Source organism: Janthinobacterium sp. PSRC1-1 (assembly GCF_049897525.1).
Classification (GTDB): Bacteria; Pseudomonadota; Gammaproteobacteria; order Burkholderiales; family Burkholderiaceae_D; genus Janthinobacterium; species Janthinobacterium tructae.
The window spans coordinates 1-57,671 of sequence record NZ_JAFCWK010000007.1; the positions used below are offsets into that span (position 1 = coordinate 1).

The following is a 57,671-nucleotide window of genomic DNA, read 5'->3' on the forward strand; positions in this document are numbered from 1 at the left end:
CAAACTGATCATCGGCGCCATGATGCGCAAGCTGGTGCACGTGGCATTCGGCGTGCTCAGGTCGGGGAAAATATTTGATCCGGCCTTGCACGCCGCTTGACGGGGATAACAGTATCTACCTTGCCGAATTGGCGGAAAAATGCCGCGACGTAGGTCGGATTAGCGTAGCGTAATCCGACACATTGTTGACGGCACGTTTCGGATTACCTGGCCGCATCGGGCCAAGGGCGCTCATGCAAATGGCGCGCCCTTTCTATCGGACAGACGAGCGGCAAAAACTGCTGCTGGCGCGCCGAATACGCCATCAGGGCGCCGCTGTCGATATCGAAATACCATCCATGCAATTTCAACACCCCCTGCTCCACCCGGCGCTTCAGCCATGGGTAGGTCAGCAGGTTGTCCAGCGACTGCAATATGCTGGCCAGCTCGCACGCATGGTGCTGCTCTTCCGACGAGCGGTGCGCCAGCTCGCGCCGCACGCGCTGCGCCACCGGTTCGGCGATGCGCATCCACTGTCCCACGAAGTCCGTTTCCTGGTCTTGCGCGCGCGGCTGCGGTTCCAGCAGCGCGCGAATGCCGCCGCAACGAGCATGGCCCAGCACGATGACCCTCGCCACTTCGAGCTTGCAGACGGCAAACTCGATGGCCGAGCTGACGCCGGGCGGCGCGTCGGGCGTGCACGGCGGCACCAGGTTGGCGATATTGCGCACCACGAACATGTCACCCGGGTCGCTGCCCGTCAGCAGCATGGGGTCGACGCGCGAATCGCAGCAGCCGATCAGCAAGGTCGTGGGACGCTGCCCGTCGCGCAGGCTGTCGTACAAGGTCTGCGGCTCGCTGAAGTACTGCTGCTGAAACAGGCTGAAGCCGTTGACGAATTTTTCCAGTTCTTCCATGACATACTCTCATTTCCTCAACGTCTGGCAAGAACGACTTGCCAGACATTCCAACTTTAGCAAGGCATAGCCGCATTCTTGCGCGCATAGCACCACCAGGTGATCGCGATGCAGCTGACATAGAAGCCGATGAAGCACCACAGGGCCGCGTCGGGGCTGCCCGTCAGCGAAATCGAGGTGCCATAGCTTTTCGGGATGAAGAAGGCGCCATAGGCCGCCACGGCCGACGTGAAGCCCAGGACTGCCGCGCCTTCCTTGTTGGCGTCGACGATGGCTTGCTCCTGCGCCGCCTTGCCCTTGCCGGCTGCCGCGCGCTGGTGCTCCGTCAGGAAGATCACGGGGATCATGCGGAAGGTCGACGCATTGCCGATGCCCGTACCGGCGAACAGCAGCATGAACATCCAGAAGAAGCCGCTGAAGCTGCCGCCTGCGCCGGCTTGCGGCATGAAGTACAGCACGCCCAGCACGGCGCCTATCATCAAGAGGAAGGACCACAGGGTGACACGGGCGCCGCCCAGTTTATCGGAAATGACGCCGCCAGCCACGCGCGCCAGCGCGCCGACCAAAGGTCCCAGGAAGGCGTAATCGAGCGGGTTCACGTCGGGGAACTGGATCTTGATCAGCAGCGGAAACGCGGCCGAATAACCGATGAAGGAGCCGAAGGTGCCCGTGTACAGCCAGCACATGAGCCAGTTGTGCTTGCGCTTGAAGATCACGGCCTGCTCGGAAAACGAGGCCTTGGCCGAGGCCAGGTCATTCATGCCGAACCAGGCCAGCAAGGTCGACAGCGCGATGAACGGCACCCAGATGAAGCCCGCGTTCTGCAGCCACATCTCCTTGCTCACGCCATTCTTGACCCAGGTCAGCGAATCGCCGCCCCAGGCGCCGAAGACGGCGAAGGTGATCACCAGCGGCACGACGAACTGCACCACCGACACGCCCAGGTTGCCCAGGCCCGCATTCATGCCCAGCGCGAAGCCCTTGCTCGCCTTCGGATAGAAAAAGCTGATGTTGGCCATCGACGAGGCGAAATTGCCACCGCCAAAGCCGCACAGCAGGGCCAGGATCAGCATGGTCGGATAGCCCGTGTTCACATCCTGCACGGCCAGGCCGATGCCGATGGCGGGAATCAGCAGCGAGCCGGTGGAAATGGCCGTCCAGCGCCGGCCGCCGAAAATCGGCACCATGAACGAATAAAAGATGCGCAAGGTGGCGCCGGACAGGCCCGGCAAGGCCGTCAGCCAGAACAGCTGGTTGTTACTGTAGGTGAAACCGATGTTGGGCAGGTTGACCACCACCACGCTCCACACCATCCATACGGCGAACGCCAGCAGCAGCGCGGGAATCGAGATCCACAGATTGCGCGCGGCCGTGGACTTGCCCGTGTTTTGCCAGAAGCTGGGGCTTTCCGGCTCCCAGGTATTGATCATATAGCGGCTCATGCTTTAGCTCCTGCAGGTTGATTGATAGTCGCCGCACGCAGCGGCTTGAACGAGAAATACATCCAGACGAGGGAAACGCAGACGGTGCCGTACAGCAGCATGAAGGCGCTCGAACGCACGCCGGTGAAGTCCACCAGGGCGCCGAACATCACGGGCAGGATGAAGCCACCGAGACCGCCGGCCAGGCCCACCACGCCCGAGACGGCGCCGATGTTATCGGAAAAATCATCGCCGATGAACTTGAAGACGGACGCCTTGCCCACGGCCATGGCAATGCCGACGATGAACAGCAGCACGGTGAACCACAGCGGCGACAGGCCGATGTGGATGGCCAGCGGCCCCGTGACGGTCTCGATCACCATCTGCGTTTGCGGATACGACAGCAGGAAGAAGCACACCCAGCAGACCCACATCACGGCCCAGGTCACCTTGGCGGCGCCGTATTTGTCCGAGATCCAGCCGCCAAACGCGCGCAGCACGCCGCCCGGCAGCGAGAAGCAGGCAGCCAGCAGCGCCGCGTGCTTTAAATCAAAACCGTATTCGGCCACGTAATACTTCGTCATCCACAGCGCCAGCGCCACATAGCCGCCAAACACCACCGAGTAGTACTGGCAGTAGCGCCATACGCGCGGGTCCTTCAGCACCTTCATCTGCGCCGAAAAACTCTCGCCCGATGGCGCCAGGTGCGATTTGTCCGTATACGAGAACAGCCAGAAGATGATGGCCGTGGCCAGCATGGCCACCGCATACACCTTGGGCAGCATTTGCCAGCCGAAGGCGGCGACGATGCCCGGCGCGACGAACTTGGTCAGCGCGGAACCGGAGTTGCCGGCGCCGAAGATGCCCATCGCCAGGCCGCGGCGCTCCTTTTCATACCAGCGCGCCACATACGGCGTGCCGACGGAAAACGAGCCGCCCGCCAGGCCCACGAACATGCCCAGCACGAGGAAATGCCAGTAGGCGGTGGCGTAGGAGATCAGGTAGATCGGCACCACGCTGGCCAGCATCAGCAGGAAGAAGACGCGGCGTCCGCCGTATTTGTCGGTCCAGATGCCCAAGGGTACGCGCACGAGGGAGCCCGTCAGCACGGGCATGGCGGCCAGCAGGCCGAATTGCGTTTCCGTCAAGCCCAGGCTGGTCTTGATGGGGATGCCCAGTACGGCAAACATCATCCATACCGCAAAGCAGATGGTAAACGCGAAGGTACTGCTGACCAATACGGAAAACTGCTTGCGCCGCATGCCGGGTTCGACTGCCTTGTTACTACTGTTGTTCTTAGTGCCATCTAGGGTAGCCACGATGTTTCTCCATGAATGCACTGGCCGTCTGGCCAGCCGTCCCGACCAGCTTACGTGGCAGAGGCGAAAGGCACTATCGGCCACAGGGTGATTCTGGAAAAGCAATCTGGATAGCCGCATCGGCAAAAGTGACTAGACCGCCGAGCGTCGCACTAGGCTGAATGGAAGGCCGGAATGGCCGGCACGATACAACCAGGCTGGGGCGAACCGGCGCCGAGCGCGACCTGAAAAAGCAAGCCCGCGGACACGCAATTACAGCCATTCCTTGATCTACATCAGGAACATGACATTGGCTGGCAAAACCGCCTTGCCGCGTCACCGCTCTATCCTATTCGCCTCCCGCCGCCAGCATTCCCCAGTAGCGGCAAGAGCGTCACCAAGAGGAGTTGCCATGAAAATATTCTTTTGCACTATCCTGTTGCTACTTTCACAGGCATTTCCGGCATCGCCACGCGCCAGCGAAAGGCTGCCCGCGCTGGCCGCCAGCCAGTCGCAAACCTCCGTTTCCGGCCTGTCCGCAGGCGCATTCATGGCCGTGCAATACCAGGTCGCCTATTCGGGATCGGTGATCGGCGCCGGCATCGTCGCCGGGGGCCCGTATTACTGTGCCATTGGCTTGGCCGCACGTACCGCGCTGTGCATGGGCTGGATGAGGCCTTTTGAACCGGGACCGCAGCGCATGCTGCACGCGGCCGAAGATTTCGCCACCATAGGCCTGATCGACCCGCTCGACAACTTGAGGCACAAGCGGATCTATATATTCAGCGGCCTGAACGACAAAGTCGTGGTACCGCCCCTGGTGGACGCTACGGCCGTTTTTTTCAGGGATGCCGGCGTTCCCGCCGAGAATATGCTGTATGTCAAGAATGTTCCTGCCGGACATGCCATGATCTCGCCTTCGTATGGCGGCGACTGCGCCACGAATGGAGGCCAATACATCAACCACTGCGAAGTCGACGGCGCGGCATATGACCAGCCTGGCTCGATACTCAAGCACATCTATGGCGACTTGAATCCGCCGGTGCGCAAGCGCACGGACAAGGCGAAAAGCTTCAATCAGCGCGAGTTTTCCGTGGGATGGACCAGCCTAGATGCCGATGCCCATGTGTATATCCCAGCCATCTGCCTGCGCGAGCCCGGCTGCCGTATCCATGTGGCATTTCATGGTTGCGAGCAGACCCAGGCGGATGTCGCCGATGCCTTTTATGAAAAAACCGGCTATAACGATTGGGCCGACAGTAATAAAATCATCATCCTGTATCCGCAACTGCGGCGTGTCGGCATTCTCAATCCCCTCGGGTGCTGGGACTGGATCGGCTATACGGGACTGAACTACGCGTTGCGTTCAGGAGCGCAGATGTCCGCGGTGCATGCGATGCTGACGCGGCTGATGTCCGCCCCGAACTGAGCGTGGATGATTGCCGCCCGCTTCTTCGTCCGGGCGGCAAGGCGCAAACCCGCCGGCGCCTCATGCGATTTGACGGCGTGTTTGCCAGCGTGGCAATAAAGACGCAAGATGATGGCACCGCACGCCCGCTGGGCGATATCGGCTAGGCAAAACCCGACTGGAAAGGAGTATTCATTGATGTATTACGCAGGAAACAGCGCCGCACAGCGTGACGAGAGCACCGTGCTGGTCAGCACTGCAAGACCCGAAGAGATCGACGCCATGCTCGCCTGCGATGCGTACGCGCAGGCGCACGCCAGCCGGGGCGAGGCCGTGCGCGCCGCCGTCGGCCAGGGCCACTGCCAGGTGGCCATCCGCGCGGGCCAGGTGGCAGGCTATGTCCTCACGCACGGCGATTTCTTCGGCCACGGCTTCGTCTCGCTGGTGGTGGTCGCTCCCGGGCAGCAGCGGCGCGGCGTTGGCTTGCGCCTGCTGGCGGCGGCCGAAGCCGCGTGCCGGACAGGGAAGCTATTCACCTCGACGAACCAGTCCAACGGCGCCGCGCAACGGCTGTTCGCCAGTGCCGGCTTCGTGCGCAGCGGCCAGATCGACCATCTCGACGAGGGTGACCCGGAGCTGGTGTACGTGAAATTGCTGCGCTAGGGCCGCCTTATCCCGACGGCGTATGGCGCGCCACGCCAAACGCGGCTATGCTGGCGCCATCGTCAATCAACGCCCACCACATCACGCATGGATTATCTGAGTCTCAAGCATTTCCACATGGGCTGCGCCGCCGCCAGCGGCTTTCTTTTCCTCTTGCGCGGCGCCTGGATGCTGCGCGCCTCGCCCGCCTTGCAGCAGCGCTGGGTGAAAATCCTGCCGCACCTGGTCGACACGGCCCTGCTGGCCAGCGCCATCACCCTGGCCGTGTGGAGCGGCCAGTCGCCGGGCAGCCAGCCGTGGCTGGCCGCCAAGCTGTGCGCGCTGGTGGCCTACATCGTGCTGGGCACCATCGCGCTAAAACGGGGCAAGACGCCGGCCGTGCGCGGCGCCGCCTTCGCGCTCGCAGTGCTGGTCTTCGCCTACATCATCGCCGTGGCCGTCACCAAACAGGCCTGGCCACTCTGATGCATCAGAAAATGTAGCGCAAGGTCAGGCTGGCATTGCGCGGCGCGCCCCAGTAGCCCTGGTTGTACATGCCGAGCTGGCTGTAGTAATGCTTGTCGAACAGGTTGTTGACGTTTGCCTGCAGCGACAGCTGGCGCGACAACGCGTATTTGGCCATCAGGCTGGCCACGGCATAGCCGCCCTGCTCCACGCGTTCGACACCGTTCGGCCCCGTGGCATCGCGGTAGGCGCCGCTCTGCCAGTTCACGCCGCCGCCCACGGACAAGGCGCGCCAGTCGCCAGACATCTGGTACGTGGAAAACACGCGCGCCAGTGTTTGCGGCACATAGCTGTTCAAGCGCGTGCCCGTGCTGTCCTCAGCCACCGCGTGCGACACGCTGGCCGATACGTTCCAGCCCTGCGCCAGCTCGCCCGAGACGTCCAGTTCCACGCCCTTGCTGGTGGTGCCCGATGCCGCGAAATACGCCTGCGTCAGCGAATTGCCGACAAAATGGCCCGTGTCTTCCTGCGCCAAGCCATCTTGCGCGATGCGGAACACGGCCAGCGCCGCGTTCAATCGGCCGCCAAAATACTCGCCCTTCACGCCCGCTTCCAGATTCTTGCCCTGTACGGGGTCGAGGTAGCGGCCGAACCGGTCCTGGTAGCCCTGCGGTTTGAAGATCTTGCTGTAGCTGGTGTAGAGCGCATGCTGCGCATCGATATCCCATACCAGGCCCGCATACGGCGTGACCGCATGCTTGGCATACGCGTAGCTGCCGCCCCAGTCGTCAACATGGTCGGCCTTGTAGCGGCTTTAGCGCGCGCCGACGATCAGTTTCAGGGGATCGGCCAGCGAAAAGCGCGCCGTGCCATAGATGCCGCGCTGCTGCACCTTATCGAGCAGCTTCCAGCGCGAGAAATTCGGGTTGTTCCAGTCCGGTTATCGCGGTTCTGCCATTTACGGATCGTCAGGCGGCTCACGTTATAACGCTCGGCAAGCTCCCGTTGGGACAGTGTCGAGTTACGGATTTCTTCCCGGATCAGGTGGTTGGTGCGGGCTCGGCTGTGATGGGCTTGGGTCATGGCGCTGGCGGTGGGGTGACATGAATCAACCATGTACTCAACAGGCGCCTAGTTTAACAGGGGCCTAGCTTTTAAGTAGGGCAAGCTGCAAATAGGACTATGAACACCCGATTCTAAACACTTAGACAGTTCGTACATGCAAGGCGAAGTCTGCATTCTGGACGCCGTCAAACAGCTCCACCTTCGCTTCGAACATTGCAGGCACACGGACGCGCGCCAAGATGGCTCGGAGTGAAGATAAGAGCGAGTGTCTGATTGGGCAGTAGTGCGGTAGTGAGCGTCAATCAGGCATGACTCAGTCATCAGTTCGCTCAGCTCTAGTGGTGTAGCTGATAGCGGCCTGGCAGAATGTCGTTGGCCGGCGCACTCGCCCGAATCAAGCACGGTTTCCGACGCAGCGTTCAACGGCCAACTGCGACAAAGCCCGACCAGAAATACGGATGGCGAAAATCGGTACTGTTGCCATGCGCTTTAGCGAGCATGGCTTGACGCAAAGCGAACGCAACTGGGCTGCCGGGCGCTTGTCGATACGCTTTCAGTGCGTCGACAATCAGCGTTTCGGTGGAGCTGGTTTCCACCGGCCATAGCGTTGCGAGCACAGTGCGCGCACCCGCCAGCAGAAAGGCGCTGGTCAGCCCGGAAAAGCCCTCACCGTCCGACAAACCGTCGGATGCAGAGGTGTCACAGGCGCTGAGGATCACCAAATCCGCATCAAGCCGCAGGCGCCCGATCTCAGCGGCGGTAAGGAATCGATCCGATGGATTTTTCCCGCCGCTCAGCAGCAGGCTCGGGCCTAAAGTATGCTGCATCTTTCGCCCCAGCAGCCCATGTGTGCTGAATAATAGGATGCGAAAATCGAACAGCGGGGCTTTAAGCAAGGCTTGTTTGGTCGCCTTTTGTTTCGTCATTAATTCCGTTCCGTTGCCGGGAAACAAGGCAGCGGCTGAATTCAGCTCCCTGCCGAAAGACGATCTTGTGACGGTTTCAATTGGTGCGGAAGATGCAAAGGTGGCGATAAAACTGCCCCGAGTACTGAGCGAGGACAGATTCACCGGTGCAGCAGACAGCAATGGATCGCCTACGCCCAAGAACGGCCGCGAGGCTCGCGAGAGGGGATGTCCGTCCAGCTCTACCGACGCGGAATACGACGGGGACATGGTTATCGCTATCAGATCGACTAGCCACGGGGCGGACGGCTTGACCGGTTTGTCGTCAGCAGGTATCAGGGCGGACCATGGAATCCGGTCCAGCAGCGCGGGTGGGGAAATGATCCATTGCCTTGCTGGCGGCATCGTCAGCGCAATAGGGCTGAATAGCCCGCTAAACAGACGGCCAGCCGCTTGACGCGGGTACGGGGGTAGTTGCCCTGGCTTCCAGTTGGTCTTAGGAGTCAGCGCATGCTGAAGCTGACCCATGTGCTGCCGTATTTCGGTAACCGGCATATCCAGCGGATGCAGCCAGATGCCGTTTCCTGTCACCGCGATAATGGTATTGGCGTCTGGGTGCAATATCCATTGCCAGTGCACGGTATCTTGCGGCATCTTCAACGCGGCGCCGGCCAGCCGCTTCGCGTCGATCATATGATTATGTTCGAAAATATCCGCCTTGATGGCGCGCAGTTCCGCTGTGATTTCACGCACGCGGGTCTGCGTCGCGGCCCGGTCTATCGTCAACGTATTTGTTTCTTTTGCGGCGACTGCCAGGAGTCCGCGCTGTTCCATGAGTTCGTCCACGAGCAGGCCTTCTCGATATAGAGCCTGTTTGAGCGTGGCGTCCGGCGACCGAAGCGAATACGCCGCTTGGCGGACGCTGACATCCGCTCGGGAAGCGCTGAAGTCCTGCATGATCTCCAGGATAAGCTGCCGGGTTTCATCATCCTGAACGGGGCTAGCCCGATACTCGGCAATTAGTCCAATCAGTTTTGCTTGCACCGATGAGAGCAAGGTGTCAAACGGAATCCGGCGCTGGCCCAGCGTCGAGGAACGCTCGAGAAGCGTGGCGGCGAGGATGCGTTTTCTTGCCGAGCGCAGCGCTGCGATGGCGGCCTCGGGGTCTTTCTGCTGGATGGCAATAGCCGCGAAAACCTCTTCGACCTGCGCCATTGGAATGCTAGCGGACAGTTCCTGCATCTCATAACGCAAAGCGATCTTATGGGTCGTCATCAACAGCTGCATGGCGTCGTCCATGCGATTCAGAAGGATGTACGCCTTCACCACCCGTAATCTCGATTTGACGAATCCGGTATTGGTACGTTCATCGCCCAGTACGACTGTTTCTGCCTTCAGCATGACATCGTTTGTCAATGGGTTTTGCAGCGCGCGGAAGCCAGCTTCCATTTCAAGATCGGGTAAAGCTTTCCTTGCAATAGCGATAGCACGTGCAGATTCCCCGACCCGCACTAGGGCGTCGGTTTCGTCCATGGCAGCCAGATTGCGGCTGATACTGCTCTGGTTTCCCAATAGCGTCAGGAAAATATTCAACTGTTTTTGATAGCGCTCTTTATCCTGTTCAAAGTAGATCAGCCTTGTCTTCGTCTTTTGCGTGGCGGCCTCGTCCTCGTCGAACAGCCGCTTCATTAACGTCTGACCCGTGCCAAATAATTCCTTGTCCGAACTGTCCCATGTAGTCGGAACTATCCGGAGGGCTGGATATAGTGCAATGATGCGGTCAACAATCATCAATGCCAACGATGTGTTGCCTTGATTAAGGCTAATATTCAGTATAGTTTTGAGTTCGTTGACCTCCTGCATCGGAGTCGCAGATGATTTGTCCAGATTCCTCGCTTCGTCGGAATAAAATAAATCCTCGCCTTCCGCATATCGCCCAAGGCTGAGCAATGCGCCTACAATGCACAAACTGGATTCTTTCTTTTCGGCGGCATTAGTTGCTAATCGCTCCTGAAACCGACATATTCGCAGGCGCTGCGCATATTGACCTGTCATGCCGTAAAAAAGCAAGATGTTTCTCAGATTAAAATCGTTAAATCCTGGATTTCTTAATGCCGGTGTTTTGCCCGGTTCCAGATAGCCTCCAAATATTTTCTTCTCCAGTTCCGCAGGAGTGCCGCTTGCAAGCGTCGGTTCCTGAGAATTGGCCGTTCCAAATAGGAAAGCCAAAACGATAAGAATGAATTGTTTGCGCATATTCATATTGCCATATTGCCACCTGCCTCACTGATGGACTATCCATAACGACACACTGGGTTCCCCCATCATGCTCTCTATCCGGACTTTGCCATTTTTAGCCTGCGGCGGCCTTTTAACGGTGTAAAGCGAGTTGCGCAACTGAAGCGCGCGGTAGATGATTCTTCTGTCGTTGTCGGGTGACGTCCCAATTTCGGCATTAATTCGTCTGATCGTGTCGTTCTTGTCGCCCGATGCAAAAATATGGATTTTTTCGACGCCGACTTTATTGTCCAGCTTGAATGTTTTTTGGGAATCCAGCGGCAAGGTCAGCTCCCTTTGCTGCGTTTTCTGTTCTTCCATGAGCCTGCTAGGGAAATAACGTTGAATGCTGCCGTCGCTATTTTCGCAAACCACATAAAACCACGAATCCCTGGTGGCCTTCACACGGATTTGATACTCTTCGCCGCTCTTCAATTCCGCTGGACTGGACAAAGGTTTGTTCCCGGACAAGAGATATGCTTCGATCGCCAGCGGGACGTACTCATCCCTAATCAGGCGGTTTAATCTTGCCCTTAGATAGGAATACACCTCGTCTTCCCGGTTGGCCGGCTTGACCAAGGAAGAATGATCGCGGTCGAAGGCAATATCGCGCTCGTCGCAGCCATGCTGAGAGCGGCTGCGTGGAACAATAACGGAAATCGCCAGCGTGCGGGTCTCGTAAATGCAGAAAGTTTTTGGATACGGATTCGCCTGCGTACGGTGGCGCAGCATCGCAGCCCAGTCATCATCTTCCATCTGTAGGAACATGTTCACATCCGAAGGAGACATATTGCTGAACTGCGGGTTCTTGCTGATCCATGAGGCGAGTTCCGCATTGTCGGAACCACCTGCGGGCGTGGCGAAAAAAAAGACCGCTCCGACTTTTTTCAATGCATCGGGGTTGTCCTGGTTCAGTTGCAGCAGAGCTCGCCTTGCGACCAGTCCTCCCATACTGTGAGTAACGAAGATTACCCTGGAATAACGGATGAAGACATCCTCTTGGTCCAGCTTCGAACGCAATCTAGTCGCGATTTCATTGATATTGCTTGCGCGCTGTAACGGATCGCTAGCGTACCCCAAACTGATGACATCTATCGGCTCCGCAATGGCTGGATCGCGAGCCAAAAGCTCGGGCCATCCTTGCTGTGCCGATTGGGCCTTGAAAGTCGTTGACGCATTTCCCAGAATGCCATGCACAAACACCACCAAGGTGCGGGCAGGACCGCCGACAGCCGAAAAAGAGAGATCAGGGTTGGGCGTCCCCGGCGAACTCTGGTCACATGCTAAAAGCGCCACGCTGAAGCATAGCAGGAGCGCACAGCGGAGGTAGCAGGACATGATATTGACTCCTTCGACGAAGGAATAACAGCAGGAGGTATATTCGTCAATTTAACAAAATATATCAATAATGTCTACTATGTTGATACGCGTTGTTGAATTTTTGTGCCGGCAACTACCGGCCAATACCAGACCGGTCACAAATTCCGCATTTGAATCATTAGCAAATTTTTCTAAATTTCCCTAATTGCGATTGCTAAGCATCAACTTTAAGGGATTTTTGAGAATTTCTATAGTGAATCCACGATTTGAGACAGCAGTTTAAGCTATGGTCCTCAACGGAGGATGGCAGCCAATGACGGAAGCAAAGAAGCGGAAAGTGCACAGCGCGGAGTTCAAGGCGAAGGGCGGGCTTGAGGCCGTGCGCGGGGTCAAGACGGTCAATGAGATCGCCCAACTGCACGGCGCTCATCAGGTGATGGTGAGCCAGTGGAAGAAGGAAATTCTCGCCCTCCCCGGTACCTTGTTCGAGGGCAAACGAGGTCCCAAGGTGGATGCTGCGCAAGAGGACGAGGACCGACTCTACGGCGAGACCTGGCGCCTGATGATGGAGCTGGACTGGTTTAAAAAAAGTCAGGCCTGTAAGCAGCGCCGTGCGGCTGAGCTGAGTCGAGCGGGAAGGCAAGCTGTCTCTGCTGCGCCAATGTGAACTGGACGGCGCCGCCTTCGCGCTCGCCGTGCTGGTATTCGCCTACATCATCGCCGTGGCCGTCACCAAACAGGCCTGGCCACTGTGAGGCATCCGTCCTGCCGGGCGCGTCAGCTTGCACGGCGATGATAGTCTTAACAACATCATGGACAAACCGGCCATCCCGGCCATGCCCCCATTCAAAGGCGAACATGCTGCTATCTGAACTGCTGACCAAGCTGACCTGCGGTGACCTGGAAGGCGAAGAACTCGACGCAGCCGTCGCCGCCATCACCGAGGCGCCCTCCGCGCCGCGCGACGAGTGGATCGACAGCGATGCGCAGGCCTACGCGGTGGCGATCCTCTCGCACCTGGCCGGGCATATGGCGTCAAGCGACAAGATCGATGAACTGCACGAGCAGATACAGGACATGTTCGACGAATTCCCCGACTTCCCGTACGAAATGCTCGAGGACAGCGGCGGTAGCGTGCTGCCCTATTTCGAGTGGCTGGATACGGAACTGGCGCAGCGCGCCGTGGACGAAGGCGGCTATGAGCTGATCCAGATCGACGGCAACGGCGGCGACGAAATGGATGCGCTGGTGGTGTACCGGCGCGATACAAACGACATCATCCAGGCAGCCGCATTGATGGGCGTGACGATAGGCAGGCCGCTCACCTACTATCGCGGCATCGAAGCGATGGTGGGCAAGCGGCCGGGGTAAGAATCAACGCCTATTGCATCGGCAAGGCGCTCACATCGACGGCGGGTGCGTGGCCCGTGGCCGGGCGCGTGAAGTTCTGGCCGGTTTTCACGACCTCGGCGAAGAAGCCGCCGTTACGCAGGTAGAACTTGCCGTTTTCCAGGCCACCCGCGTAATCCATGCGCTGCGCGTTGGTGGCCGTGGCATCGCCCGTGTAGCGCCCTGCCGTCACTTCGGACCAGGCGCCGGAAACGTTCCTTGCCCACTGGTTGCCGAACTGGACGCGGCGCTCCGTGTAGCCCAGGGTATCGATGAAGTTCTCGAGGAAGGAATGCACGCGCGTCAGATACGTGGAAATCGCCGGCCGCTTCCAGGTGGCGATGTAGCGCCACTTGCCCGTTTCGGGCGCGAAGAACCAGGCCGAGTAATCGCTGCCGCCCTTGCCGTCGGGCCGCGCGCGCGTGATGAAGCGGTACGTGGTGCCGGCCGCCCAGTTATATGAAAGGTAGGTTTGCCCGCCCGTGCCCTCGCCGCCAAATGCATTGTCGATGACGCCCTCGCCCTTGCTGACCAGGGTGGTCTTGGTGCCATTGTCGGCGTCCCACACGGAGAACAGGATCCAGCGCTCGGCGGGCGACTTCACCTGGATGCCCATGTAGCCCTGGCCGAAGCCGTTGGCCATGAAGTAGGAACCGATGGCGTCCTGGCCGACGGGGATCGTCATCTCGTTATAAAAATACTCGGTATTGGCCGGCACCGTATAGCCCATGTGCACGGACGGCCCGCGCCGCGACCAGTAGTAATTGGCCGGGTCGTTGGCATAGTTCAGCGTGGCACCGGCCGTCACCTTCAATGCCGCGACCTCGCCGAACGTGGCCTTGGCGCGCGTCAATCCCTGCAAGTCCACCTTCACATAACCGGCCGCCGGCACGTGCACAGTACCGACGGCGTAGGTCTTGCGCGCCTTGCCGGCCAGCCTGACGTCGAACGGCGTGCCGTTGATCTTCACGCGGACGGTGCTGTTGCCGCCATCGGCCAGGCTGGCATCGAGCGCCACCTGGACGGGACCTGCTTCCGCCACGCGGAAATACGTGCTGGCGACGGTAGCGGGATTGCTCCAGCCGGTCAGGCCATGCTCGCCGATGACGGCGCCCTTGTCTGCACTGGTGATGAAGGCATTGCCGGCCAGTTCCACGCTGGCGGGCGTCGCGCACGCCATGGGCGCGGCCACGCAGGCGGCCACGCAGGCTGCAAGTAAAGGCATGGCGGGAAGGACGGCATGGAGTAGTGCACTTCGGTGTTTCATCAACGTCTCCTGGGATGGAAAAAACCCGCTACGGCGGCAGGCGCGGTAGCGGGTCGTAAAGGCTTAGTACTTGCCGTCGAGGGCGAAGATCGGCTTGCGCGCTTTCCACTGGCCGCCCGTGAAGTCGGGGAAGTCCAGGGTCTGGAAGTTGGCGGCGATCGATTGCTCGGACAACGGCGTGATGGCGCTCCACGTCACGGCGTCGTAGATATCGATCGGCATCGGCGCATTGGCCTTCAATGCTTCGACAAAGGCGTGGATGACGAAGAAGTCCATGCCGCCGTGGCCCGCGCCTTCCGCTTGCGCCGCGTATTTGCGCCAGAGCGGGTGCTCATACTTGTCCTGGTAAGCCTTGAAGTCGTCCCACTGGTGCGGCTTGCTGACGCCTTCGATATGAATCGAATTATTCAAGTCCATCCACAGGCCATCCGTGCCTTGCACGCGGAAGCCCAGCGAATACGGGCGCGGCAGGCTCGTATCGTGCTGCAGGATGATGGTTTCGCCGTTCTCGCACGCCAAGGTGGTGGTGACCACGTCGCCCAGCTTGAATTTCACCTTGGCGTTCGCATGCTGCGCGCCGCCCGGCTGCTTGACGATGTAGTCGTGCAAGCCGCGCGCCTTGGTGGCAAAGGCATTGATGCGCGTAAAACGGTTGCCGCGGTTGATGTTCGTGTACATGGCGCACGGGCCGATGCCGTGGCTTGGATACAGCTCGCCATTGCGCTCGACCGAATGCTGCGTGCGCCAATGGGCTTCCGACCAGCCCTTCTCTCCGAATTCCACGCCGCCGCCATACGGCTTGGCCGGATTGCCGCTGTTGAATTTGACGGCGCGCAGGTCATGCTGGTAGCCGCCCTGCAGGTGCAGCAGTTCGCCGAACAGACCCGCACGCACCATCTGCAGCGCGGCCATCACGTCGCGGCGGTAGCATACGTTTTCCAGCAACATGTAGGGCGTGCCCGTCTTCAGCTGGGTATTGAGCACATCCCAGTGGTCTTGCAGGGTGATGCCGGCCACCACTTCACAGCCGACGGCGATCTTCGCCTGCATGGCGGCGATCGCCATCGGTGCGTGGAATTCCCACGGCGTGGCGATGATCACGCCATCGAGGCCGCCCGCGTCCAGCATGCGCTGGTAGGCTTTCTGGTCGCGGTCTTCGCCATAGGTGCGCGGACGCGGCTTGCCGGCCTTCGCCACCTGGCCCAGCGCGTGTTTCAGCATGATCGGTTCGATATCGCACAGGGCAACCACTTCCACGTCATCGCGGCGCACCAGCTCGGCCAGCAGCACCTGGCCGCGCATGCCCGTGCCGATCAGGCCCAGGCGAACCTTGTCGCGGCCGGCGGCGGTTGCGGCGTTGGCCTCGCCAGGCAGCAAGGCGCTGCCGGCCATGGCGCCACCGGCCAGCGCTGCGCTGGCGGACAGGAAATTGCGTCGATTGATTTGTGTCGTCATTGGTCTCTTCTCGCTTCCGTTGGTAATGATCGTCACCGGCCCGCCGCACGGCAGGCCGGCTGCAGTTTAATAGGTGTATTCAGCCGTAAAGCGCACGGAACGCGGTGCCGTGCGTCCATCGACCTGCAGGTAATTGCGGGAGATGGCGCCATGGTCTTCGCGCGTTTCGGTATAGCGGGTGACGGTCTGGCTGTTGAAGACGTTGAACACGTCCACTTTCAGGCTCAGGCCTTTGACGGCGCTGGGAGTATAGGCCACATTCATGTCCAGCTGGGCTTGCCATGGCAGGCGGCCCTGGCTGCCGCGCGGCGCCGGCTTGCCGTTGCAATAGAAGTAGGAATCGCCGTAATTGCCCTCGAACTTCAGATTATCGGGCAGCGCGCCGATGCAGTTGCGCGGCGCACCCGAGATCAGCGACAGGTTGGCGCCCACCATCACGTCCGGGATGACCTGCATGAAGCCGTAGGCCTTGAAAGCGTGGCGGTGGTCGCCCGGCAGGTAGCCATACGCGTTGTACATCAGTTCCTTGTGGTCGTCGCTGACCGTCAGGCCCACGTCGCCGCCGCCGATGCTGTCCGTCTGGCCTTCCATATTGCCCTTCAGGCCGGACAAGGTGTAGGTCAGCTTGCCGTACCAGCCGTTCGTGTACGGGTGCTCGATGAACATGTTCAGGGCGCGGTAGGTGCGCGATGGCAGCGGGTTGCCCCACTCTGCCGCCGAAATATCCACGCGGCGCAGGCCCTTGCCATCGTCAAAGTCCACCATCAGGCTGTTGTCGCGGCCCGGATTGATGATGGCGCACTGGAAGCCGCTCCAGTTAGCCGTATCGACGCTGTTGTGCGTGGCCCACGCTTGCAGCGGACGCGCGTCGCAGGTGTCGTCGTTGGTGTCGTTCAACTTGCGGTACAGGACGCTGGCGCCCACCACCAGCTTCTTGCTCAGGGCGCGTTCGAAGCCCAGCGAGAACTCATCCTGCGACAGCGGTTTGAGGCCAACGGCCGTCACTTCGCGCGCATCGCGGCTCTGGCCATACGCGTTGTTGGCCGAATACGGCTTGCTGATCGCATGCAGGCCCGTCGGCGCGCCCGTGACGAGATCGACGCCAGTGTAGGTGAACATCTCGCTGGTGGCCAGGAAGGGGCTGGCCATGTTGCTCGACAAATTCGATGGCACCGGCAGGTGGTAGCGGCCGCCGTTGGCGAAGAATTTCAGGCTGCCGTCGCCCAGGTAATCCCAGGTGGCGCCCAGGCGCGGGGCGATCATGTTGCGCTGCGAGATGAAGGCCACGCCATCGCTGCTGTAGTTGGTGAACTGTTCGCGGCGCAGGCCCAGGTCCAGCAGCACCCGCTCCGTGACCTGATAGTGATCCTGGATGTACTGCGCCGATTGCACGCTGGTCGGACGCGCCAGGTTGGCATTGAGCTCCTTGCTGACGTAATAGCCCTGCTTGCCGTAGCCGTTGCCCTGGGCCGGCGTCTCAAAGGCGCCATTGATCAGGAGCGTCGGATCCTTGACCTTCTCGTACCTCCAGCGGTAGCCGCCGGCCAGGCTCAGGCCCACCTTCGATTCCACGTCGATGCGGTCGATGCCGCCGCGCAGCGAATGCTTGCCCAGCTTGTATTCCAGGTCCAGGCGCTTGGCTTTCTGGCGGTCTTCCGAGGATGGGTCGACCAGGGTCCCCGTCACCGCCTGCGGATTGGCGTACGTCAGTCCAGGGACACGGGTATCGCTATTCGAGACCGTCTGCGCCAGGCTCGGATCGTAGCCATTCGGCGTGCGGCGGTGCGATGTGCGCGATTCGCCCATCATGGCCGTCACCGTCAGCTTGTCCGTCAGGTAGCCCGTATACTTGAAGATGTCGACATTCGCGCCTGGCGCGGCCGACGAACCGCAGCAGTTGATGGTGGTCTCGCTGCCGCCGCCAGGCACGTTGTTGCGTTTCAAGGTGGCATAGTCGAAGCCATAGCTCTGGCTATCCGTTGTCGTGCGGTCATACAGCTTGGTATATTCAAAGTGATGGTCGTCCGTCAGGTTGTAGTCCAGCTTGGCCATCATGCGGTCAACCTTGCTCCTGCTTTCGCGCCAGCCGTTCGGCAGCACCTTGTCCGAGTCGTCGCGCGCACCGGCGACGGCGCCGCCGTCCGTGCGCGTCTGTTCCAGCGCCACGAAGGCGAACAGCTTGTTCTGGATCAGCGGCCCGCTGCCGTACAAGCCGACGACCTTGCTGGTGCTGCCGTTATCGCGATTCCAGTACTTCAAGGTGCCATCCGTGCCCGGATTGGCACCCGTGTTCGGGTAATACCGGTTTTCCGTTGTGCCCTTCAGCGAACGGGGGATGATGGAGACCTTGCCGCCGAATTCGACCTTGTTGCCGCCGCTCTTGGTGGTGATATTGATCACGCCGCCCGTGGAGCGGCCAAACTCCGAGCCGTAGCCGCCCGACAGCACCTGCAGGTTGGAAATCGCACCGAACGGCAGCTCCGACGCGCCCACCTGGGTGAGGATGTTCGTGATCGGGAAACCGTTGACGTAGAAGGCGTTTTCCGACTGGCCCGAGCCGCCGATCGACGGCGCATTGCCGTACACGCTGTTGGTGCCGCGCGCCACGCCGGGCGTCAGCTGCACGATGGAAGCCACATCATTGCCGACCGGCAGCGCTTTCAATTCCTTGGCGGTGAAGATCACGCCATTGTTCGTGTTCGATACGTCGATCGGGTTGCGCGATGCTTTCACAACGACGGTTTGCTCCTGGCCCACGGAACCAGCCACGCTGGCCGGACCGAAGTTCGCTTCCGCACCGGCGCCGATCAGGGCTTCGACTTCCTGCGACGCTTCCACCGAACCGGCACGCAGCACACGCACCGCATAGCGGCCTGGCGGCATGGAATTGGCCACATAGCGGCCCGACGTATCGGGCGTCAGGCTGCGCCGCACGCCCGTCGCCAGGTTTTCCAGCACCACGGTGGCGCCGGCCGGTGCGCTCACTTCGCCGAAAATGGTACTGGTGGCATTCGACTGTGCCCAGGCCTGGCCTGGCACGCCGGCCGCCAGTGCGATCACGATCGCGGCGGCGCGGCTGATGTCGCGCAATTTGAGTCGGGTGCTATGCATGCTGTCTCTCCGTCTATATCGAGGGTTATACGCGTCCTCCCCGCTCCGGGGAGGAGTCGGGGGGCGCCATTTTTATGGTGGTCGTCGGAAGGCAGCGCCAGACAGCCGCCCCTTCCGGGAAATCAGTCCGTATCGGCTGATTTTCGTTTTCTTGGGATTACTTTAAAAAGAAAAAGAAGTATCGTCAACAAAAAGAAAGTTATAACGCAAATTTATCGCTCAACCGGGCAAACAAACGCGCTTTATCTTTCGAGTCAATGACTGGCGCGGCAAATAACTTTCGTTATCGTGGTGTGGCAGATACACACGCAGGCAGCGAGGTGAGCGGGAATGGTGAAACGGCCAAAAAATCCAGAGAGAAAAACGCGAAAGGAGGCCTGATGGCCTGCTTTCACTTACGTTTATCTTTCGTATTGCATATTTCAGAGTATTGTCTTTTCTTTTCCATGGCAAAACCCCGGCCCGCACAGGCGGGCCGGGGCAAGGTCACGGATTAAAAGAACTTGTAGCTGGCCGAGAGCGCAAACTGGCGGCCGAACAGGTCCTGGCTATGGTTGTAGCCTTCCCAGCCATTCGGGTCGTAGTAAGGCCGCTTGTTGAACGCGTTTTTCACGTTCAGGCCCACGTCCAGATTCTTGACCGGCTTCCAGCTGAAGGCCAGGTTCACCGTGGTGTACGACGGCGCCCCCTTGCACTGGCCGGCCGGCAGCGATACCGAAGCGGCGGTGCAGTTCTCCGGCGTGTTGTCCTTGTCCCAGGGGCCATACGCCCAGCGCGTCTTGCCCGAGTAGTTGACGAACACGCTGCTGACGAAGTTGCGGTAGCTCCAGTCGGCATTCACGGTGGCGCGGTAGCGCGGCGAATCGTAGTAGCCGACGGTATTGCCCTTGATGTCGCTGCCGTCTTCGCTGTCATGCGTATCGCGCTTGCGGATGGTGGCGGCGATGCCGGTGCTCAGCTTGCCCCAGTCACCGAGCGCGAAGCGCGTGCGCGCGTCGATGTCCACGCCGTCCATCAGGGTGCGGCCGCGGTTCGAATACGAGTTGATCAAGCCGCCCAGGTTGCCCACCGAGTAGCGCGGCACGCCGCCCGCGCACACGCCAGCATTGGCGGGATTGGCGCACATGGCCGCCACCGCCGCCACGTTGGCCCGGTCCGTATCGGTCAGGTCGTTGCGGATGGCGCTCGATGTGCCGGCCAGGGTCGGGCCGTACTTGTCGACCAGTTCCGTAAACAGTTCGTTGAAGTCCTGGCGCACGATTTCGTCGCGGCGGTTGATGAACCAGTAATCGATGGAAATGCTCACGTCCTTGGCCGGCTGCAGCACCAGGCCCACGGTGGAAATCTTGGCCTTTTCCGGACGCAGGTTCTGGTTCGGCGGCGTCAGGCCGCCCACCGTCGTCGAGCAATTCGAATTGAGCAGGCTCTTGCCCAGGTCCGCATCCGTCGCCACCTTTGACTTCAGCAAGGCGCGCGCCATGGCGTTCGTTTCATCGCAGCGCACCGTGTCGCGGATGCCGCCCACCTGCGCAAAGACGCCGCCCGTGCCCGATTCGGCCAGGTTGGGCGCGCGGAAGCCTTCCGAATACGTCCCGCGCAGCATCAGGTCGGGCCGCGCGCGCCAGATCACGCCCAGCTTGGGCGCCAGGTTGGCGGCGAAATGCGGATATTTGTCCAGGCGCGCGGCCGCATTGACTTCCAGGGTGTCGGAAAGCGGCACCACCACTTCGCCAAACACGGCGGCGATGGTGCGCCGGCCATCGAACCAGGAACCGCCCTGCTGCGTGATCAGGCCATTGGCGGCATCGGCGTTGCCGGGCGTGAGAAAGCTCTCGCGCATGATGTTGGTGCCCACGGCGGCGCGCACTTCGCGCTCACCGAGCTTGAACAGGGTGCCTTCGACCTTCGCGTCCCAGGTCATCAGCTTGGTCCAGGATTCGATGGCGAAGGTCGGATAGGCGGCACGCAGGAGCGCCGCGTTGGCGTCACTGATTTCGCCGAACTTGTAGGCGGGATTGTCGGAGATATACGTGCGGCCGCTGACGGGGTCTTTCGTGAACGGGCCGAACGCCTGCTCGAAGCCCTTGATGTTGATGTTCGCCGTCTGGAACAGGGTCGAATGGCTGCCCGCCACGCTGAGCGCCGTTTCAAAGTCCCAGCCGCCGCCGATGCTGCCGCGCAGGCCGACGAGCGCGCGGTAGTTTTCATCGACATTCTTCTGGCCGAAGTGGCCCGTCGCGTCCTGCAGCAGGTAATTCAAGCCGGCCGCGCCGCCCATCTTGGCCAGCATGTCGGCGTCGAGCTTGCCCTTCAGGTAGACGTTGTTCGGGCTCAGGAAAGGCGTAGCGAAGGTGTTGAGCGTATTGCCCGTATTGCGCGCGAACCAGTTGTTCGTGCTGCCGCTGTTGAAGCTGGACGGGCCATTCTCGCCGCGCATCTTGATGTGGGTGAAAGCGCCTTCCGCGAACGCTTCCATGTCGCCACCGAGTTTCAGCCGGCCGCTCAGGTAAGCCGTGGCGCGCTCCGAGGTAGGCCCCGTGTCGAGCTGGTTGGGCAGCGCATTCCATACGCAGCGCGTGCCCGACGCCTCGGTGATGCTGGTGTTGCAGCCGGGCGCGGCGCGCTGGGTGCGCGCATTGTTCTTCGCCTTGTCGAAGACAAAGAAGGTCCCCGGGTTCATCACGCCCGGCTCGCTGCCGACGCCCACGCGCATGTTCGGGATGAAATTGGGATTGTTCGCATAAAAATACGCGGGACGCTTCTTATAGGTGTCGGCCAGGGCGATGCGGTCGCGCTGGTAGACGTTCACGGAACCATAGATGTTGTAGCCGTCATTGGCCAGGTCACCCAGGCCATACAGCACGCTGGCCTGGCGCTCGCCATAGGCTTTCACGCTGGGCGAAAACTCGCCGTTGGCGCGCGCTTCCAGGCCTTGATACGACTTTTTGGTGATGACGTTGATGACGCCGGCCACGGCATCGGAGCCATATACGGCCGAGGCGCCGTCCGTCAAAATTTCCATGCGCTCGATGGCGGCGGCGGGAATCGCATCGATATTGACGAACATGGTCTGGAAACCGGCCGGCGCGCCGTAGAAGGACAGGCGGCGGCCATTCAAGAGCACCAGGGTGCCCTGCGCCCCGAGGCCGCGCAAGTTCGCTTGCGAACCGCCATCGGACCCCGTGAACATCGAACGGAAGTCCTGCTGCGCCGGGCGGGCGGCGGGCAGGTTGTCGAGCACTTGCAGCAAGGTGAGCGCGCCCATGTTTTCAATCTGCTTGGCGTTGATCACCTGTACCGGCGACGCCGTTTCCGCGTTGATGCGCTTCAGGCTGGACCCCGTCACTTCGACACGCTGCAGTTTTTCCTCGTCGGCCGCCAGCGCCGTCGATGCCAGCCCTACCGCCACCATGGCGGCCATCAGTTTTTTCAAGTGCATTCCCATCTCCCTTTTTATCAGTGATTTGTTTTCGTCAGGTTGCAGGAGCCCCTCCCCGGTCCGAAGAGGGGCTCGTTTTGGTGAAATGAAGTGATTGCGGTTAGCGCGGCTTGACGGTCGCGCCTTCCGTGCCGGTCAGCACGGCGTTGGCCCAGTTGCCGCAGACCTGGGCCGGGTGGGCGCCGCGCGCGCCCAGGGTGCGCAAACTGAGCTGGCTCAGGCCGCGCACGTCGATTTCGGGTTTGACCACCCCGGGAGCCGTGACCAGGCCGCTGTCATACAGCAGCCGCTCACCGCTCCAGACCTGGAATTGCAAGCCGCCCGCGCTGCGGCAGCTATCGTCCACGCCCAGGTCGGCGCGCAGCAGATTCCAGTTGCCGGCCAGCTGCAAGTCGATGCGGCTGGCCGGTCCCACGCCGAGGCCCTTGCGGAACCACAGCCCGTTCATGCGCATCTCGGCCGCCTTGCCGGCCGGCCGGTCTCTCGCGACGTGCTTCGGCAGCGCCAGGTCCGACAGATAGCGCTGCACCTCCTCGCCTTCGGCCACGCGGTGCTCGAGCACGCGGAATTCGGACAAGGTGACGGGCGCCACGTCGGTCGCCAGCGCCGCGTCGTACGCGCGCGCCACCGGCGCGCCTTGCGCCGCCGTCACCATCGGGTCGGTGGACGCGGCGCCATCGCCTTCCGGATTTTGCGTGCTCATGACGCGGAAGCGCAGCAGGCGCCCGGCCGTGGCGGGGAAATTGATCGTCTGCGCACCCTGTTCCAGTTTGAGCGTGCCGCGCGCAAGCGCCGCGCCCCAGTCGCCGTTGTTGTCGCCGATGTAGATCTCATAGTCGCGCACCTGGCCATGCTTCCAGTGCTGGTCGTTGCGCGGCGCCAGTTCGATGCCGTCGACCAGGCGCCGTTCCGTAAAGCCGATCACCCATTCGTGCGGACCGCTTTTCACGGACGGGCTGCGCACTGTGCGGAACCAGGTCTCCGGCTTGCCATCGAAAGCGTTTTCCAGCGGATGGCCGTTTTCTTCAAACGGACGCGCCACCACCTGCATGGCGTCGGCCGGCAAGGCGCGGCCCGGCACGGGGGCGGCCGGGAAGTCGGCCTCGTTTCTCGCCACGGCGAGCGCACCGGCGACCCGCAGCATCAAGGCCTGGCGGATATCCTGCGCCGCCACTTTCACGTGCAGGGTGCCTTGCCGGTCGGCCGCGTCGAAATACCAGCCTTCGACCGCCTTGTCATAGGCGGCGCGCTCGCCCGCTGCCGCGATCAGCCGTTCGCCGGCCCGCACGGCTACCGGTGCCTGGCCCGCCAGCATGCGCAGCGCATAGCCGCGGCGCGCTTCCTGGCCCTGGTACCGGCCATCGACGGCGCCGATGTCGACCTGCACATCGGCGCCCGTCTGGCGCATGCGGATGACTTGCTGGCTGAAGGCGCCGCCCTGGTACTGGCGCGTGTTGCCATCGTCTTCATACAGGGTGTAGTCCGAGTCGCCGTGCGGGTAGATATCAAGCGTGAGCTGGTCCTTCGGCTTCTGGCCGTCGTACAGCATTTCCGGATACATGGGCAGGATGGCGCCGGCGCGCACAAACACGGGCAGCTTGTCGAGCGTCACCTGCATATCGAGGTCGCGCCCCTTGGCGTCCGCCGTGGCCTGGCGGCCATCCCAGTAGTCGTACCACGTGCCCTGCGGCAGGTGGATGCCCTTGCGCCAGCCGCCGCTGACGGCCTGGCTGCGGTAGACGGGCGCCACCAGCACGTCGCGGCCCAGCAGGAACTGGTATTTGTAGGCTTCCGTGTAGGCGGCCGGGTCTTGCGGGTAATCCCACATCAGGCCGCGCACCAGCGGCGCGCCCGATTGCTCCGCTTCGCGCACCAGCGTATACATATACGGCGTCAGGCGCATCTTGAGTTTTAAATAGCGGCGGTTGATGTCACGGTATGGCTGCTCGAACCACCATGGGTGCTTGCGCTCGGCCGCGGCCCAGCCGGACATGCCCATCAGGACGGGCGTAAAGCTTTTCCACTGCAGGTCGCGCAGATAGGTTTCCGGGCTGCCGCCGAAGATCGCATCGACGTCGCCGGACGCATATGCCTGGCCGGACAGGCCCGAGCCGATCAGGGTCGGGATATGCCAGCGGATGTAATCCCAGCTGGCGCTCTGGTCGCCCGTCCACGCCACGGCGTAGCGCTGGATGCCGGCCCAGCCCATCACCGTCCACAAAAATGGCCGGCTGTCGGAATTGTTCAGGATGCCGTCGTAGGCCGACTTGTTCGCGTCCATGGCGAACTGATAGCCCTTGCCCGTCCACGCCACGTCCAGCTTTTGCACGCGGCTGCCCGCCTGGCCCACTTCCCAGGCGATCTTGTCGACGCCGTTTTCCGTCCACAGGCCCGTGCGGAAGCCATAGCCGGCCAGGCCCTTCACCGTTTCCGGCAAGTTCGTGTAGCCGCAGCCATAGCCGTCGTTGGGTAAAATCCAGCCGCCCGGCATGTCGTGTGCGCGGTACTGGCGCGCCACGCTTTCCACCACGTCCGGCGTCTTGCCCGTCGGGCCATCGGTCCAGCCCTTCGGCACGGAACCGGGCTTTTTCACATTGTCGCCATCGTTGTAGCAATCGGCGTCGCCGTATTCCAGCGCCCAGCGGGGCAGCATGCGCGCGCGGCCCGTCAAGTCCGTGTAGCGGGCGACGACGTCGCGCAGGTCCTTGCCGACGAAGAAATACGCGTCGAAGCGGCCTTCCGCGTGCTGCAGCGAGATTTGCTGCGCATCGCGCAAATCGTAATTGCCGTCGGACCAGGTATTGCGCAGCATGCCCCAGCCGCGTGAACTCATCAAAAATGGCGCGGGATTCGGCCGGTCGCCCTCTTCCCAGCCGCCCGAATACGACACGGGCACCTGCTTGCCCTTGAATTCGAAGCGGCCATTTTGCTGGCCGCCGCCGAAGTAACGCTCGCCCGGCAAGCTCGATAGCACCTGCACGCCCTGCTTGTCGTCGAGCGACAGCGGCTGCACTTCGCGCCACAGCGGCACCGCGTCGCCCTTGCGGAACAAGGTAAAGCGCAAGGGCTTGCGGTCGATGCGCAGGCTCAGGGCTTCGGTGCTGATCAGGATATGGTCGGGCTGTTCATTGATCTGGTACGCCACCTGCGCGGCAGGCTGGCCGACGACGATGGGCGCGGCCTTGTCGCCCGGCCCCGTCAAGCCGGCCTTGCCGCCGGCCTGAATGCGCAGCACGTCCGCCTGCGGCAGGCTGACACGCAACTGCATGCCCGTGTCGCTGCGCAGATCCCAGCCCAGTGCCTCGCCCTTGGCCACGTCGGCCGCCTGCACGGTACTCAAGCTGGTCAGGTTGCCGACAGGCGCGGCGTGCACGCCCGGCGCGGCCAATGTGGCGAGGGCGGCGAGGACGCAGGCGGCAAGGGCGCGGCGGGGAAGCGGGAGAGGTTTCATCAGGCGGCTTTCAGAAAATCGAAGTGATGGAAATACTTTAAGAAGAAAAATAAATATCGTCAATCAAAAGAAAGATAAAGCGACAATTTATTAATAAAATGCCCAGAATTGGCGCATTTTTCTTACGTTTCACCAAAAAGTCACAAAACATACTTTCGTTATCGTCGCATTTCAGCGACAGGCGGCAGCGCCACAGGGTTTCATGCGGCACTGCAACACGATTGGATGGGGATAAAACGACATTATTTCGCAAGCCATGCAACTATTTACTTTCGTTTTGCTTTCGTATTTGACTTTTCGAAATTTAGTATTTATGCTTTCTCCAACAAACACTTTACTGACACTCCATGACTACCCTTCTTCAGCGTGACATTCAAACCTGGCGCGACATCGGCGGCCTGCACACGGCCGAGGAAATCGCCCACCAGCCGGCCATCTGGCGCGCGCTGGCCGGCATTTTGCGCAAGGAACAAGCCGGCCTGGCCGCCTTCCTCGGCGACGCGCTGTCCAATCCTGCGCAGCGCGTCATCCTGACGGGCGCCGGCAGCTCGGCCTACGTGGGCGAAATCGTCGTCGACACCCTGAATGCGGCCTGGCCAGCGCAGATCCGCGCCATCGCCACCACGACGTTGCTGACGCACCACGAGCTGTACCTGGAAGCGCACGCGCCTACCCTGCTCGTCTCGTTTGCCCGCAGCGGCGACAGCCCGGAAAGCCTGGCGGCCGTGGAACTGCTGCGCCAGGTCGTGCCCGGCGCGCGCTTCCTGAACATCACCTGCAACGCTGACGGCAAGCTGGCCCGCCAGGGCGCCAATGACAGCAATACGTATAACCTGCTGATGCCGGAAGGCAGCTGCGACCGCGGTTTCGCCATGACCAGCAGCTTTTCCAGCATGCTGCTGGCGGCCCTGTCGGTACTGGGCCAGGACGCGGATTTGTCGCGCCTGGAGACCCTGGCGCAGCTGGGCGAACAGGCGTTGCGCGACTGGTCGGCGCCCGTGGCGGAGCTGGGCTCGACACCCGTGCAGCGCGTGGTCTACCTGGGCAGCGGTCCGCTGGAAGCGCTGGCCAAGGAAGCAGCCCTGAAAATCCTGGAATTGACGGGCGGCCGCGTGATGGCAATGGCAAATACCGCGCTGGGTTTCCGTCACGGCCCGAAATCGGCCGTCACCACGGAGTCCCTGGTGATCCTGCTGCGCAGCAGCAAGCCCCTGGCGCGCCAGTATGAAGATGATTTGCTCAAGGAGCTGCAGCGCGACAGCGTGGCGCAGACGTGCCTGACGGTGGGCATCGGCGGCGACCTGTCAGCCGACGCGCCAGCCTGGCCGGACGCCTGGCTGGCCCCGCTGTGGCTGCTGATGGCGCAGCAATATGCGCTGCACCAGTCCGCGCTGCTGCAACTGCGCCCCGACAATCCATTCGCCGGCGGCATCGTCAACCGTGTCGTGCAGGGCGTCACCATCTATGGCCATGACCAATTCTAATTCCATCCAGGGCTTTCACGGCATCGACATCGGCGGCAGCAAGATGGAGCTGGTCGCCTTTGCCGACCGCGACGGCGCGCTGGCCGAGGTATTCCGCGAACGGGTAGCCACGCCCGGCGACGATTTTAGCGCCTTCGTGCAGGCCATCGTCGACCTGGTGGCGCACGGCGACCTGGCACTGGGCACGACGGCGCCCGTCGGCATCGGTTTACCCGGTGTGATCGACAGCGCCAGCGGCCGGCAACTGAGTTCCAACGTGCCGGCCCTGAACGGCCGCCTCGTGGCGGAAACCCTGCAGCAAGCCTTGCAGCGCCCTGTCGCCATCGGCAACGATTGCCAGTGCTTCGCCCTGTCCGAAGCGCAAGGCGGCGCGGCCGACCATGCCGCCAGCATGTTCGGCGCCATCCTCGGCACGGGCGCCGGCGGCGGCTATTGCGTGGGCGGCCAGCTGCTGCGCGGTTTTAACGGCGTGGCCGGCGAATGGGGCCACTGGAGCCTGCCCGCCACCCTGCTGGCGCAGCACGGCCTGGCCGAATACCCGTGCCCGTGCGGCAAGACGGGCTGCCTGGAACGCTATGTCTCCGGCCCCGCCATGAGCAAGTTATATGCGCATTTTGGCGGCGAAGGCACAGAACCGTTGGCCACGCTGGCCATCGTCGCGCGCGCCAACATCGGCGACGCCGTGGCCCAGCGCACGGTGGCCGTGCACCTCGACTTGCTGGGCCACGCGCTGGCCGGCCTGGTACTGGCCTACGACCCGCACGTCATCGTGCTCGGTGGCGGCCTGTCCAAGCTGCCGCACCTGTACGACAAGCTGCCGGCCGCGGTGAAGCGCCATCTGTTCCCCGGCGTCCACGTGCCGCCTATCCTGCCGCCCCGCTTTGGCGACGCCGGCGGCGCGCGCGGCGCGGCCCTTTTGATACGACAACATACCAAGGCGTCAACATGATGAAGCAAGTGGAAAACCCGACCTTTACCCTGTCCCCGATCCAGCAAGTGATCAAGGCGCACCGCCGCGGCGAACCCGTGGGACTGTACGCCGTGTGCTGCAGCCACCCGAGCGTGCTGCGCGCCGCCATGCGCGTGGCCAGCGAGTACGACACCGTGCTGCTGGTCGAAGCGACCTCGAACCAGGTCGACCAGTTCGGCGGCTACACGGGCATGACGCCGGCAGTTTTCCGCGACACCATGCTGGCCCTGGCCCGCGAACAGGGTTTCCCCGCCAGCCGTCTGGTGCTGGGCGGCGACCATCTGGGTCCGAACGCCTGGCAGCACCTCGATGCGGCCACCGCCATGGCCCACGCCGAAACCCTGATCGCCGCCTATGCGGCGGCCGGTTTCCATAAAATCCACCTCGATTGCAGCATGCGCTGTGCCGACGATCCACTGCAGCTCGACGATGAAACCGTGGCCGCCCGCTCGGCGCGCCTGTGCCTCGTCGCCGAAGCGGCCGCCGCCGCCGCCGGCTTCGCGCCGCCTGTCTACGTGATCGGCACGGAAGTGCCGATTCCCGGCGGCGAAGCGTCCTTGGCGCAGGCCGGCGCCGTCACCAGCCCGCAGGCGGCGCGCCGCACCCTCGACGTGCATTGCCGCGCCTTCCTCGACAACGGCCTGCACGACGCCTGGCGCCGCGTGATCGCCATGGTGGTGCAGCCTGGCGTCGATTTCGACCAGAGCAGCATCCAGCATTACGACGCCGAAGCCGCCGCCGAGCTGTCGGCCTTCGTGGCCGAGCAGCCTGGCCTCGTGTTCGAAGCCCATTCCACCGACTACCAGCGCGAATCGGCCCTGCACGCCATGGTGCGCGACCATTTCGCCATCCTGAAAGTGGGCCCGGCCGCCACCTTCGCCCTGCGCGAAGCGCTGTTCGCGCTGTGCCAGATCGAAGAAGAGCTGCTGCCGGCGCACGCCACTTCGCAACTGATGCAGGTGCTCGACGACGTGATGCTGGCCAAGCCGAAGCACTGGATCAAGCATTACCTGGGCACGCCGCAAGAACAGCGTCTGATGCGCCGCTACGGTTTGAGCGACCGTTGCCGCTATTACTGGGGCGAGCCGGAAGTGGCGGCCAGCGTCGACAAGCTGCTGGCCAACCTCGACGCCCTGACGATTCCGCTGCCGCTGCTGAGCCAGCACTTGCCGGAACAGTACGCCGCCGTGGTGCAGGGCAGCCTGGCAGCCGAGGCGCCGGCCCTGATCGAGCACAAGATCGGCAGCTTGCTGGCGCAATATGCGCGCGCCTGCAACCGCAATACGGCCGTCCCCGTCGTTGCCGAAGCGGCAATCTGTTAAGCTCGATATTTTCATTTTTACTGAGCCCGCCACCATGCGAAATACCAGCCAACGCCGTGAATCCATCCTCCACATGCTTACCCAGCAGGGCTCGGTGCAAGTGACCGATCTGGTGGAAAAGCTCGGCGTGTCCGCGGTCACCATCCGCAGCGACTTGAATGCGCTGGAAGCGCAAGGCATGGCCACGCGCAGCCACGGCGGCGCGACCCTGACGCGCATGCCGCCGCTTGAACACACGATACGCCAGAAGGACGCCATCAACCACGAGCAGAAGGAGCGAATCGGCGCCTATGCGGCGCGGCTGGTGGAACCGGGCGACAACATCATCATCGACTCGGGCACGACCACCATCTCGCTGGCCCGCCATTTGCGCGACGCCACCGGCGTGACGGTGGCCACGAATGGCCTGAACATCGCATGGGAACTGGCCGATGCGCCCGGCGTGGACCTGATCCTGACGGGCGGCCTGCTGCGCAAGCAGTCGCTGTCGATCCAGGGCAGCCAGGCCGAGACCTGCTTGCAGGCGTACAGCTTCGACAAGCTGTTTCTGGGCGTGGATGGCTTCGACCTGCAATTTGGCGTCACCACCCACCACGAAGCGGAAGCAAGCCTGAACCACAAGATGGTGGAACGGGCCAAGAAAATCATCGTCCTCACGGACGCCTCCAAGTTCGGCCGCGTCAGCCTGCACCGCATCGTGCAGCTGGACCGCGTCGATACCGTCATCACCGATGCCAGCATCAGCCAGGAGTACCGCGAAGGGCTGCAAAAGCTGGGCATCGAACTTTTTATAGCGGAATAACACATGCTGAGCGGCAGAATCCTTACCCCATCTGGCTGGATCACGGGCACCATCACTTTTGACCAGCGTATCGTCCAGATACAAGAAGACACTGCCGCCGACAGCGCGCTGACCATTTTGCCCGGTTTTATCGACCTGCACGTGCACGGCGCGGCCGGCGTCGACATCATGGAAGGCGGCAACGCGGGCGCCACCGTGGCGCAGGTGCACGCGCGCCACGGCACCACAGCCCTCCTGGGCACCACCCTGACGGCGAAGGAACCGTCGATCCTGCGCGCCCTGCAAGGCCTGGCCGGCGTCATCGCCGAGCGTCCGGCCAACGGCGCGCGCATGCTGGGCGTGCACCTGGAAGGCCCGTTTTTAAATTTGCACCGCCTGGGCGCGCAGCCGCCCGACGTGGTGCAGGCCAGCCTGGCGCTGGTGCAGCGCTTCCACGCCATCGCGCCCATCAAGGTACTCACCATGGCGCCGGAAATCCCCGGCCACCTGGAACTGATCCCGCAACTGGCGGCGATGGGCATCCGCGTGCAGATCGGCCACAGCGCCGGCACGTATGACGAAGGCGTGGCGGCCCTGAAGGCCGGCGTCTCCGGTTTTACCCACCTGTACAACGGCATGACGGGCATGACGCATTACGACCCCGGCATGGTGGGCGCGGCGCTGGCGCATGCCGAATACGCGGAAATCATCCCCGACCTGCAGCACGTGGCCAAGGGCGCCCTGCGCGCGGCCCTGCGCGCCATCCCGCGCCTGTACGGCGTGACGGACGCCACCTCGGCCACCGGCATGCCCGATGGCGAATACGGCCTGGGCACGCAGCGCGTCTACAAATGCCTGGGCTGCGTGCGCCTGGCCACAGGCTCGCTGGCCGGCAGCGTGCTGACCATGGACCAGGCCCTGCGCAATTTCGTCGAACTGGGCCTGGACCTGGCCGACGCCTCGAACCGCTTGTCGCTGTACCCGGCCGATTACCTGGGCGAATCCGCACGGGGCCGCCTGGCGCCCGGCGCCTGGGCCGATATCGTCGTCCTCGATCCCACTTTACAGCCAGTGTCCGTCTTCGTCGAAGGCGCGGCCATCGATCTTTCCACCCGCTAGACCCAGACCACCCCACCTCAACCCCGTCCCGGAGTTTTCATGCACGACACGTCACACAAGGCCCCCGTGTGGGCCATGCGCTACCTGCTATTTATTGCCGGCATGGGGGGATTGCTGTACGGCATAGACATCGGCATCATCGCCGGCGCCCTGCCCTACCTGGAATCGACGGCCTCGGTGGCCTGGAAACTGACGGCCCAGCAGCTGAGTTTTATCGTCGCCGCCGTGCTATTGGGTTCAGTCCTTTCCTCGCTGTTCGCCGGCGCCCTGGCCGATATCCTCGGCCGGCGCTGGGTGATGTTCCTGGCCGGCGCCCTGTTCAGCGCCAGCATCCCGCTGATCGCCCTGGCCGACGGCTACACGCCGCTGCTGCTGGGGCGCCTGCTGCAAGGCATCAGCGGCGGCTTGATCGGCGTCGTCGTGCCCCTGTACCTGGCCGAATGCCTGCCCGCACAACAGCGCGGACGCGGTGCGGCCCTGTTCCAGCTGCTGCTGACCATCGGCCTGGTGGCCGCCGCCCTGATCGGCCTGCTGCAGGCGCAGACGGTGGAAACGGCCACGCAGGCGGCGCAAGCCTTGCCTGAAGCGGGCCGCATCGCCGCCATCTTCACGGCCAAGGACCACGCCTGGCGCAGCATCTTCTGGGTTTGCCTGACGCCGGGCCTGGTGTTTACCATCGGCGCCCTGCTGCTGGCCGAATCGCCGCGCTGGCTGGCGCAACGGGGCCGCATCGAACAGGCGCGCCAGTCGCTGCTGCGCACGCGCCTGCCCGCCGCCGCCGAGCTGGAACTGCGCGAAATGCTCGATACGCCGGAAAATGTGGCCAAGGCCAGCGGCAATGCCAGGGCCAGGGACCCGCTGCTGAGCCGCCGCTACGTGCTGCCCTTCCTGCTCGCTTGCCTGATTCTCGCCTGCACGCAGGCGACGGGCATCAATTCCATCCTCGCCTATGTCGTCAACATCTTGAACCAGGCGGGCCTGTCGGGCGCCTCGGCCAACATGGCCGACGTGCTGCTGAAAGTGCTCAATGCCGTGATGACGGTGGTGGCCGTGCTGCTGGTCGACCGCAAGGGCCGCAAATTCCTGCTGATGCTGGGCACGGGCGGCATCGTCGTCTCGCTGCTGGCGGCCGGGCTGCTGTTCCGCGGCGCCGAAGCGCACCTGGCCGACGTGCGTCCCGCCATCGCCGCCCAGGTACAAGCCGATGGCCTGACCCTGCAGCTCGATGCGCCCACCTTGACGGCCCTGGGCGCGGCGGCCGACGGCACGCCGCAGCAGCTGACCATCGCCTACGCCTACGGCCCGTTCACGAACGTGAAAAGCCTGCGCAGCGACGACCCCGTGCTGCGCCAGGTGTCGATCGACCGCGCCGACGCCGTGCAGGCCGACAGCGTGATCGGCGTGTTCTTCCGCAAGCTGCACCTGAACCCGTTCGCCGACCCGGCCGCCGGACGCGAGGCACCGCTGCGCATCGAGAAGGCCAGCCTGGGCCCCGTGCCCTCGTCCACGCACGGCTGGCTGGTGGCGATTGCCATCTGCGTGTTTGTCTCCAGCTTTGCCGTGGGACCGGGCGTGTGCGTGTGGCTGGCCCTGTCCGAACTGATGCCGACCCGCATCCGCTCGAACGGCATGAGCATCGCGCTGCTGGTGAACCAGTTCGTCTCGACGGTGATCGCCGCCATCTTCCTGCCCACCGTGGGCTTGCACGGCTATTCGACCTTGTTCTTCTTCGGCGCCGGCTGCACCGTGCTGTATTTCCTGGCCGCCGCCTTCCTGCTGCCGGAAACGAAGGGCAAGACCTTGGAAGAAATTGAAGCGCACTTTTCAAAGTAAACCAAAGTAACCATTTGTAGCAATCTCCTTTCCAGCTCCGGACCACCGTCCGGGGCTGTTTTTTTGCCTGCTTTGCAAGTTTACGGGGCTGGCGCGCACGCCACTGTACGGTTTTCCTTCTGGAATCAAGGGCGTGTGGGCTAGAATCTGGCTGCGTCGTGCTACTCACGAGGCGGCAATGGCGCCATGACAAAAACCACCAGGAGACACAGTGAGCTTATTTAGAACCAAGAATTTGGATGACATGATCGCCCACAGCAAGAAGCCGGGAGGACTGGCCAAGGTGCTGGGACCGTTCGACCTTGTCCTCATGGGTATCGGCGCCATCGTCGGCACGGGCATTTTCGTGCTCACCGGCACGGGTGCGCTGACGGCCGGCCCCGCCCTGTCGCTGTCGTTTGTCGTGGCGGCCGTCGCCTGCTGCTTCGCCGCCCTGTGCTATGCGGAATTCGCCTCCACCGTGCCCGTGGCCGGCTCCATCTACACCTACAGCTATGCGACTCTGGGCGAGCTGGCCGCCTGGATGATAGGCTGGGACTTGCTGCTCGAGTACGGCCTGGCCGCGGCCGCCGTCTCCGTCGGCTGGTCCGGCTACTTCCAGTCGCTGCTGGCGGGCTTTGGCATCACCCTGCCCGCAGCCCTGACGGCCGCGCCGGGCGCCCTGCCCGGCGTGACGACCTTCATCAACCTGCCGGCCCTGGTCATCATGCTGCTGCTGACGGCCATGCTGGGCTGGGGCGTGCGCGAATCGGCGCGCCTGAACAACATCATGGTGGCCATCAAGGTGGGTGTGGTGCTGCTGTTTATCATCTTCGGCGCGCGCCACGTGCAGCCGGCCAACTGGCAGCCTTACATGCCGTTCGGCTACCACGGCATGCTGAGCGCCGCCGCCCTCGTCTTCTTCGCCTTCATCGGCTTTGACGCCGTCACCTCGGCCGCCGAGGAAGTCAAGAAGCCGTCGCGCGATCTGCCGATCGGCATCATCGGTTCGCTGGCCGTGTGCGCCGTGCTGTACGTGGTGGTCTCGGCCATCATGACGGGCATCGTGCCGTATCAAAAATTCCTCGGCGTCGACCATCCCGTCTCGCTGGCCCTGCAGTATGCGGGTGAAAACTGGATCGCCGGCTTCGTCGACCTGGGTGCCATCCTCGGCATGACCACCGTGATCCTGGTGATGGCCTTCGGCCAGACGCGCATCATCTTCGCCATGTCGCGCGACGGCTTGCTGCCCAAGCGCCTGTCGACCGTGCACCCGCGCTTCCACACGCCGTTCTTCGCCACCTGGCTGGTGGGCATCGTCTTCGGCCTGATCGCCGCCGTGATCCCGCTCAACATCCTCGCCGAGCTGATCAACATTGGCACCTTGGCCGCCTTCACCATGGTGTCGATTGCCGTGGTGGTGCTGCGCAAGCGCCGTCCCGACCTGCCGCGCGCCTTCCGCTGCCCCGGCGTGCCGTATGTGCCGGCGCTGGCCGTGATCCTGTGCGTGGGCCTGATGACTTTCCTCAGCTGGGTCACCTGGGTGGCCTTTACCATCTGGCTGGTGATCGGCCTGGTCATCTACTTCGGCTACGCGCGCCGCCGTTCGCTGCTGCACCCTCCGCAGTAAAAAGTCCCCGCAGCGACATATTCTGTCGCTGCCGCAGTTAAGATGGCGGTCTCGCAACCCTGCAGGCCGCCATCCATGCAACCTTCCCCCGACCTCATCGCACAACTGGACCAGAACACGAACCAGCTCAAGCGCGCGCGCCTGCGCAACATGCAGTGGCTGGCCGTCGGCCTGCTGCTGCTCGCCGCGCTGGTGTTTGCCGTGGCCCGCTCGCAGCGCGGCGGCCCCCCCGCCTGGGGCTATGTGGAAGCGTTCGCCGAAGCGGCGATGGTGGGCGCGATCGCCGACTGGTTCGCCGTCGTCGCCCTGTTCCGCCACCCGCTGGGCATCCCCCTGTGGCATACGGCCATCATCCCGAACAGCAAGGCGGACATCGGCCGCAGCCTGGGCGCCTTCGTGGAAAACCATTTCATTACCGAGCAAGGCATCGCCGAGCGCATCGTGCAAGCCGACCCCGCCGCGCGCCTGGGAGCCTGGCTCAGTGACGAGCTCCACGCGCGGCAACTGGGCATGGCCAGCGCCGGCGTGGTGAAACAGCTGCTGGCGATGCTCGATCACGACACACTGGGCCGCCTGCTGCGTGACCAGGCCAGCAACTACCTGGGTCAATTGAATCTGTCGGACGTGGCGGCCGACTGCCTCGACGCGCTGATCGCCGACGGCAAGCCGCAGCAGCTGCTGGACTTCCTGCTCGACCGCGGCGCCGCCTACCTCGATGACGAGACGCACCACGCGGCCATCGGCGACTTCGTGCTGGGCGCCTTCCAGATCGAGAACGCGCTGGTGAAAAAAGCCGTGAAAGCGTATGAGCCGCGCATGATCGCCTCGCTGCAAAAGTTTGCCGTCGCCGTGCGCGTCGATGCGCAGCACCCGCTGCGCCAGCGCATCGCCGGCTGGATCGCCGACAGCGCCTTGCACCTGAAGGCCGATCCGCAGTGGCAAGAGACGGTGCGCCGCTACCAGCTGCAGCTGATCGCCAGCGATACCGTGCAAGCCATGCTGGGCGACCTCTGGACCAACATCAGCACGCGCCTGCTGACCGACCTGCACGCCGACCAGCCCGTGCTGGCGCAGGCGATCGCCAGCCTGGCGCGCAACACGGGCAAGGTGCTCGGCACGGACCAACATGCGCGGGCATGGCTGAACGACGCCATCGTCGCCGGCAGCGGGTCGCTGGTGCGCCGCTACCGGGGCGAAGTGGGCGCCTTCATCGCCGCCCGCCTGGACCTGTGGAGCAAAGATGAAATGAGCGAGCGCATCGAACTGGCCATCGGGCGCGACCTGCAATTCATCCGCATCAACGGCACCATCGTCGGCGGCCTGGCCGGCTTGCTGATTTATTCAGTCAGCCAGGCGTTTTAAGCGCCGGTGGCGGGCGCAGGAAGCGTGATGCCCAGCTGCACGGCCTGGCGGCCCGCCACGCGGGCGTACCAGGCGCCCACGTGCGGCCAGGCGGAGAAATCGAAGCCGACGATGCGGGCGATATGCAGCCAGCCGAAACTGGCGATATCGGCGATGGAATAGTCGTCGCCGGCCAGATAGGCGTTGTCGGCCAGGCGGCCATCCATGGTGGCCAGCGCGGCGTCGCACAACTGGCGAAAATGCGCCGTGGCGGCGACATTCGCGCCGCCGTCGGCCAGTTCAAAATGCACGCGCTGGCCCAACATCGGCCCCATGCTGGCCGCGTGAAATTGCAGCCAGGTGATGGCAGCCCAGCGCTGCGCGGGCGCCTTGGGCAGCAAGCGCCCCGTTTTCTCGGCCAGGTACAGCAGGATGGCGGCCGACTCGAACACGGTGACGCCCGTGTCGTGATCGACCAGCACGGGAATGCGCCCGTGCGGATTGCGGGCCAGGAAAGCGGGCAGCCGGTGTTCGCCCTGGTCGATGCGCACGTGGCGCAATCGATAGGGCAAGCCCAGTTCGGCCAGCGCAATCGTGGCCTTGAAACCGTTCGGCGAGCTGTCGGTGTAGAGTTCCATCATGCAGCCGCCTCCTGGCGCGCTGTCTTGCCGGGCAGGATGGCGATGGCGCACGCCAGGCCCGCCGCCACCAGGCAGGCGGAAACGAGGATGGCGCCGCTGTAGCCTTGCGCGGCCGTGCCGCCACCGGCCAGCACGGCGATGCTGACCGCCACGCCCACGGCCAGGCCGACGGCCGAGCCGACTTCCTGCGTGGTCGTCAACATGCCGCCCGCCAGGCCGTGGTCCGCTTCCTGCACGCCATCGATGCCGGCCACGGTCCAGGCGGGAAACGCCAGCCCATAGCCGATGCCGGCCAGCACGGTGCCAGGCAGGATCGAGACGGCCCAGGCGGACAGCGTGGCCAGCGATGCGCCCAGCAGGGCCAGGCCGCCGATGAACAGCAGCATGCCGCCGACGATGACGGGCTTGGTGCCGCAGCGGGCGATCAGCGCCGGCCCGGCCCACGCGCTGGCCAGGGTAAAGGCGACGGCCATCGGCAGCAAGCCCAGTCCCGTGCGCGTGGCGGAAAACGCCAGCACTTCCTGCATGGCCAGCGCCACGACGACAAAGGTCGGGCCCAGGGCCGTATTGGCCAGCAGCGAGACGATATTCGCGCCGCCCGTCGAGCGGCGCGCGAACACGGCCAGCGGCATCAGCGGCATGGCCACGCGTCCCTCCACCCAGACGAACAGCGCCAGCAAGGCCAGCGCCAGCGCGACCAGGGCAAAAGTGAACGGATGCGCCAGTCCCACATGCTCGCTATTGGCAAAGGCAAACACCAGCGTTGCCGCGCCTGACGCCACCAGCAGCGCGCCCCACACGTCGAGGGTGCCGCCAGCGGCAGCGGTATCGGCATCGGGCCGGCCCGGGGGCAAGGCCGGCGACAGGGCCAGCACCAGCAAGCCGACGGGCACGTTAATCCACAGCACCCAGCGCCAGCCCAGCATATCCGTGATGAAGCCGCCCAGGATCAGGCCCGCGACAAAGCCGCTGGCCGCCACGGCCGTCCAGGCACCGAGCGCCCGGTTGCGCTGCGCCGGTTCGGGAAACACGGCCAGCAGCAGGGAGAATGCGGCCGGCGAAAACATGGCGGCGCCAAAGCCCTGCAGCGCGCGCGTGGCCACCAGCATGGCCGGGCTGTGCGAAAAACCGCCCAGCAGCGAGGCGGCAGTGAACAGCAGCAGCCCTGCGATGAAGACGCGGCGGCGGCCAAACAGGTCGGCCGCGCGCCCGCCCAGCAGCAGGAAGCCGGCGATGGCCACGCCGTACGCATTGATCACCCATTGCAGGCCGCCGGGCGTAAAGCCCAGACTGTGCTGGATTTGCGGCAGGGGAATCATGGTGATGGAAAAATCGAGCAAGGCGACGAATTGCGTGGTGCACAGCAACACCAGGCAAAGTTGCCTATGTGAAAGTAACATGGAGATCCTATCGATATAGTTTTACTCGACGTCAAAACAACGCCGCATGCCCCTATAATGCGTTTTTTAAGAGTGAAACTGAAACGATGATTTTTCGCTCGCAACTATAGAAAAACTATATCGATGAAGCATCCTTTACCACTCCAGGCCCTGCGCGCCTTTGTCGAAGTGGGCCAGCGCGGCAGCATCAAGGCGGCCGCCGAGGCGCTGCATGTGACGTCGGGCGCCGTCAGCCAGCAAATCCGCCTGCTGGAAGAGCGGGTCGGCATGCCCCTGTTTACCCGCGAACGCCAGGGCTTGCGCCTGACCGAAGCGGGGGCCATGGTCCACCCCGCCCTGCAGGCCGCATTCGCGCAGATCGCCGGCGCCAGCCAGGCACTGGAAGACATGGGTGGGCGCCAGACGCTCACCGTCAGCACGGTGGCCACTTTTGCGGCCGCCTGGCTGGTGCCACGGCTGGGCCGCTTCAACCAGCGCCATCCGCATATCGAGGTGCGCGTGGAAGCGACATCCGCACTGGTGGACCTGCGCCGCGACCGGGTCGACGTGGCGCTGCGCCACGGCCTGGGCGACTATCCGGGCCTGCAAGTGACGCGCCTGATGGCGCCCGTGCTGGTGCCCGTCGCCAGCCCCGCCCTGATGGCGGGCCAGCCGCCCATCGCCACGCCGGCCGATTGCCTGCGCTACCCGCTGCTGCACGATACGGACCGCGCCGACTGGCCCTTGTGGCTGGCAGCACATGGCGCGCAGGACGGCAGTGCAGATGCGGCGCGGGCGCGGCGCGGCTCCGCCTTCGAAGATGATTTTCTGTTGATCCGCGCAGCCGAGGCGGGCCAGGGCCTGGCCCTGGTGCCGCAGCTGTACGCGCAGGAGGAAATCGCCGCCGGGCGCCTGGTGCAAGTGCTGGACTTGCCCTGGCCCGCGCGCTTTGCGTATTACCTGGTGGCGCGGCCCGATGCGGCCACACGTCCCGCCGTACAGGCATTCATCGCATGGATCTGCGAGGAGGCGCAAGCCACCGGCGCAGGCGGCTAAAGCGCCCCATCCGCGGCCGCGCACGACACCACACCGCACACGGTGCTGAACAACATCGGCATGCCGGCGCGCCCCGTGGCGATGCAGGTCACGGCCGGTATCACGGCCAAAAACAGGGCCAGGCAGGCAATCGCCTGCAGGCGCCGCACGGGTGGGCGGAACACGCCCGCGCCCGGTCCTTGCGGACGGCGCGCGCTGCCGGACGGCGGCTGCTCCTTGTACAGCGCCTCGCTGCGCCTTGCCGGTATTTTCGTAAGCATGTCCGTCTCCCCCATCCACAGTGATCCGCCTGGCATGTCAGGCCGTGCGCGCCACACGCGTGCCGATCTGCATGCTTTCTATTCTGCTGCATAAATTTACCAAATACAATAAATAAATACACGAAAAAAATAATTTTTTTATCAATGGACACGCGACGTGATGGAAAACCTGCCCCGAAAGACAGTAAAAATGCTTACAACACGCTGCCATTTCCGTCAAGACCTGAATATCCCTGTGCTTAAAAAACCAAATAAATCATGAAAATCATAATATTTGTTGAAATCATTTTTATTTGGTGTATGATGATTCTTAAGGAAATATCAAGGCGATACAGCAGCGCTCTTTGCTTCGATCGCCCGGCATCTCTGCCTTCTTTGTAGGGGACAAGCACATGAACCAAATACTGGCCTTGCGTCTGCTCGACGCCGCCGACGCCGCCGTCATCATCGATGCGGGCTCACGCATCCGCTATGCGAACGACGCCATGTATGCGCTGAGCGGTTATGCCCCGGGCAGCCTGTCGGGCCAGCAGATCGAGGCGCTGCTGCCCGACTCGGTGCGCAAGCAGCATGGCGCACGGATCGGCGCCTATCTGGCCGGCGACAGGGAGTCCACGGTACTCGGGCACAAGCGCCATTTCGCCATACGCCACCACGATGGCACGCTGCTGCCCATCGTGTTCAAGGCCGTGGACCTGGGCAAGCTGGACGACGAAAACTACCTGGGCGCCTTTTTCATCGATCAACGCCACGAACGCGCCATCGAACAGCAGAATGCGGCCCGCTGGCAGCAGTTGCAGCGCATCGCGCTGAGCGACCCCCTGACCCATCTGCCGAACCGCCGCGCCTTCGAGATCGAAGCCGTGCGTTCGGCCGCGCGGGCCAGTCGCGCGGGCAGTGCGATGACCATCGGCATCGCCGACATCGACTTCTTCAAGAAGGTCAATGACCGGCATGGCCACGCCGCCGGCGACGCCGTGCTGCAAGCCATCGCGGCCGCGCTGCAGTCCCAGGCACGGGCATCCGATGTTGTCGCCCGCGTGGGCGGCGAGGAATTCGGCTTGCTGTTCCCCCGTACGGACATGACGATGGCGTACAAGGTGGCCGAACGCATCCGCCTTGCCGTGGCAGCAACGTGCGTCGACTTCAAGCACACGCCCATCACGGCGACGATCAGCATCGGCCTGGCGCCGCTGCCCAACAACGGCGACTGGAAAGCCTGTTTCATGCAAGCCGACGCCGCGCTGTACCAGGCCAAGAGCAATGGCCGCAACCGCACCGAGCAGATTTGAGCAGCAGCCGGTAGCCCTCGCAGTTTCATGCATCACGCATCACCTGACAGGAGCAAACACATGGAAATCACCACGACACATGCCGCGACAGCGAGCCAGCCGGCGCAAGCGGGCGCGCGGGAATTGCTGGTCTTTGGACTGGGCAATGAGGAGTACGCCATCGACATCGGCCTGGTGCAGGAAATCCGCGGCTACGGCGCCGTGACCCGTATGGCCAATGCGCCCGCCTTTCTCAAGGGCTTCATCCACCTGCGCGGCAGCATCGTGCCGCTGATCGACCTGCGCATCGCACTGGGCCAGGCCGAGCCAGCGTACGACGCCTCGACCGTGGTGATCATCCTCATCTTCGCGCATGGCGCCACCGGCATCGTGGTCGACCGCGTGGCCGATGTGGTGCCGCTGGCACCGGCGCAGCTCAAGCCCCCGCCACAGCTGCATGGCTCGGCGATGGCCAGCCACGTCACGGCCATCGGCAGCCTGGACGAACGCATGCTGATCGTGCTCGACATGAACAGTCTGCTGGCGGGCCTGGGCGTGCAAGCCACGGGCAAACTGGCTGCCTGAGGCGCCATCGCCATCGCGTCCGCAACCTGACCGCCAACTTCCGGAGACACCATGAGCATCCTGATCGTCGATGACAACGACACCAACCTGAACCTGCTATCGACCCTGGCGCGCAAGGCCAGCAGCATCGAGCCCGTCTGCATGAACGACCCCATCGATGCGTTGTACTGGTGCGAGTCGCATGTGCCGGACCTGGTCCTGCTCGACTACCGGATGCCCAGCCTGTCGGGCAACGAATTTCTCAGCATCTTCCGCAAAATGCGGGGCATGGCCGACATCCCCATCATCATGGTCACCACCGAGAACGACCGCGCCGTGCGCAAGCAGGCCTTTTCGCTCGGTGTCACGGAGTTTCTCACCAAGCCCGTCGACACCATCGAATTTTGCCTGCGCGTGCGCAATCTGCTGGCCCTGCGCTTGGCGCAAACCTTGCTGGCCGACCGCGCCAAGCTGCTCGAGCATGAAGTGCGCCAGGCCATCGCCAACGTCACGGCGCGCGAGATGGAACTGGTCACGCGCCTGGCGCGGGCGGCCGAATTCCGCGACCCCGAAACGGGCGCCCACATCATGCGCATGGCGCGCTATTCGGCCCTGATCGCCGGGAAACTGGGCATGGATGCGCACTGGCAGGAACTGCTGCTCAAGGCGGCACCGATGCACGACGTGGGCAAGCTGGCCACGCCCGACCATATCCTGCTCAAGCCGGGCCGGCTGGACCCCGAGGAAATGGCCATCATGCGCCAGCATGCGGAAATCGGTGGCAAGATCCTCGCCGGCAGCGATGCCCCACTGATCCAGCTGGCCGAGGAAATCGCCCGCGGCCACCACGAAAAATACGATGGCAGCGGCTATCCGGGCGGCCTGGCGGGCGAACAGATACCGCTGTCGGCGCGCATCGTCGCCGTGGCCGATGTCTTCGACGCGCTCACGTCGGAACGCCCGTACAAGCCGGCCTGGCCCGTGGAACAGGCGCGCCTGTTCCTGCAACAGAACAAAGGCAGCCATTTCTGCCCGGACTGTATCGACGCCTTCCTGGGTGCCTGGGACGAGGTGCTCGATATCCGCAACAGCCTGCCCGACCCCATCCAGCACCCTGCCCACCCACTGTAAGCGAGGACCCTGCCATGCGCGTGCAACAACTGATCCTGAAAAACCGTGTCGACATCGATGCCGCACTGGCGCCCCTGGCCGCCATGCAGCCGCAGCTGGTGCTGGTGTTTGGCGCCTGCGCCTATTTTTCCACCCCCGAACTGACGGCGGCGCTGCGCCGCCAACTGCCCGGCGCCGTGATCGCCGGCTGTTCCACGGCCGGCGAGATCGCCGGCAAACGCGTCTACGACGGCAGCTGCGTCATCACCGCCATCGGCTTCGCGCACACGGCGGTGGCGATTGCCGACGCCATCATCTGCGACATGGCGGACTCGCATGAGGCGGGCGGGCGCCTGGCGCAAGCGCTGCCGCAGGACGGCCTGACGGCGGTCTTCATGCTAGGCACGGGCGTGGCCATCAACGGCAGCGCCCTGATTGCCGGCCTGCAGGCGCATCTGCCCCCGGGCGTCACCATCTCGGGCGGGCTGGCCGCCGACGGCGGCGCCTTCCGCCAGACCTGGACCCTGGGTCCGCGCGGCGCGGCCGACAATGCCATCGTCGCCGTCGGCCTGTACGGCGAGCATATCCGCCTCGGCTACGGCAGCCATGCGGGCTGGGAAGCGTTCGGCCCCGCGCGCAAGGTGACGCGCTGCGTCGACAACGTGCTGTATGGCCTCGATGGTGCGCGCGCGCTGGACATCTACAAACTGTACCTGGGCGACCATGCGCGCGACCTGCCCGGCTCGGGGCTGCTGTTTCCGTTTGAAATGCTCTCGGCGGCGCATGAAAAAAGCAATGTGTTTCGCACCATCCTCGCCGTCGATGAAGAACAGGGTTCGCTGACCCTGGCCGGCGACATCCTCGCCGACGGCTACCTGAAACTGATGCATTCCAGTACCAACCGGCTGATCGACGGGGCCGAAATGGCCGCGCGCGGTGTCGCGCTCCACGCCGATACGCTGGGCGACCAGCTGGCCCTGCTGGTCAGCTGCGTGGGGCGCAAGCTGGCCATGGGCGACCGGGTCGAGGAAGAGGTCGAAGCGGTGGCCGAGGTGCTGGGCAGCGGCGCCACCTGTATCGCCGGTTTTTACTCGAACGGCGAAATCGGCATCACGCAGCCGCATGGCGCATGCCAGCTGCATAACCAGACGATGACCGTGACTGTGCTGAGCGAAACATGAACCGCACCCTGGCACGCCAATTGAGCCGCGTCTGCGATATCGACTCGGAAAGCGCCTGCATCGCCTTGCTGGAACAGGCCCAGGCATTGGCGGCGCAAGCGGGCACGCCGCCCGAACTGGCCGCCTTCCTGGCCGGCCTGCCGGCCCTGCTGCTGCGCATCGACGGCAGCTACGAACAGGCCGAACGCGACCTGGACTTGCGCTCGCGCAGCCTGGAACTGAGTTCGACAGAACTGAGCATGACCAATGCCCTGCTGCGCACGGAACTGGCCAGCCGCAACCGCGTCCTGCAATCGTTGCGCGTGGCGGCCGTGCGCCTGCTCGACAACGACGATTCCGGGCAGCATCTGCCGCAGGAAGGCGATATCGAGGGCCTCTCGGTGCTGCTGGCCGAGCTGATATCGCAGCAGGAATTGCGCCGCATTGAGCTGCAGAACCAGCGCTTTGCGATGGACCAGCATGCCATTGTCAGCATCACCGACACGGCCGGCGTCATCATTTACGTCAACGACAAGTTCTGCGCCATCAGCGGATTCGCGCGCGAAGAACTGATCGGCAAGACGCACCGCCTGATCAATTCGCACACGCATCCTGACGCCTACTTTGCGCAGATGTGGCAAACCATCACCACGGGCCAGGTCTGGCATGGCGAAATCTGCAACCACGCCAAGGATGGCGGGCAATACTGGGTCGACGCCACCATCGTGCCCTTCCTCGACGCGGCCGGCAAACCCTATCAGTACATCGCCATCCGCACGGAAATCAGCGACAGCAAACGCATGGCCGAGACCATCGCGAAAAGCGAGCGCGAATACCGCAACGTCGTCAACAGCCTCCATGAAGTGGTCTTCCGCACCGACCTGAACGGCGCCTGGACCTTCCTGAACCCCGCCTGGCACACCATCACCGGCTTCGGCGCCGCCGACAGCCTGGGCAAGCATGTGCTGCAATTCATCGATGCGCGCGACCGCGAGCGCGCGGCCGCCGGCCTGTCCCAGCTGCTGAGTGGCCAGGTGGACAGCATGCGCCATGAAGCGCGCTACGTGACCCGCGACGGCGACGTGCGCTGGGTCGACGTGTGCGCGCGCGCCGAACGCGATGGCCAGGACCGCCTGACCGGCATCACCGGCAGCCTGACCGACATCACGGAGCGGCGCCTGGCGGCACGCGAGCTGCGGCACAACCTCAACTTTGTCGACGCGCTGATCGAAACCATTCCTATCCCTTTGTACCTGAAGGATGTACAGGGCCGCTACCTGCGCGCCAACCGCGCCTATTGCGCCTTCTTCCAGCGCACGCAGGCGGACATCCTGGGCAAGACGGTAGCCGACATCCTGCCGCAGCAGGAGGCCCAGCAAGTGCTGCAGCGCGACCTGGAACTGCTGCAGGAGCGCGGCAACCAGACGTATGAAGAGCGGCTGAGCGTCGGCGCGCGCCAGGTCGATGTGCTGTTCAGCAAGGCCGCCCTGCTGAAGTCCGATGGCAGCCTGCACGGTCTGGTCGGCACCATCGTCGACATTTCCAGCCAAAAGGCGGCTGAACGGGCGCTGCTGCTGGCCAAGGAAGTGGCCGAATCGGCCAGCCGCTCGAAGAGCGAATTCCTGGCCAACATGAGCCACGAGATCCGCACGCCGATGAACGGCATCCTGGGCATGACGGACCTGGTGCTCGACTCCGAACTCGACGTCCACCAGCGCAAATACCTGGAAATCGTCAAGGCTTCGGCCGACGCCCTGCTGTGCATTATCAACGACATCCTCGATTTCTCGAAGATCGAGGCGGGCATGCTGACCCTGGAAAGCATCCCTTTCAAACTGCGCCATCTGATGCAGGAAACCATGCGCGCACTCGCCATGCGGGCCCAGTCCAGCGGCCTGGAACTGGTGCTCGACATCGATCCCGCGCTGCCGCACACCTTGCTCGGCGACCCTGGCCGGCTGCGCCAGATCCTCACCAACCTGGCGGGCAACGCCATCAAGTTCACGCCGCGCGGCGAGGTCACTGTCAGTGCCCGGCTGCGCGCCAGCGGCGATGGCATGGCCCAGCTGCAGCTGTGCGTGCGCGACACCGGCATCGGCATCGCCGCCGACATGCAGGAGGCCGTCTTCGACGCCTTCCAGCAGGAAGACGGTTCGACCACGCGGCGCTTCGGCGGCACGGGACTGGGCCTGTCGATCACGCGCCGCCTGGTGGGCATGATGGGCGGCAGCATCAGCCTGTCGAGCGAACTGGGCAAGGGCAGCAGCTTCAGCGTCGACCTGGCCCTGCCCATCGCCGAGCATCAGCCTTGCCTGCCGCCGCCGGGCGCCTCGCTGGCGGCGCGGGCGATCCTGCTGGTCGACGACAATTCCAGCAGCCTGACCATCCTGCGCAAGATCTTCGAGCACAGCGGTGCCAGCGTCACCGCCTGCGAGTCGGGCGAGGCGGCGCTGGAACACTGCCGCAGCGCCCTGCCGGCCGACTGCATCATCATGGACTTTGCCATGCCCGGCATGAATGGCTTCGACACGGCCTCGGCGCTGGCCGCCCTGCCCCACTGGAGCCAGGTGCCCATCGTCATGCTGTCGTCGAGCGGCAGCCTGGGTGACGCGGCGCGCTGCCGCGAACTGGGCATCGACGGCTATCTGCTCAAGCCGGCCAGCCCCGAGGAATTGCTGGCCGTCACCATGAGCGTGCTGGGCACCTGCCGCGGCATGCCCGGCGCCACACCCGTGGTGACGCGCCATGCCGTGCGGGAAAGCATGCCTGGCCTGGACGTCCTGCTGGTCGAGGACAACGCCATGAACCGCGAACTGGCCACCGTGCTGCTGTCGAATGCGGGGCACCGGGTCACGCATGCGGCGAACGGCCACGAAGCGCTCGAGCGTCATGCCGCCGGCCACTTCGACATGATCCTGATGGACTTGCAAATGCCGGAAATGGGCGGTTTCGAAGCCACCGCGCAGATACGCCAGCGCGAAGCGCAAGGCATGCCGAAAAGCATCATCATCGCCATGACGGCCAGCGCCTTCGAAGGCGACCGCGAACGCTGCATCGCCGGCGGCATGGACGATTACCTGTCCAAGCCTTTCCGCACCGCCGCCTTTCAGAGCCTGATCGAGCAGCATGTATTGCAAATCAGCAAGCTGCCGCTGCCGCCCGCCATGGCGTCGCAAGTGGCAGTGCTGGCCACCGGCAGCGCGCCACCCTTCGACTACGGCGCCGCGCTGGCCAACGCCGATGCCGACGTGATCGCCATCATCGGCGCCTCCTTCCTGGCCGGCTTGCCGGAGCAGCTGGCCGCCTTGCGCGCAGCCCTGCAGGCGGACGACCGGCCCACCGCAAGCCGGCAGGCACATACCCTGGCCGGCTTGCTGGCCAACTTCCATGCCATCCCCGCCGTCGCCATCGCCGCAGCCATCGAGCGCGAGGCGGCACAGGCGCCGCAGGAGGCCTTGCTGGCGCGCCTCGCTGCGCTGGAGGAACAGTCGCGGCTGTTCCTGCAGGAAACGGGCGCGGCCATCCAGGCGACGTGCGACATGCTGCACGCATCCGGACAAACTTGATGTAGATCATAATTTTTTGAACAAGCTCTTGCTATCCTGTAAAAAAATGACAGGAGCCCTGGATGAGCAATGCGACGCAACAAGTGGAACATGAGCGCCTGGGCAGCGCCTGGCAAGGCGTGCCGGCGCACGACTACCCGGAAAGCGCGCCGGAAGGCGCCACCCTGGACCTGCTGCTGAACGCCTGGCTGGGCAAGTTCACGGGCGGCATTTCGCCGGCCGCGCTGGGCAACGCGTATGCCGACTGGCTCAGCCACCTGGCGCTGGCGCCCTCGAAGCAGCAAGCCCTGCTGCAGGAAGCGTGGAAGAAGATCGGCCGCTGGCAGCAGTACGCCGTGCAATCGGCGCTGCCGGGTGCGCCCTCCGCGGCGCCCTGCATCGCGCCGCTGCCGCAGGACCGGCGCTTCGAGGACCCGGCCTGGCAGCGTTGGCCGTACAACCTCGTCTACCAGGGCTTCCTGCTGCAGCAGCAATGGTGGCACCGCGCCACCACCGGCGTGCGCGGCGTCTCGCCGCACCACGAGGATGTCGTCACGTTTACCGTGCGCCAGTGGCTCGACATGCTGGCGCCGTCGAACTTCATGCTGACCAATCCCGTGGTGCAGCAAGCGACCCTGGAAAGCGGCGGCGCCAGCCTGGCGCACGGCATGGTCCACGCGGTCGAGGACTGGCAGCGCGCCGCCATGGGGCGTGCCGCACCCGGCGAAGCGGCGTTCAAGGTGGGACGGAACATGGCCGTCACGCCGGGCAAGGTGGTCTACCGCAATGACTTGATCGAACTGCTCCAATACGCCCCCACGACGGCCCAGGTGCATGCCACGCCGCTGCTGTTCGTGCCTGCCTGGATCATGAAGTTCTATATTCTCGACCTGTCGCCGCACAATTCGCTGGTGCGCTACCTGGTGGGCCAGGGCCACACGGTATTCATGATTTCCTGGAAAAACCCGCAGGACGAAGACCGCGAGCTGTCGCTGGAAGACTACCGCCAGCTGGGCGTGATGGACGCGCTCGACGCCGTTGTCCGCATCACGGGCGCGCCGCAGGTGCACGCGGCCGGCTACTGTCTGGGCGGCACCCTGCTGGCGATTGCCGCCGCCAGCATGGCGCGCGACGGCGATGCGCGCCTGGCCAGCCTCACCATGCTGGCCTCGCAAGTCGATTTCAAGGAGCCGGGCGAACTGTCGCTGTTCATCGACGAGAGCCAGGTCAGCTTCCTGGAAGCGGCCATGTGGAAACAGGGCTACCTCGACACGAAACAGATGGCGGGCGCCTTCCAGCTGCTGCGCTCGAATGACTTGATCTGGTCGCGCCGGCTGCGCCATTACCTGCTCGGCCTCGATGACCAGGGCAGCGACCTGATGGCCTGGAACGGGGACGCCACACGCATGCCCTGCCGCATGCATTCGGAATACCTGCGCCGTTTGTTCCTGCACAACGACCTGGCCGAAGGCCGCTACCGCACGGCGGGCCGCCACATCGCCCTGCCCGACATCCACGCGCCCATCTTTGCCGTCGGCACCCTGACGGATCACGTGGCGCCGTGGCGCTCCGTGTACAAGCTGCAGTTGCTCACGGACACGGACGTCACCTTCCTGCTCACCTCGGGCGGCCACAACGCGGGCGTCGTGTCGCCGCCGGGCCAGCCGGGCCGCAGCTACCAGCTGGCCACGCACCGCCACGACGAGGCGTATGTCGACGCGGACAGCTGGCAGCGCGACGTGCCGCACCACGATGGTTCATGGTGGCCCGCCTGGCAAGCCTGGCTGGCAGAGCGCGCGGGCGCGCAAGTGGCGCCGCCGGCCATGGGGGCTGCCTTGGGCGACGCGCCGGGCAGCTACGTACTGCAGACCTGACAACCGACAACCGAGGAAAACACCATGCCCTACACTACCCTGCTGGTCCACGTCGACAATTCCCGCCACTGCGCCCAGCGCATCCGCCTGGCCGTGCGCCTGGCCGTCGCCCAAGGCGCGCACCTGATCGGTTCGGCCATGAGCGGCATCTCGCGCTATGCGTATGGCGGCGGCGTCAACGCGCTGCAGTTTGCGCCGGCGCAGATGCAGGCGCTGCGCAGCCAGGCCAGCGAGGCGCTGCACGACTTCGAGCGCATCGCCCTCGAAGAAGGCCTGGGCACCTACGAAACGCGCTTCGTCGACGACGATGCGCAAGGCGCGCTGCTGCTGCAGGCGCGCTATTGCGACTTGCTGATCCTCGGCCAGACGGACGCGCAGGACACGCCCTCGCGCGTCATCGCCGGCACGCCCGAATACCTGATGCTGCATTGCGGCCGGCCCGTGCTGATGGTGCCGCACGCGCCGTCGGCCGCGCTAGCGGGCGCCCCGCAGCACCCGCTGCTGGCCTGGAACGGCAGCGCCGAAGCGCTGCGCGCCATCACCGATGCGCTGCCGCTGCTGCAACGCGCGCGGCAGGTGACCCTGGCCGTCGTCAATTCGCACGCCCAGCCGGCCGCGCACGGCGAGCAGCCGGGTGCCGACCTGGCCCTGTACCTGGCGCGCCACGGCGTCAACGTCGAAGTGCTGCAGCACGACACGCCGCACGGCCAGGACGTGGGCGCGGCCCTGCTGGCCATGGCGACGCAGCGCCAGTGCGACCTGATCGTGATGGGCTGCTACGGCCACATGCGCCTGCGCGAAGCGCTGCTGGGCGGCGTCACGCGCACGGTGCTGCAGGACATGACCTTGCCGGTGCTGGTGTCGCACTGACGGCGTCAGGCTGCCGGGGCGCCGAACAGCGCCCCGATGCACGATGCCGCCGCCATCGACAGCGCGCTCCAGAACACCACGCGCAGCACGCCGCGGCCCACGCGCGCGCCGCCGACCCTGGCGGCCAGGCCACCGAGCAAGGCAAGCGATAGCAGCGACGCCACGACGATGGCCGGCGCCAGCATGGACAGCGGCGCCAGCAGCACCACCAGCAGCGGCAACGCCGCGCCGACGGCAAAGCTGAGCGCCGAAGCCAGCGCCGCCTGCAGCGGGCGCGCGCGCATGCTCTCGGTGATGCCCAGCTCATCGCGCGCATGCGCGCCGATCGCATCGTGCGCCGTCAGGGCCCTGGCCACCTGCGCGGCCAGCGCCGGTTCCAGGCCGCGCGCCACATAAATGTGCGTCAGCTCGTGCAGCTCCCCGTTGGGATCGTCGAGCAGCTCGCCGCCCTCGCGCTCGAGCGCCGCCTGTTCCGTATCGGCCTGCGACTGCACCGAGACATATTCGCCCGTGGCCATCGACATGGCGCCCGCCACCAGGCCTGCCACGCCGGCCACCAGAATGCTGTCGTGCGTGGCGTGCGCCGCCACCACGCCCAGCACCAGACTGGCCGTCGAGACGATGCCGTCATTGGCGCCCAGCACGGCGGCACGCAGCCAGCCCACGTTGTCCATCCGGTGAAACTCGCGGTGTCGCAATGGCATATTCGCTCCTTTATGTATGCATGGGCGCGTCGGCGGGCGCGGGAAAGCGCACCGTCACCACCAGGCCCGCGCCGTCCGGCCCGGCGGCCAGCTGCACGCTGGCGCCATGCGTCTCGGCGATGCGCCGCACGATCGACAAGCCCAGGCCGCTGCCTGGCTGGTGCGCGCCGGCGGCGCGGAAAAAACGTTCGAACACGCGCTCGCGCAAGGGCTCGGCGATGCCAGGCCCCGTGTCGCTCACGCGCAGCAGCACGCCGTCGGCCTCGCTACGGCAGGCCAGCACCAGCGTGCCGCCGGCCGGGGTGTAGCGCATGGCATTGTCCATCAGGTTGCGCGCCAGGATCAGCACATGGTCGAGCTGCAAACGGCATGGCGCAGTGGCCAGGTCGGCCCGCAGCAGCAGATCCTGGCGCTGCGCCTGCGCCATCCAGGCGGGCAGCTGTTCGGCCAGCACGGCGGCCAGGTCCATTACGGGCAGATCGGGCGGCGGCTGCGACTGCGGGTCGAGCCGGGACAGGGTCAGCAACTGCCCCACCAGGCGCGTGGCGCGGTCCACGCTCAGGCCCAGGCCCATCACGGATTCCTTGCGCTCGGCATCGCTGCGCGCGCGCTGCAGCACCTGCAGATTGGTCTTGATGGCCGCCAGCGGCGTGCGCAATTCATGCGCGGCATCGGCCGTGAAGCGCTGCTCCTGCTCGCGCGTCTGGCGCACGCGCAGGAACAGGCGGTTGATGGCCTGCAGCAGCGGTTGCACTTCCACGGGCGCGCCCGTCACGCTGACACTGGCCAGATCGTCGGGCGTGCGCTGCGCCACTTCGTCGGCCGAGCGGCGCAGCGCGCGAAACACGCGGTTGATGCTCCACCAGATGGCCAGCGCCGCCAGGGCCGCCATCGGCAAGCCGATGGCCAGCAGCTTGACGGCGAAGCGGCTGCTGATTTCCTGGCGGTGGCTGGCCGGTTCCGCCACCTGGATCTGCAGCCGGGCGTCGTGATTCCAGCTCGTGTAGATGCGCCACAGGCGGCCATCGTTGTCGTGCCAGCTGTAGCCGACATCGGCCGGCGCGGCGAACGCCCGGTCCGGCGCGCCAGCGTTCTTGTACAGCAATCGCTGCTGCGCATCCCACACCTGGAACAGCAGATACTGGCGGTGGTTGCGGTTCTGCGCCACCGGCATCACCAGCGATGTGCTCGCGCCATGCTCCTGCACCTCGTGTTCGGCCAGGGAGAGCAGCAAATGGCCCGTCTCGGCCAGCGACTGGTCGAACAGTTCCTGGCTTTCGCGCCCCGCTTCCAGATACACGATGGCGGCGCTGAAGCCCCACAAGATGAACGTCAGTCCCAGCAGCACGGCCAGCAGCGTGCGCCGCAGCGACCATGCACCCGCGTTACCCGCGATGGCGGGCATCACGGACACGCCTGCGTGTCGGGCGTGTCGGGCGCATCCGGCGTAGCGGGCTTGTCGATGCTGTAGCCGATCGCATGCACCGTGCGGATCAGCGCCTTGCCCAGTTTGCGCCGCAAATGGTGGATATGCACCTGCAGCGCGTTGCTGTCGATTTCCTCGCCCCAGCTGTAGACGCCCTCTTCCAGCTGCACGCGGCTCAGGATGCGCCCGCGCTGCTCGACGAGCATCAGCAGGATGCTGAACTCCTTGCCCGTCACGGGCACCTCCACGCCGCCCTGGCGCACCTGGCGCGCGGCGACGTCGATGACGATATCACCGTGCACGAGTTCTTCGTGCGTGCGCCCGGCCGCGCGGCGGCAGGCGCTGCGCATGCGCGCCGCCAGCTCATCGAGGTCGAAAGGCTTGACGATGAAGTCGTCCGCGCCCGCGTCCAGACCAGCCACGCGGTCGATGATCTGATCGCGCGCCGTGACGATCAGGATCGCCCCGTCATAGCCGCCGCGGCGCAAGGTCGCCAGCGCCTGCATGCCATCCTCGCCCGGCAGGGCCAGGTCGAGCAACAGACAGCCATAGCGGTGCAGGCGCACGGCCATATGCGCGCTTTCGGCCGACTGCACCCAGTCGACCGCATAGCCGGCCTGCTCCAGCCCCATCTGCGTGGCGCGCCCCAGCTGGGGGTCGTCTTCTGTCAGCAATATGCGCATCGTGGCCTGTCCTGTCGGGAAATTTCATGCTGGCAGCGTAGGCGCCGGACATTAAGAACTTCTTAACATCTGCTGGCGACCATCGATCCATCGTCCACTTCCGGCTGCCTCCCATGCCCGCTTCCCCCCATCTTAACCGCTGCCAGCCTTGCTGGCCAATACTGGCCCTGCTCGGCTGGCCGCTGCTGTCGGCCGCCGCGCCGCAGCAATTGCTGCTCACTTCGCAACAAATCAGCCGTGCCGGCATCGCCACCACGCCGGCGCTCGCCACGCTGGCTGGCGAAGGGACGCCGGCGGGCAACGACCTGGTCCTGTCGGGCACCGTGGTGGCGCCGCCCGGCTCGGGCGCCGTCGCCAGCGCATTGCTGGGCGGCGTGGTGCAGCAGGTGCACGTGACGCCGCTGCAGCAGGTGCGCGCCGGCATGCCGCTGCTGACCCTGTACAGCCAGGGCTGGCTGGAGTGGCAGCGCGCCTACCTGGAAAAGGCCAGCGCGGCGCGCCTGGCCCAAGCCAGACTGGCGCGCGACGAAGGACTGTACGGCGACGGCATCATCGCCCGCGCCCGTCTCGATGAGAGCCGCGATGCGGCGCAGCTGGCCACGCTGGCGGCCAGCGAACGCGAACAGGCGCTGCGCAGCGCCGGCCTCGATGGCGTGGCGCTGCGGCGCCTGCGCGAACAACGCACGCTGTCGCCCCTGCTGACGCTGCGCGCCAGCCGCAGCGGCAGCGTGCTGGCCTTGCCGGTCGAGGCGGGGCAGCACGTCGAAGCGGGCGCGCTGCTGGCCCGCATGGCCGCCAGCGGGCCCCTCTGGGTGCAGTTGCAGGCGAGCCGGGCGCAACTGCCGCTGCTGCGCGTGGGCGACCTGCTGCAGGTGGACGGCTGCGCCAGGCTGCGCGTGACGGCCATCTCTCCCGTCGTCGACGCCGCCACGCAAAGCGCGCAGCTGCGCGCGCAGCAAGTGGGCCAGGAGCCATGCCTGAAGGTGAATGCCTTTGTCGAAGCGCGCCTGCTGCGCCCGGCGCAAACGCCGGGTGGCGTGGCCGTGCCGGCGGCGGCGCTGGTGCGGCGCATGGGCGAGGCGCGCCAGGAGTACGTCTTTGTCGCCAATACAAGGGGCTTCACGGCAGTGCCCGTGCAAGCGACGCCAGCCGGCGGCGGCATGGCCTGGGTGCGCGGCGCGGTGCTGCCAGGCGACGCGGTGGCCGTGCGCGGCCTGGCGGCGCTGAAAGGCAGCTGGAGCGGCCTGGGGCCTGCCTCGGATGCCCCAGTCCAGGGAGGCCAGTGATGCTGGCCCGTTTGATCGCCCTGTCGCTGTCGCAGCGCCTGATGGTGCTGGTGCTGGCCGCGCTGATGGCGGCGGCCGGCGTGCAGGCGTTCCGCGCGCTGCCTATCGACGCCTTTCCCGATGTCTCCGGCACCCAGGTCAAGCTGATCCTGAAGGCGCCCGGCATGACGCCGGAAGAAGTCGAGGCGCGCATCGTCGCCCCGGTGGAGCAGGAATTGCTGGGCATCCCGCGCCAGGCGGTGCTGCGCTCGCAGTCCAAATATGCGATCGCCGACATCACGCTGGACTTCCAGGAAGGCACGGATGTCTTCTGGGCGCGCCAGCAGGTGAGCGAACGGCTGGCCAACGTGCTCAAGGACTTGCCCGCCTCCGTCAGCGGCGGCCTGGCGCCGATCACCACGCCGCTCGGTGAAATCTTCATGTTCACCATCGAGGGGCCCTTGAGCCTGATGGAAAAGCGCACGCTGCTCGAATGGACCATCCGCCCCCAGCTGCGCAACATCGCCGGCGTGGCCGACGTCAATTCGCTCGGCGGCATGCTGCGCAGCTTCGAAGTGGTGCCCGACCTGGCCGCCCTGGCCGCGCGCGGCCTGTCGCTGGCCCAGCTGCAGCAGGCGCTGGAAGCGAACAACCGCAGCGACGGCGCGGGCCGCCTGGGCAGCGGCGAAGAGGCGCTGCTGATCCGCAGCGACGCGGGCATCCGCACGCTGGCCGACGTGCGCGCCATCGGCGTTGCGCGGCGCGGCGACATGGCGGTGAACGTGGGCCAGGTGGCGACGGTGCGCATCGGCCAGCTGACGCGCTATGGCGCCGTCACCCAGGACGGGCGCGGCGAAGCCGTGCAGGCGCTGGTGCTGGCCATGCGCGGCGCGAATGCGCAGCAAGTGGTGCAGCAAGTGCGCGCGCGCCTCGACGCGCTCGGCCCCAGCCTGCCCAAGGGCACCACCATCAGCACCTTCTACGACCGCGGCAAGCTGGTGGAGCGGGCCGTGGCCAGCGTCACGGGCGCGCTGGCCGAAGCGACCGTGCTGGTAATCGTGCTGCTATATGTCTTTCTCGGCAACCTGCGCTCGGCGCTGGTGGTCGCCTGCATCCTGCCGCTGGCGGCGCTGGGCACCTTCCTGCTGATGCAGGCGTATGGCCTGAGCGCCAACCTGATGTCGCTGGGCGGCCTGGCCATCGCCATCGGCATGCTGGTCGACGCGGCCGTCGTGGTGGTGGAAAACATCGAAGCCCATGGCGCCCACGCCCAGCCGGGCGTGCCGCGCCTGCACCGCATCTACCGGGCCGTGCGCGAGGTAGCCCTGCCCGTCAGCGCCGGCATGCTGGTGATCATGATCGTCTTCCTGCCCCTGCTGACCCTGCAGGGCCTGGAAGGCAAGCTGTTCGCCCCCGTGGCGCTGACCATCCTTTTCGCGCTGGCCGCCTCGCTGCTGCTGTCGCTGACCGTCATTCCCGTGCTCGCCTCGCTGCTGCTGCCCGAACACCACGCGGGCACGCCGCGCCTGGTGCAGAAGATGGAAGCGGCCTACCTGGCCCTGCTCGGGCGCGCCCTGCGCCGCGAGCGCCTGATCGGCGGCGTGGCCGTGGCGGCCCTGCTGCTGGCCGCCGGCGTCTTCCTGCACGTGGGCAAATCGTTCATGCCGACGCTGGACGAAGGCGACATCATCATGCAGATCGAAAAACTGCCGTCCATCAACCTGCAAGAGTCGGCGCGCCTGGACATGGCCATCCAGCGCCGCATCCTGGAACAAGTGCCCGACGTGCGCCGCATCGTGGCGCGCCTGGGCTCCGATGAACTGGGACTCGATCCCATGGGCCTGAACGAAACGGACTCCTTCCTCGTGCTCAAGCCGCGCGCGCAGTGGCACAGCGCGAACAAGGAAACGCTGATCGACGCCTTGCGGGCAGCCACGGCGAGCTTTCCAGGCGTCAACATCAGCTTTACCCAGCCCATCGAGATGCGCACCTCGGAAATGCTGTCCGGCGTGCGCGGCGACGTGGCCGTCAAGATCTACGGCCCTGACAGCAAGACGCTGGGCGCGCTGGCCGCGCGCATCGTGGCCCAGCTGCGCACGCTGGCCGGCAGCGAGGATGTGCTGACGACGCAAAACTCGGGCGTGCAATACCTGCAAGTCGATATCGACCGCGTGGCGGCCGCCCGCCTGGGCCTGTCCGTGGAGCAGATCCAGAGCGATTTGCGCACCCTGATCGAAGGGCGCCAGGCGGGCATCGTCATCGAAGGCGGCAAGCGGCTGCCCCTGCTGCTGCGCGGCGGCGAACAACTGCAGCTGTCGGCCGATCTGTTCGGCCAGCTGCGCCTGCCCATGGCCGATGGCCCCGCCATCGCCCTGAGCCAGGTGGCCAGCCTGCGCACGGTCGACGGCCCCGTCAAGGTGGAGCGCGAAAACGCCTCGCGCCTGGTGGTGGTGCGCGCCAATGTGCGCGGGCGCGACCTGGTCGGCTTCGTCGACGAAGCGAAGGCCTTGGTGGCGCGGCAAGTGCCGCTGCCGCCCGGCTACCGCGTCGCCTGGGGCGGCCAGTTCGAAAACCAGCAGCGCGCCGCCGCCCGCCTGGCGCTGGTCGTGCCCATCGCGCTGGCGCTGATCTTCCTGCTGCTGTATACGACCTTGCGCAGCATCCGGCAAACCCTGCTGGTGCTGGTCAACATCCCGTTCGCGCTGACGGGCGGCGTATATGCGCTGGCCCTGACGGGCGAATACCTGTCCGTGCCCGCCTCGGTGGGTTTCATCGCGCTGATGGGCATCGCCGTGCTCAATGGCCTGGTGATGATCACCTGCTTCAACGACCTGCATGCGCGCGGCGCGGCCATCGGCGAACTGGTGCTGCGAGGCGCCGTGCGGCGATTCCGCCCCGTCATGATGACGGCCTGCATCACCGGCCTGGGCCTGGTGCCGCTGTTGCTGGCCACGGGCCCCGGCTCGGAAATCCAGAAGCCGCTGGCCATCGTCGTCATCGGCGGCCTGCTCAGCGCCACCGTGCTGACCCTCGTACTGCTGCCCCTGCTGTTCCGCCGCTACGGCGTGGCGCAGCCATCTGTCCCTGCCATTGCCCTCACTGGAGCCCACCATGCAGCACCCTGACCGTTCCCCCTGCGACGCCATGCTGACGCTGGCCATGCCCGTAGCCCTCGAAGAGGACGTCCTCGATTTCCTGCTGCTGCACCCGGCCTGGGCGGCCGGCTTTTCCGTGCTCGAGGCGCAAGGCATGGGACCGGGCGCCGCCTACCCCTCCAGCCTGGAACAGGTGCGGGGACGGGGGCGGCGCAAGCTGGTCCTGGTCGCCGGCGCCGAGACCGACTTGCGCCTGCTGGTGCAGGCGCTGGCGGCGCAGCTGCCCAAGCCCGACATCGCCTACTGGATCAGCCCCGTGCTGTGCCACGGGAGACTGGCATGAAGGCGCGCGCCCTGGTGCTGCTGCTCCTCGCGGCGGGAGCGCAGGCGGCCCCTGGCGCCCCGTCCGCGCTGCCGCCCGACGCCGAGGTGCGGCGCGTGCTGGCCAGCCTGCCGGCGCTGCGCCAGGGGGTGCTCAATACGCAACTGGCCGGCGCGGA

At 64.6% G+C, this 57,671-nt stretch carries 41 protein-coding genes and 4 pseudogenes (1 of these 45 running past the window's edge); 27 read left to right on the forward strand and 18 right to left on the reverse strand.

Translation table 11 applies throughout. The features are described 5' to 3' along the window. Window positions 1-100: pseudogene (locus ACP7DW_RS16440) on the forward strand (IS110 family transposase); the annotation flags it as partial. Window positions 101-203: 103 nt separating this feature from the next. On the opposite strand, the gene ACP7DW_RS16445 reads toward ACP7DW_RS16440, so the two are convergent. From ACP7DW_RS16445 to ACP7DW_RS16455, 3 genes are read right to left on the reverse strand one after another with little or no spacing between them, the layout of a single operon-like run. Then, on the reverse strand, window positions 204-896 hold the full coding sequence (locus ACP7DW_RS16445; protein ID WP_426055773.1) for a carbonic anhydrase: 693 nt from the start codon (window positions 894-896) through the stop codon (window positions 204-206). Between the two features lie 56 nt (window positions 897-952). Continuing rightward, a complete protein-coding gene (locus tag ACP7DW_RS16450; RefSeq protein ID WP_426055774.1) occupies window positions 953-2,338 on the reverse strand; it encodes a NarK family nitrate/nitrite MFS transporter in 1,386 nt (461 codons plus the stop codon). Then, complete coding sequence (locus ACP7DW_RS16455) at window positions 2,335-3,579, reverse strand: MFS transporter (protein WP_426056052.1); 1,245 nt, start codon at window positions 3,577-3,579, stop codon at window positions 2,335-2,337. Before ACP7DW_RS16455 ends, ACP7DW_RS16450 begins: the two co-directional genes overlap by 4 nt. A 448-nt stretch (window positions 3,580-4,027) precedes the next feature. On the opposite strand from ACP7DW_RS16455, the gene ACP7DW_RS16460 reads away from it, so the two are divergent. From ACP7DW_RS16460 to ACP7DW_RS16470, 3 genes are all read left to right on the forward strand, one after another. Beyond that, entirely contained in the window at window positions 4,028-5,044 is a 1,017-nt protein-coding gene (locus ACP7DW_RS16460) for an extracellular catalytic domain type 2 short-chain-length polyhydroxyalkanoate depolymerase (protein ID WP_426055775.1), read from the forward strand. Between the two features lie 177 nt (window positions 5,045-5,221). Next, entirely contained in the window at window positions 5,222-5,686 is a 465-nt protein-coding gene (locus ACP7DW_RS16465) for a GNAT family N-acetyltransferase (protein WP_426055776.1), read from the forward strand. An 87-nt stretch (window positions 5,687-5,773) separates the two neighbouring features. Further along, entirely contained in the window at window positions 5,774-6,151 is a 378-nt protein-coding gene (locus ACP7DW_RS16470; protein WP_035818381.1) for a SirB2 family protein, read from the forward strand. 4 nt (window positions 6,152-6,155) lie between these two features. Here ACP7DW_RS16470 and ACP7DW_RS16475 read toward each other — a convergent pair. Then, window positions 6,156-6,878 (reverse strand): annotated as a pseudogene (locus tag ACP7DW_RS16475) (TonB-dependent siderophore receptor); the annotation flags it as partial. Between ACP7DW_RS16475 and ACP7DW_RS16480 the strand changes: the two are divergent. After that, window positions 6,837-7,118, forward strand: coding sequence for a hypothetical protein (locus ACP7DW_RS16480; RefSeq protein WP_426056057.1), 282 nt, complete (start codon window positions 6,837-6,839; stop codon window positions 7,116-7,118). The pseudogene ACP7DW_RS16475 and the gene ACP7DW_RS16480 overlap by 42 nt on opposite strands. On the opposite strand, the pseudogene ACP7DW_RS16485 reads toward ACP7DW_RS16480, so the two are convergent. From ACP7DW_RS16485 to ACP7DW_RS16495, 3 genes and pseudogenes are all read right to left on the reverse strand, one after another. After that, window positions 7,070-7,213 (reverse strand): annotated as a pseudogene (locus ACP7DW_RS16485) (IS481 family transposase); the annotation flags it as partial. The gene ACP7DW_RS16480 and the pseudogene ACP7DW_RS16485 overlap by 49 nt on opposite strands. A gap of 401 nt (window positions 7,214-7,614) precedes the next feature. Continuing rightward, the gene (locus tag ACP7DW_RS16490) at window positions 7,615-10,356 is read right to left on the reverse strand and encodes a CHAT domain-containing protein (protein ID WP_426055777.1); all 2,742 of its coding nucleotides are present in this window, start codon (window positions 10,354-10,356) and stop codon (window positions 7,615-7,617) included. Window positions 10,357-10,383: 27 nt separating this feature from the next. After that, window positions 10,384-11,715, reverse strand: a complete 1,332-nt coding sequence (locus ACP7DW_RS16495) for an alpha/beta fold hydrolase (RefSeq protein WP_426055778.1) — start codon at window positions 11,713-11,715, stop codon at window positions 10,384-10,386. Between the two features lie 295 nt (window positions 11,716-12,010). On the opposite strand from ACP7DW_RS16495, the pseudogene ACP7DW_RS16500 reads away from it, so the two are divergent. Further along, window positions 12,011-12,320, forward strand: a pseudogene (locus tag ACP7DW_RS16500) (IS3 family transposase); the annotation flags it as partial. A gap of 235 nt (window positions 12,321-12,555) precedes the next feature. Then, complete coding sequence (locus tag ACP7DW_RS16505; RefSeq protein ID WP_426055779.1) at window positions 12,556-13,068, forward strand: hypothetical protein; 513 nt, start codon at window positions 12,556-12,558, stop codon at window positions 13,066-13,068. A gap of 10 nt (window positions 13,069-13,078) precedes the next feature. On the opposite strand, the gene ACP7DW_RS16510 is transcribed toward ACP7DW_RS16505, so the two are convergent. From ACP7DW_RS16510 to ACP7DW_RS16530, 5 genes are all read right to left on the reverse strand, one after another. Further along, the gene (locus tag ACP7DW_RS16510; RefSeq protein ID WP_426055780.1) at window positions 13,079-14,353 is read right to left on the reverse strand and encodes a DUF3472 domain-containing protein; all 1,275 of its coding nucleotides are present in this window, start codon (window positions 14,351-14,353) and stop codon (window positions 13,079-13,081) included. A gap of 63 nt (window positions 14,354-14,416) precedes the next feature. Further along, entirely contained in the window at window positions 14,417-15,808 is a 1,392-nt protein-coding gene (locus ACP7DW_RS16515) for a Gfo/Idh/MocA family protein (RefSeq protein ID WP_426055781.1), read from the reverse strand. 66 nt (window positions 15,809-15,874) lie between these two features. Beyond that, on the reverse strand, window positions 15,875-18,919 hold the full coding sequence (locus ACP7DW_RS16520) for a TonB-dependent receptor (RefSeq protein ID WP_426055782.1): 3,045 nt from the start codon (window positions 18,917-18,919) through the stop codon (window positions 15,875-15,877). Between the two features lie 493 nt (window positions 18,920-19,412). Next, the gene (locus tag ACP7DW_RS16525; RefSeq protein ID WP_426055783.1) at window positions 19,413-22,358 is read right to left on the reverse strand and encodes a TonB-dependent receptor plug domain-containing protein; all 2,946 of its coding nucleotides are present in this window, start codon (window positions 22,356-22,358) and stop codon (window positions 19,413-19,415) included. 100 nt (window positions 22,359-22,458) lie between these two features. After that, on the reverse strand, window positions 22,459-25,809 hold the full coding sequence (locus ACP7DW_RS16530) for a TIM-barrel domain-containing protein (RefSeq protein ID WP_426055784.1): 3,351 nt from the start codon (window positions 25,807-25,809) through the stop codon (window positions 22,459-22,461). Window positions 25,810-26,156: 347 nt separating this feature from the next. On the opposite strand from ACP7DW_RS16530, the gene ACP7DW_RS16535 reads away from it, so the two are divergent. From ACP7DW_RS16535 to ACP7DW_RS16570, 8 genes are all read left to right on the forward strand, one after another. Continuing rightward, on the forward strand, window positions 26,157-27,293 hold the full coding sequence (locus tag ACP7DW_RS16535; protein ID WP_426055785.1) for an SIS domain-containing protein: 1,137 nt from the start codon (window positions 26,157-26,159) through the stop codon (window positions 27,291-27,293). Continuing rightward, window positions 27,280-28,242 (forward strand): ROK family protein, encoded by a 963-nt coding sequence (locus ACP7DW_RS16540; RefSeq protein WP_426055786.1) that lies wholly within the window; start codon window positions 27,280-27,282, stop codon window positions 28,240-28,242. Before ACP7DW_RS16535 ends, ACP7DW_RS16540 begins: the two co-directional genes overlap by 14 nt. Beyond that, window positions 28,242-29,585: a D-tagatose-bisphosphate aldolase, class II, non-catalytic subunit gene (locus ACP7DW_RS16545; RefSeq protein ID WP_426056053.1), complete on the forward strand. Its 1,344-nt coding sequence runs from the start codon at window positions 28,242-28,244 to the stop codon at window positions 29,583-29,585. Before ACP7DW_RS16540 ends, ACP7DW_RS16545 begins: the two co-directional genes overlap by 1 nt. A gap of 34 nt (window positions 29,586-29,619) precedes the next feature. After that, window positions 29,620-30,387: a DeoR family transcriptional regulator gene (locus tag ACP7DW_RS16550; RefSeq protein WP_298408220.1), complete on the forward strand. Its 768-nt coding sequence runs from the start codon at window positions 29,620-29,622 to the stop codon at window positions 30,385-30,387. Between the two features lie 3 nt (window positions 30,388-30,390). Then, the gene (locus ACP7DW_RS16555; protein ID WP_426055787.1) at window positions 30,391-31,485 is read left to right on the forward strand and encodes an N-acetylglucosamine-6-phosphate deacetylase; all 1,095 of its coding nucleotides are present in this window, start codon (window positions 30,391-30,393) and stop codon (window positions 31,483-31,485) included. 39 nt (window positions 31,486-31,524) lie between these two features. Then, the gene (locus tag ACP7DW_RS16560) at window positions 31,525-33,318 is read left to right on the forward strand and encodes an MFS transporter (RefSeq protein ID WP_426055788.1); all 1,794 of its coding nucleotides are present in this window, start codon (window positions 31,525-31,527) and stop codon (window positions 33,316-33,318) included. A 211-nt stretch (window positions 33,319-33,529) separates the two neighbouring features. Continuing rightward, on the forward strand, window positions 33,530-34,927 hold the full coding sequence (locus ACP7DW_RS16565) for an amino acid permease (RefSeq protein ID WP_426055789.1): 1,398 nt from the start codon (window positions 33,530-33,532) through the stop codon (window positions 34,925-34,927). Window positions 34,928-35,002: 75 nt separating this feature from the next. Continuing rightward, a complete protein-coding gene (locus ACP7DW_RS16570) occupies window positions 35,003-36,289 on the forward strand; it encodes a DUF445 domain-containing protein (protein WP_426055790.1) in 1,287 nt (428 codons plus the stop codon). Here the strand turns inward: ACP7DW_RS16570 and ACP7DW_RS16575 are convergent. After that, window positions 36,286-36,909, reverse strand: coding sequence for a glutathione S-transferase family protein (locus ACP7DW_RS16575; protein WP_426055791.1), 624 nt, complete (start codon window positions 36,907-36,909; stop codon window positions 36,286-36,288). The two genes, ACP7DW_RS16570 and ACP7DW_RS16575, sit on opposite strands and share 4 nt — an antisense overlap. Next, on the reverse strand, window positions 36,906-38,309 hold the full coding sequence (locus tag ACP7DW_RS16580; RefSeq protein WP_426055792.1) for an MFS transporter: 1,404 nt from the start codon (window positions 38,307-38,309) through the stop codon (window positions 36,906-36,908). Before ACP7DW_RS16580 ends, ACP7DW_RS16575 begins: the two co-directional genes overlap by 4 nt. Window positions 38,310-38,432: 123 nt before the next feature. Between ACP7DW_RS16580 and gcvA the strand changes: the two genes are divergently transcribed. Next, window positions 38,433-39,344, forward strand: a complete 912-nt coding sequence (gene gcvA / locus ACP7DW_RS16585) for a transcriptional regulator GcvA (RefSeq protein WP_426055793.1) — start codon at window positions 38,433-38,435, stop codon at window positions 39,342-39,344. Here gcvA and ACP7DW_RS16590 read toward each other — a convergent pair. Then, a complete protein-coding gene (locus tag ACP7DW_RS16590) occupies window positions 39,341-39,604 on the reverse strand; it encodes a hypothetical protein (RefSeq protein WP_426055794.1) in 264 nt (87 codons plus the stop codon). The genes gcvA and ACP7DW_RS16590 overlap by 4 nt on opposite strands. A 392-nt stretch (window positions 39,605-39,996) precedes the next feature. Between ACP7DW_RS16590 and ACP7DW_RS16595 the strand changes: the two genes are divergently transcribed. The 7 genes from ACP7DW_RS16595 (at window position 39,997) to ACP7DW_RS16625 (ending at window position 49,998) form a co-directional block, all read left to right on the forward strand. Beyond that, window positions 39,997-40,896, forward strand: a complete 900-nt coding sequence (locus ACP7DW_RS16595) for a sensor domain-containing diguanylate cyclase (RefSeq protein WP_426055795.1) — start codon at window positions 39,997-39,999, stop codon at window positions 40,894-40,896. A gap of 60 nt (window positions 40,897-40,956) precedes the next feature. Next, entirely contained in the window at window positions 40,957-41,460 is a 504-nt protein-coding gene (locus ACP7DW_RS16600; protein ID WP_426055796.1) for a chemotaxis protein CheW, read from the forward strand. A gap of 51 nt (window positions 41,461-41,511) precedes the next feature. Then, complete coding sequence (locus ACP7DW_RS16605) at window positions 41,512-42,570, forward strand: HD domain-containing phosphohydrolase (protein ID WP_426055797.1); 1,059 nt, start codon at window positions 41,512-41,514, stop codon at window positions 42,568-42,570. A 14-nt stretch (window positions 42,571-42,584) separates the two neighbouring features. Beyond that, window positions 42,585-43,730 carry an FIST signal transduction protein gene (locus ACP7DW_RS16610; protein ID WP_426055798.1) on the forward strand — a complete coding sequence of 382 codons (1,146 nt, stop codon included), beginning with the start codon at window positions 42,585-42,587 and terminating at the stop codon, window positions 43,728-43,730. Beyond that, window positions 43,727-47,275 carry a PAS domain S-box protein gene (locus tag ACP7DW_RS16615; RefSeq protein WP_426055799.1) on the forward strand — a complete coding sequence of 1,183 codons (3,549 nt, stop codon included), beginning with the start codon at window positions 43,727-43,729 and terminating at the stop codon, window positions 47,273-47,275. Before ACP7DW_RS16610 ends, ACP7DW_RS16615 begins: the two co-directional genes overlap by 4 nt. Window positions 47,276-47,337: 62 nt before the next feature. Then, a complete protein-coding gene (locus ACP7DW_RS16620; RefSeq protein ID WP_426055800.1) occupies window positions 47,338-49,128 on the forward strand; it encodes a PHA/PHB synthase family protein in 1,791 nt (596 codons plus the stop codon). A 24-nt stretch (window positions 49,129-49,152) separates the two neighbouring features. Continuing rightward, the gene (locus ACP7DW_RS16625; RefSeq protein ID WP_426055801.1) at window positions 49,153-49,998 is read left to right on the forward strand and encodes a universal stress protein; all 846 of its coding nucleotides are present in this window, start codon (window positions 49,153-49,155) and stop codon (window positions 49,996-49,998) included. Window positions 49,999-50,003: 5 nt separating this feature from the next. Here the strand turns inward: ACP7DW_RS16625 and ACP7DW_RS16630 are convergent, their stop codons facing one another. The 3 genes from ACP7DW_RS16630 to ACP7DW_RS16640 are packed head-to-tail and all read right to left on the reverse strand — an operon-like array spanning window position 50,004 to window position 52,811. After that, the gene (locus tag ACP7DW_RS16630; protein WP_426055802.1) at window positions 50,004-50,702 is read right to left on the reverse strand and encodes a VIT1/CCC1 transporter family protein; all 699 of its coding nucleotides are present in this window, start codon (window positions 50,700-50,702) and stop codon (window positions 50,004-50,006) included. A gap of 10 nt (window positions 50,703-50,712) precedes the next feature. After that, entirely contained in the window at window positions 50,713-52,107 is a 1,395-nt protein-coding gene (locus ACP7DW_RS16635) for an ATP-binding protein (protein WP_426056054.1), read from the reverse strand. After that, window positions 52,107-52,811 carry a response regulator gene (locus ACP7DW_RS16640; RefSeq protein ID WP_426055803.1) on the reverse strand — a complete coding sequence of 235 codons (705 nt, stop codon included), beginning with the start codon at window positions 52,809-52,811 and terminating at the stop codon, window positions 52,107-52,109. Before ACP7DW_RS16640 ends, ACP7DW_RS16635 begins: the two co-directional genes overlap by 1 nt. Window positions 52,812-52,924: 113 nt before the next feature. Here ACP7DW_RS16640 and ACP7DW_RS16645 point away from each other — a divergent pair, with 113 nt between their 5' ends. The 4 genes in view from ACP7DW_RS16645 to ACP7DW_RS16660 are tightly spaced (each overlapping or abutting the next) and all read left to right on the forward strand, a layout consistent with a single transcriptional unit that may run on beyond the window. Beyond that, a complete protein-coding gene (locus ACP7DW_RS16645; protein WP_426055804.1) occupies window positions 52,925-54,097 on the forward strand; it encodes an efflux RND transporter periplasmic adaptor subunit in 1,173 nt (390 codons plus the stop codon). After that, complete coding sequence (locus ACP7DW_RS16650; protein ID WP_426055805.1) at window positions 54,097-57,201, forward strand: efflux RND transporter permease subunit; 3,105 nt, start codon at window positions 54,097-54,099, stop codon at window positions 57,199-57,201. The genes ACP7DW_RS16645 and ACP7DW_RS16650 overlap by 1 nt, the downstream gene beginning before the upstream one ends. Next, window positions 57,188-57,514, forward strand: a complete 327-nt coding sequence (locus ACP7DW_RS16655) for a DUF3240 family protein (protein WP_426055806.1) — start codon at window positions 57,188-57,190, stop codon at window positions 57,512-57,514. The genes ACP7DW_RS16650 and ACP7DW_RS16655 overlap by 14 nt, the downstream gene beginning before the upstream one ends. Continuing rightward, window positions 57,511-57,671: the start of a TolC family protein gene (locus tag ACP7DW_RS16660; RefSeq protein WP_426055807.1), read on the forward strand. 1,075 nt of this gene lie beyond the right edge of the window; 161 of the gene's 1,236 nt are visible here — the first part of the coding sequence; its start codon is at window positions 57,511-57,513; its stop codon lies beyond the right edge, outside the window. Before ACP7DW_RS16655 ends, ACP7DW_RS16660 begins: the two co-directional genes overlap by 4 nt.

Bases quoted from the DNA above. Each gene is read 5' to 3' on its own strand.
- ACP7DW_RS16445 (WP_426055773.1), bottom strand. From the start codon at position 896: ATGGAAGAACTGGAAAAATTCGTCAACGGCTTCAGCCTGTTTCAGCAG.
- ACP7DW_RS16450 (WP_426055774.1), bottom strand. From the start codon at position 2,338: ATGAGCCGCTATATGATCAATACCTGGGAGCCGGAAAGCCCCAGCTTC.
- ACP7DW_RS16455 (WP_426056052.1), bottom strand. From the start codon at position 3,579: ATGCGGCGCAAGCAGTTTTCCGTATTGGTCAGCAGTACCTTCGCGTTT.
- ACP7DW_RS16460 (WP_426055775.1), top strand. From the start codon at position 4,028: ATGAAAATATTCTTTTGCACTATCCTGTTGCTACTTTCACAGGCATTT.
- ACP7DW_RS16465 (WP_426055776.1), top strand. From the start codon at position 5,222: ATGTATTACGCAGGAAACAGCGCCGCACAGCGTGACGAGAGCACCGTG.
- ACP7DW_RS16470 (WP_035818381.1), top strand. From the start codon at position 5,774: ATGGATTATCTGAGTCTCAAGCATTTCCACATGGGCTGCGCCGCCGCC.
- ACP7DW_RS16480 (WP_426056057.1), top strand. From the start codon at position 6,837: ATGCTGCGCATCGATATCCCATACCAGGCCCGCATACGGCGTGACCGC.
- ACP7DW_RS16490 (WP_426055777.1), bottom strand. From the start codon at position 10,356: ATGCGCAAACAATTCATTCTTATCGTTTTGGCTTTCCTATTTGGAACG.
- ACP7DW_RS16495 (WP_426055778.1), bottom strand. From the start codon at position 11,715: ATGTCCTGCTACCTCCGCTGTGCGCTCCTGCTATGCTTCAGCGTGGCG.
- ACP7DW_RS16505 (WP_426055779.1), top strand. From the start codon at position 12,556: ATGCTGCTATCTGAACTGCTGACCAAGCTGACCTGCGGTGACCTGGAA.
- ACP7DW_RS16510 (WP_426055780.1), bottom strand. From the start codon at position 14,353: ATGAAACACCGAAGTGCACTACTCCATGCCGTCCTTCCCGCCATGCCT.
- ACP7DW_RS16515 (WP_426055781.1), bottom strand. From the start codon at position 15,808: ATGACGACACAAATCAATCGACGCAATTTCCTGTCCGCCAGCGCAGCG.
- ACP7DW_RS16520 (WP_426055782.1), bottom strand. From the start codon at position 18,919: ATGCATAGCACCCGACTCAAATTGCGCGACATCAGCCGCGCCGCCGCG.
- ACP7DW_RS16525 (WP_426055783.1), bottom strand. From the start codon at position 22,358: ATGCACTTGAAAAAACTGATGGCCGCCATGGTGGCGGTAGGGCTGGCA.
- ACP7DW_RS16530 (WP_426055784.1), bottom strand. From the start codon at position 25,809: ATGAAACCTCTCCCGCTTCCCCGCCGCGCCCTTGCCGCCTGCGTCCTC.
- ACP7DW_RS16535 (WP_426055785.1), top strand. From the start codon at position 26,157: ATGACTACCCTTCTTCAGCGTGACATTCAAACCTGGCGCGACATCGGC.
- ACP7DW_RS16540 (WP_426055786.1), top strand. From the start codon at position 27,280: ATGACCAATTCTAATTCCATCCAGGGCTTTCACGGCATCGACATCGGC.
- ACP7DW_RS16545 (WP_426056053.1), top strand. From the start codon at position 28,242: ATGAAGCAAGTGGAAAACCCGACCTTTACCCTGTCCCCGATCCAGCAA.
- ACP7DW_RS16550 (WP_298408220.1), top strand. From the start codon at position 29,620: ATGCGAAATACCAGCCAACGCCGTGAATCCATCCTCCACATGCTTACC.
- ACP7DW_RS16555 (WP_426055787.1), top strand. From the start codon at position 30,391: ATGCTGAGCGGCAGAATCCTTACCCCATCTGGCTGGATCACGGGCACC.
- ACP7DW_RS16560 (WP_426055788.1), top strand. From the start codon at position 31,525: ATGCACGACACGTCACACAAGGCCCCCGTGTGGGCCATGCGCTACCTG.
- ACP7DW_RS16570 (WP_426055790.1), top strand. From the start codon at position 35,003: ATGCAACCTTCCCCCGACCTCATCGCACAACTGGACCAGAACACGAAC.
- ACP7DW_RS16575 (WP_426055791.1), bottom strand. From the start codon at position 36,909: ATGATGGAACTCTACACCGACAGCTCGCCGAACGGTTTCAAGGCCACG.
- ACP7DW_RS16580 (WP_426055792.1), bottom strand. From the start codon at position 38,309: ATGTTACTTTCACATAGGCAACTTTGCCTGGTGTTGCTGTGCACCACG.
- gcvA (WP_426055793.1), top strand. From the start codon at position 38,433: ATGAAGCATCCTTTACCACTCCAGGCCCTGCGCGCCTTTGTCGAAGTG.
- ACP7DW_RS16590 (WP_426055794.1), bottom strand. From the start codon at position 39,604: ATGCTTACGAAAATACCGGCAAGGCGCAGCGAGGCGCTGTACAAGGAG.
- ACP7DW_RS16595 (WP_426055795.1), top strand. From the start codon at position 39,997: ATGAACCAAATACTGGCCTTGCGTCTGCTCGACGCCGCCGACGCCGCC.
- ACP7DW_RS16600 (WP_426055796.1), top strand. From the start codon at position 40,957: ATGGAAATCACCACGACACATGCCGCGACAGCGAGCCAGCCGGCGCAA.
- ACP7DW_RS16605 (WP_426055797.1), top strand. From the start codon at position 41,512: ATGAGCATCCTGATCGTCGATGACAACGACACCAACCTGAACCTGCTA.
- ACP7DW_RS16610 (WP_426055798.1), top strand. From the start codon at position 42,585: ATGCGCGTGCAACAACTGATCCTGAAAAACCGTGTCGACATCGATGCC.
- ACP7DW_RS16615 (WP_426055799.1), top strand. From the start codon at position 43,727: ATGAACCGCACCCTGGCACGCCAATTGAGCCGCGTCTGCGATATCGAC.
- ACP7DW_RS16620 (WP_426055800.1), top strand. From the start codon at position 47,338: ATGAGCAATGCGACGCAACAAGTGGAACATGAGCGCCTGGGCAGCGCC.
- ACP7DW_RS16625 (WP_426055801.1), top strand. From the start codon at position 49,153: ATGCCCTACACTACCCTGCTGGTCCACGTCGACAATTCCCGCCACTGC.
- ACP7DW_RS16630 (WP_426055802.1), bottom strand. From the start codon at position 50,702: ATGCCATTGCGACACCGCGAGTTTCACCGGATGGACAACGTGGGCTGG.
- ACP7DW_RS16635 (WP_426056054.1), bottom strand. From the start codon at position 52,107: ATGCCCGCCATCGCGGGTAACGCGGGTGCATGGTCGCTGCGGCGCACG.
- ACP7DW_RS16640 (WP_426055803.1), bottom strand. From the start codon at position 52,811: ATGCGCATATTGCTGACAGAAGACGACCCCCAGCTGGGGCGCGCCACG.
- ACP7DW_RS16645 (WP_426055804.1), top strand. From the start codon at position 52,925: ATGCCCGCTTCCCCCCATCTTAACCGCTGCCAGCCTTGCTGGCCAATA.
- ACP7DW_RS16650 (WP_426055805.1), top strand. From the start codon at position 54,097: ATGCTGGCCCGTTTGATCGCCCTGTCGCTGTCGCAGCGCCTGATGGTG.
- ACP7DW_RS16655 (WP_426055806.1), top strand. From the start codon at position 57,188: ATGCAGCACCCTGACCGTTCCCCCTGCGACGCCATGCTGACGCTGGCC.